The sequence below is a fragment of the Dyadobacter sp. LHD-138 genome, from assembly GCF_030929615.1.
Lineage (GTDB): Bacteria > Bacteroidota > Bacteroidia > Cytophagales > Spirosomataceae > Dyadobacter.
Map to the genome: position 1 here is coordinate 1 of NZ_JAVFVU010000008.1, position 57,671 is coordinate 57,671.

Sequence of the window (57,671 nt, forward strand, 5' to 3'; positions counted from 1 at the left end):
ACAGAAGAAAAAAGCCCAGGAGCTGCTCAATAGTCCGGAAGGAATTCAGAGACGAAAGAAAAGATGTTTTGATGTTGAACCCGTTTTTGCTAGTATTAAAAGCAACCACGGGTTTAAACAATTTATGCTCAGAGGCAAACAAAAGGTTGAAATTGAATTTGGCTTACTGGCAATTGCACAAAATATCAGAAAAAAGGCTGCTTAAACGAGCATTTTAGCCCAGCTGGCAAATTAATCTCGCTGAGATTTGATTGTATGAATTCAAACCTCAGTTTTGCCGTGGCAAATAACGTAAATGAAAGAGGGTGCCTCATTTTGGTTTTGAGACACCCTCTTTGCTTTGATAAGTAGTAGTGAAAAATTAGTTTATATTATTGATTTTTATAACAAGCTATTAATCATTCGGTTACTGAGCTAATCGCATATAGCTAATTGCCAACAGCTCCTTATGCAATATTACTGCTCCGGATCCAGATAGTATTCCAGATTTTCCTGGGTAATGATATCCAGCGGCAGAAATTTAATCGGCGGAATTTCTTTTTTGAAAACCAAATGATTGGCCAGCTGATAAATCCCCCAATACCCCTGCCCTAGCGGATTTTGATTGATCAGAAAATCAACAAAACCAAGATTCAGGTAATGCAGATTCTGCGGAATTAAATCGTAGCCGACCAGTTTGATATGGTTCAGCTTATTTTTTTCAAGATACTGGGCAATGGCAAAGGCTTTCGAGTTGGTCACATAAATCGCCCTTAGTTCCTTTTCGCCCGCCAAAAGCTGATCAAGATTATGGTCAAACGATTCACCTTCCGAAAAATTCAGCGAAGCTTCCAGCACCTTGTATTTATCCGTCAGGTTTTTTCTGATAAAATAATCCTTAAAACCCTCCTCTTTTGTAATCAAATGCGCGGAATTGGGCAGATCTTCATCAATATGCAAGACGAGCATCGAACAAGCATCCGGCAAACCGAAACTTAAAATCTTGGCCGCCAGAAACCCGCTTTGATAAGAATCCTGCCCGATGTAGCAAAGGGGATTTATGTTAGAAATCTGAGTATTGAACAACACGTAAGGAATTTCCAGCGCTTCCCATTCCTTAAAAAAAGGTAATACTTCCTTGTAAAAAAGCGGCGCTACGAGAAGTCCGTCGGGATGTTCGCGGGTTACGTCTTTTGCTTTTTCAATAAAGGAACTAACATCATGCGGATCGAAAATAAATCGGGTAATCGAAATTCCGTACTGTCTGAGATCCTTTTCCGCCTTTGCAATACCATGTTCCGGAAATTCCCAGTACGGGTCCGTTTTAGGATCTGGAACCAATGCTATAAAACTGTAAGTCTTCTGCGTTTTCAAAGACTGAGCCAAAAAATTTGGCTCGTAATTCATTTCCTTAATAATTTTCAATACTTTTTCACGCACATCTTCCGCCACTCTCCCGCGGTTATGCAAAACCCGGTCAACAGTTCCCTTAGACGTTTCAGCGCGCTCGGCAATATCTTTAATTCGTACAATCTTCTTTTTCACTGTGTCAACAATAACGAGCGGGAATGTACCCGGATTTCATTTGTATAAAAATAGTACAATTACTATCATCAACCCCGAAAACTTATTCTATGGCCTCTATGGCAACCAAAACAATAAAATTTCAACACATTATTTAATATTTCTTAGAAATTAAAAAAATGTGCATTAGATTTACAAAACTAATCAGTAAACGATAAAAATATTATGTGTTCGTGCACATCACAAAAAAACTAGTGCGTGCTCGAACACTTTTCTTTAAAATTACTTGCTTCGTAACAGATTACAAGTAATTTTGCATTAAATAAAAATGTAAAAAGAAAATTCGTTGATTTAAAGCAATAACCGCTGTTTTCGTTACGCAGATTCCAATTGCATTATATTATTCCTAAACCCTTAAAAAGTCCTTACTAGTTCTAAACTCTTGGACCTGGCGTGCAGAATTCAAATTCTGCACGTTTTTTGTTTGCAAGCCTCAATTCTATGTAATTTCAATCGTTACATGATCGTCCTGCGGATAAGCCGTGCAGGTCAGTATCCATCCCTGCGCAAGATCCCCATCCGTAAGCACATCGTTAATGGTCATGTGTACACTCCCCGATTTACAGACGCCCGCACAGGTAGCGCAACTCCCGCCCTTGCAGCTGTAAGGCAAATGAATACCGGCGTCCAATGCCGCCTGAAGAATTGTTTTATCTTCCGGTATATACAAGTCGTAACCGTTACTCTTAAAAATCAGACGGATGCTATGCGGCAGCGCAACGCTTGGCACAGGTGACGGATTACGGACCACAAAGTTTTCCCTGCGTATCTGATCCCTCCCAAATCCCATATAATGCAGCGTGATCTCGGTAGTCCGCATCAGCTCAAAAGGCCCGCAAATAAAAAACCGTGCGTTTTCAGGTCGATAAGAAAGTGCCTTATTGATCATCTGTTCCAGCCTTGTATTATTGATCCGGCCTCGTACACCATTCCAGTGATCAGTAGGTTGGCTGTGAATATGAATTACCTTAAGTCTTTCCGAAAAACGTGTTTCCCAGTCGCTGAGCTGTTCCATGAAAAGTGTACTCTTTTCATTTCTGTTCGCATACAGCAGTGTCACTTTACTGTCAGTTTCCGAGGAAAGTACCTGTTTCAAAATAGAGAACAGTGGCGTGATGCCACTTCCGGCTCCGATCAGGACAATATCCCTTGGCCCTTCCAATGATTTTTCGAGCGTAAATCGCCCCGAAGCAGGCAAGACCGTAAAAACATCTCCCTCATCAACTAAGTCGATCCAGAAGCGGGATATTTCTCCGTTTGGCACACGTTTAACGGTTACGGCAGGATATTCATCCACATCGGGCGCCGAACTCATCGAATAGGAACGCCTTACCTCATGCCCGTGTATAGCAATCAAAAAAGTAAGAAACTGACCAGCCTGGTAATCCAGTTTCCCGCCATCGGTTTTCTCGAAAACAAAAGTTCTGGTGTCATGGCTTTCAACAATAATTTGTCGCACACGAAGCAATATTGTCACATCTGTTATTTGTTCCATAAAGTTTCATATTCCGCCAGTAGCGTCCAGTTATGCGCTTCACAAAGCCAGTGCATGTGAAAAATCCGTGTGCTCGAAATCCTGTAAAGTAATTTATTCTCATAGGCCGTCATTAAGCCCGCGATAAAGAAGTGAAAATTTTCAAAATCCTTTTTGGTAAACGTTTCAACAGGAATACGCTCCGTCCGCAAACCCAGCCGCAGCAGAGAGGTAGACAGAATAACCTTGTCCATCGGATTTCGGGTTTTCTTTAATAACGCCATTGTATCGTCAATAAGTTTTTGCCGAATGGGCTCCAACAGAGAAGGCCTAAAAGCAGCCATAAGCCGACTGACATGATAGATAATCAGCGGCGTGCGGGGATATTGGTGTGCGCACCGGAATGGAACCGTGAGGTAGCGGCCGGTTTCAATCACAGACCTTATATAAGTCAGGCTATCCTCGTCGTGTTTATTTAAAGGTAAATCATTTTTAAAGACAAAATAAAGCAGATTACTAAGCACGCAAACATCAAATTCGATATACATATTCTTCCCAAACCAGGTCGAATAGGCCTTAAGATTCCGATATTCCGGATATGTATTCCGTATCCACTGCTTTGTCCCGTTGGCGTGTAAAGTGAGTTTCTCTTTAAGCCATAAAACCTCCTCATGCTCCGGATTTGTCGTGAGGTATGCAAAAGCAGTGTCATCCACATCATCCGGAATGCGAAAATGCTCAAAATGCCTAAAAATATGTCCGTTCGGGAAATGCTTGGACGGTTTTGTCTTCCAGAAATTATAGGTTTTCAATCCATCCTTATTCTGAAAATCCGGATAATTTTGAATAACCCGTGAGGTGATCCCTTTGATCTGCTGCTGCGAAACAAAATCCGCCTGCTCAAAAATGGATTGTAAAGTAAACGTAATAATCGCCGAAAAGAACATCGTCGTATCCGGCCGGTTATAACCAATTAGCCCATTGTCCCGATAAGCCGGAAAAATTCCTTCCGGAAAATACCGGTCTCCTTTTGACTGAATATTTTCAATTTTAGCAATGAAATGCTGTAACGTGTCTTTCATGAACCGGAAAGCTAGCAAATTGTCACAAAAAAAGAAAACCCAGCCTGTTGAGGCAAGGGTTTCTTTAGAGCGATCGGCCGTCAGCAGTCGACTTTCGGCCTGGGTTATTAATACTAGCCGAAAGCTGATAGCTGACGACCGAAAGCCTAAGTTATACTCCTTCGGCAACTACTTCTTTTACATCAGGCACCATGCGGGTCAATAAATTTTCGATCCCGGCTTTCAAGGTCAGCGTAGACGACGGGCATCCGCTGCATGAGCCCTGAAGCAATACTTTAACTGTTCCCGTATCTTCGTTAAAAGAGTGGAAGTTAATGGCACCACCATCAGATTCTACGGCCGGGCGCACGTACTGGTCAAGTGCTGCTTTTATTTTCTGAACCGTATCTGAATCTCTTGAATCGACAATCAGTGTATTTTTCTCGATTGTTTTTTCAAAAAATACCGGTTGATTTTCTTCGAAATAAATTTTAATAAACTGTTTGGTATCACGCAAAACCTCTTCCCAGGCAATATCATCGCCTTTTGAAATCGTTATGAAGTTGCTGGCAATAAAAACCCTTTTTACATGAGGAAACTGAAACAAATCTCCCGCCAAAGGAGAGCCGCTTCCTTCTTCCAAAGTCGATTCCAGAGAAGGATAATCAAATGAAAGTCCCTCAGGTACCAATTCGAAATTCAGGACGAATTTCATCGAATTCGGGTTCGGACTTAATTCTGTATATACAAATACGGGACGTTTTAACATGGTATTCAATAATATCTGGTATAGGACAATTCTTACGATCCTTGTTTAGAACACGTGTTTTGCTATTTTGGTTTAAACCAATCCAAATAAAAACAGAAACCCGCTGAATAAATCCAGCGGGTTTCTAAAATCTTACGGATTAACCGAAAATCTTTGGACTATGCTTCAGCAGTAACTTCAACTGCAGCAGCGATAGGTTCGATGTGAACGAAAGATTTGTTAAGACGTGTTTTACGGAAAACAACGTGTCCTTCAACCAAAGCAAACAAAGTATGGTCACGACCAATACCTACGTTATTGCCTGGGTTGTGTTTCGTTCCGCGCTGACGAACAAGAATATTTCCTGCTTTCGCGTGCTGACCGCCGAACAATTTTACACCAAGACGCTTGCTTTCTGATTCACGTCCGTTCCTTGAGCTACCTACACCTTTCTTATGTGCCATGATATCTTACTTTTTGTTTTTTCGATGATTGTGAATAAGCCGGGATTAGTTAAAACCACAGCCGCAGCGGAATACCGCCTTTAATTAAGCTACGATTTCGTCAATGCTGATCTTCGTCAAATACTGACGGTGACCATTCTTAACTTTGTAACCCTTACGTCTCTTCTTTTTGAAGACGATCACTTTTTCACCTTTAAGGTGTTCAAGCACCGTAACTTTTACAGAAGCGCCTGCTACTGTAGGAACACCTACTTGTACTGTGCCTCCGTTATCAACGAGTAGGACTTTGTCAAACACAAGAGCAGCGTTCACGTCACCTTCAAGCCTATGCGTGAAGATTTCGCGACCCTTTTCAACTTTAAATTGCTGACCTGCGATTTCTACGATTGCGTACATGATAATAATTTATGATAAACTGATATTCAAAAACGAGGTGCAAAGATAAACAGATATCAACAGAATCACAACGGTTTATCGTAAAAAATACTGCGGGGTCATTAAAAACAATTCACCTTCATCACGCATTTCGGATACCTGCGTATTGGAAACCCGAATAAATAGCTAATTTCGTACGTTTTAGATATACCAGTATACAAAGCGAAAACGGGTAAGTATGCAATCCGACGCCCTTTTACCAGTATTAACAAAGGTTAACATTTCATTCGGTTACTTTTATATAAACTAACGTCATGAGCATTGAATGAATACTAAATTAAACAAGATGAAACTCTTTCTGTGGATTTCACTTATTGCCCTCTCTGGCGTAGCCTCTGCGGCTAAAAACGACTATAATGACATTACAAAAAATACAACGGAGGTTTTGCAGTCCAGCGGATATCAGGTTGGCGATGGGGTTGCCAATTTTAAACTGAAAAATATTGACGGAAGAATCATCTCGCTTGCCGATTTTTCTTCTTCTAGAGGGGTTATCGTAGTATTTACGAGCAACCACTGCCCTTTTGCAAAAGCGTATGAGGACCGGGTTATTGCTTTAAACAACAAATATGCTTCCCAGGGATTTCCGGTGATTGCTATCAATCCGAGCGATCCGGGCACACATATGGACGACTCATTTGAAAAAATGAAAGAGCGCGCATCCTCAAAAGGGTATAACTATCCCTATCTGGTCGATGAAATGCAAACTGTGGCCAGGGCATTCGGCGCTGCCCGCACACCCCAGGTGTATGTTGTTTCAAGAAGCAATGGCCGCTTTGTTGTTCAATATATTGGCATGATCGACGACAATCCACAGGATCCTGCCGGAGCCACTAAATTTTATGTGGAAGAAGCCGTCGGCAACTTAATTGGCGGTAAGCCCGTGGTCACGATGTCGACCAAGCCGATTGGATGCGCCATTAAGTGGAGAAATTAATTCCAGACCCTTTTAATATCGTTCCCTCTTATCTTTTATTTCACTCATGAAGACTTCAGCATTTGCCCTGTTTGTTGCATTATTGATTTCAAATAACTTTAGTAGTTTCGGTCAATCCAAAAAATTCTCGGCCGAGGGTGAATTTACGGCCAATTGTGAAGGTCCCGCTGTGGATTCGGAGGGAAATATCTATGCAGTGAATTTTGCCAGAGACGGCACCATTGCCCAAATGAACCGCCGTGGAAAATCAGGTTTCTTTGTAACGCTCCCAAAAGGAAGTACTGGAAATGGCATCCGTTTCGCGGATAAAAACACTTTTTACGTAGCCGATTTTACGGGACATAATGTGCTGAAAGTCGATATGATCACGAAAAATGTGACTGTTTTCGCCAACGAGCCCAGAATGAACCAGCCTAACGATCTGGCAATCACCAAAAGCGGCCATATTTTTTGCTCAGATCCTAACTGGAAAGAAGGAACCGGACAGATATGGCATGTTTCACCGGCGGGAAAAACCCGGCTGGTCGCTGAAAAAATGGGTACAACCAATGGTATCGATATCAGTCCGGATGAAAAAACTTTATACGTCAACGAGAGCGTTCAACGCAATGTCTGGGCATTTGACCTTGCTTCGGACGGAACATTGTCCAACAAACGCCTCATCCATACCTTCGCCGACGGCGGCATGGATGGCATGCGCTGCGATATCCATGGAAACTTATACATCGCCCGTCACGGCAAAGGTGAAGTGGCGGTACTTTCACCAGCCGGTAAAGTGATCCACACCATACCCACCATCGGTAAGAAAGTTTCCAACATCTGTTTTGGCGGAAAAAATGGCAAGACCTGTTACATTACCCTTCAGGACCGTGGCTGCCTTGAAACTTTCAAAGCAAAAACTGCCGGACGAGAATGGCAGATGATGAAGGAATTTTCTGCCGGGAAGTAAGATTTGAGCGACCCGGTTTTATCCATAAAAGTTTCTATTACAGAACAATAACGATTCGCCTGCTAAAATAATCTGGCCAGAATTGAGTAAATAAAGTTTTATCTATTTACTTTGTAAAACAAAGTACTTTAAATAAAAACCATGACACTAAATACACTGCTCCGCTATTTAAAGGGAAATCACAAAGTGGCCTTGCTAGCGCTGGTTTCTGCTTCTTCTTTATCGCTTTTATTTTTCAGAATTCTTATCACACAAAATCTCGGCTTTATCTTTCTTCCATGGAATTTATTCCTTGCCTGGGTGCCCCTTTTTTACATTAAATGGGTTTGGCAAAAAGAGCTCTCGGGCGCTATCCCGTTCTGGCTGCTGCTGATACATTTATCCGTCTGGCTGCTTTTCTTTCCGAATGCGCCTTACATCATCACCGATCTGCTTCATTTGAGAGCAACCTCAGCGGACATGATCTGGTTTGACGCGCTCATGATTTTCACGTTTGCGGTTTCCGGCTTTCTGACAGGACTTTATTCTATCAGAATCGTCCATCGCCTGCTGACGCATCGCTGGAATGAGTCAATTGCCTGGCTGGCCATCGCCGGTTCGATGTTCCTGAGCGGATTTGGTGTCTTTTTGGGCAGATATGGACGCTGGAACAGCTGGGATATTATTGCACAGCCGATGTCACTGGCGCGGGGCATTTTACACAGCATGCGTGACCCTTTTGCCATAAAACACACCTTCACGTTTTCGTTCGTGCTGATGTTGTTGTACTTTGCATTCCATATTTTCGCAGAAATGAAAAGAAATGACTCAACCCATAAATATTCGTAAAGCGCTTAAAAGTTTCCGTTATGCCGGTGTCGGCATTTACGATTTATTCCGGCAGGAAAACAACGCAAAAATCCATTTACTGGCTGCCGGCCTGATCGTAATAGCCGGAATCAGCTTTAAACTTTCAGCAACAGAATGGTGCATTATCACGATTCAGATTGCGCTGGTATGGTCCGCAGAAGCTTTTAACACGGCGATTGAAAAACTGGCCGATACGGTAACCACAGACTACCATCCGTCGATTAAGATCGTAAAGGACGTGGCCGCAGCCGGTGTTTTGATCCTTGCAATTTCTGCCGTTGTTGTAGCCGGATTTATCTTTTTCCCAAAAATCTGGGAATGCCTGAACTAAACTCTTATCTCCGAATCTGATTATATATGTCCGCAAACCAAGACTCACTACACACCTTAAACGAAATCCGCGACCTGATGGAACGGTCAAACAAGTTCCTTTCACTGAGCGGATTAAGCGGTGTTTTTGCAGGTATTTTCGCATTGATCGGTGCAGCTGTGGCTTATGTCCGTTTAAAAACAGACTGGTTCACCGAAAGTTTTTCATCGTATGATACCTCCGGCGCCATTACCCAAAAAGAGGCCATAAACTTTCTGCTTCTGGACGGGACACTGGTGCTGTTCTTTTCCTTAGCCATTGGCATTTTACTGACGGTTAGAAAAGCACACAAAAAGGGGTTTCAGGTTTGGAATAAAAACTCGCGCAGGCTACTTCTGGGTATGATCATTCCCCTTGCAACCGGCGGGATATTTTGTCTGGCTATGCTTTCTTATGGTTACATCTGGCTCGTATTGCCGGCCACTTTGATTTTTTACGGATTAGCTTTGTTTAACGCAAGCCGTTATACCTGGCCGGAGGTTTCCTACATGGGCATTCTTGAAATTATTATTGGCGCTATGGCGCTATTTTTCACCGGGTTTTCGCTTTTCTTCTGGGCGCTGGGGTTCGGCGTGTTACACATTGTGTATGGGTTTGCGATGTATCACAAATACGATCGTGAAGGCGGTAGTTCTTTTAAAACGCCAAAGGGCGGACTTTCGGCTTTACTGCTTATCTTGCTTTCCTCGGCTTTTTGTCAGGCACAAATACCATCTGCTTTACCCACAGACACCACCGCCAGAAAATGGTACGATAAGGAAACAATCTATCTTCAGGGCGCTAATAGTTATATAAAAAACAATGTTGTGTATACCGGACAAAAAGCGATCAGAAAGGAATTTATGATTTCTGAAGGCGGTATGCAGTTATATCTCGGTTCGAGGCGCAAGCGGAATCTCGCCCTGGTTATCTCCATTGCCGGTTCTGCCGGCTCCATTTTTTCACTGGTAACAGGCAACCGGGATGCACTGAAAAAATTCTTTTGGGTATCCCTCGGCACCGGACTCGCATCGACAATCATTACGGCACAGGCCAATAATCAGCGCGATCAGGCGGTATGGCTTCGCAACCGGGATGCGCTACTTTTTATGGAAGTCAACAAATAGTTCTCAATGACTTCATAACTTGCGGGCACAATGGAATGGTTAGAAAAATTTAATAAAGTATTTGAAAGTAAAATTCGCCTCGGATTGATGTCCGTTCTGGTGGTGAATGATGCCGTAAGTTTTAATGAACTGAAAGAGCTCCTGCAACTTACGGACGGGAATCTCGCGTCACATCTGAAGGCGTTGGAGGAAACGGCATATATCCTGGTTCAAAAACAATTTGTCGGACGAAAACCCAATACTACTTACAAGGCGACGGAAGCCGGACAAAAAGCCTTCACCGACCACCTTCAGGTTTTGGAAAATATGATCCGACAAAATATGTAAACCGGATAGCAGTTAAAATAAAAGCGCAGGGCATGAAATTTCGTGCCCTGCGCTTTTATTTTAACAATCGTACTATTTAGAATTTCAAAGGAACAGCGAAACCCGATTTATCCCACTGGAATTGTAGCTCAGTGTCTTTAGCTGTGAATGTCAGTTTTTCCTCAGAAGCTGCATACGTTTTCGCAGGAACTGTAATTTTCAACACATCCTTTGCCTTATTTTTTTCATAATCATAAGCACCAGACTGGCCCACAACGCTGTTCAAAATAACGCTCCATTCTTTTTCACCAGGTATGGTAAACAAACTGTAAGTACCTGCCTTAACAGCCTTGCCTCCAAACTGACCATCTTTTTTAAATGTAATTTCAGTAGAAGCATTGGCACCGGTGCGCCAGATTTTACCATATTTTTCAAGACTTTCGCTTCCTTCTTTACCAAAAAGTACACGTCCTTTTTTCGATGGCTGACCATAGGCCACGCTTACATTTTTGCCGTCAGCAGTAACTCTCGGGCTTTGTGCACATGACCAGCTAAATGCAACAAATGTCAATAATAAAGAGAAAAGAGTTTTTTTCATAAATTTGTTTAGTAATGGTGGTTATTGAATCAGTAACGAAATACGTAATTCAAAAGTTGTGAACCAAGTCATTTAGTTCAAATTTCGTACTTTTGAAAAATGACTTCCGGAGAGCAAACACAAGTACGCAACAATTTTTTCGACACCAAAATCGAATTCCTTAAAGGCGTCGGTCCACAGCGGGCCGCACTGCTTAATCAGGAATTGGGTATATTCAATTATGGTGACCTGTTACAGCATTATCCATTCAGGCATGAAGACAGGACTATCTTTCACAGGATAAGCCAGTTAACCGAATTATTACCAGCTGCCCAAATCAAAGGCCGGTTAAGAGAATGGACGATTGTTGGTGAGGGAGGAAAAAAACGTCTCGTCGGCCAGTTTACGGACGGTACCGGCACGATCGATCTCGTATGGTTTCAAAGTATAAATTATTTCGAAAAATACCTGCGCCCCAATGCGGAATATATTGTTTATGGAAAGCCCGTAACCTTTGGGTCAAAGTGGAGCATCACACACCCGGAAATTGAATTATTAACCCAGGAAAATGAAAAAGGCGGTTATTGGCAGCCCGTTTATCCGCTGACCGAAAAACTCCGCAGGAAATTTGTTGACAGCAAAGCGATCGGTAAAATGATACGGGGTCTACTGGAAATTGCCAGGCCGCATATCCGTGAAACGTTACCGGAAAATCTGGTTCAAAAATACCGGATGGTAACCAAAACGGATGCACTCTGGAACCTGCATAATCCGCAAAGCCAGGCCTGGCTTCATCAGTCACAACGAAGATTGAAATTTGAAGAGCTTTTTTACAACCAGTTCAGGTTAATTAAAAACAAGCTTTTACATAAAACCGAATTCCCGGGACTGGTCTTTCACAGAACCACGCTGCTGCGTGAATTTTACGAAAATCACCTGCCTTTTGAGCTGACCGGCGCCCAGGTACGTGTACTCCATGAAATCCGTGAAGATCTGAAAACCGGAAAACAGATGAACCGGCTCTTACAGGGTGATGTAGGTTCCGGCAAAACGATCGTTGCTTTTATTACGATGCTTTTGGCATTGGACAACGATGCACAAGCCTGTCTGATGGCGCCCACAGAAATCCTGACGGATCAGCATTATCAGGGGCTTAAAATATTTGCTGATTTGCTAGGCATCAATATTGGTAAACTGACGGGTTCAACAAAGAAAAAAGAGCGGGAGCTTATACACGCGCAACTGCTGGACGGCTCCATGCAGATTATCGTCGGCACACATGCACTGATCGAAGATATCGTGCAGTTTAAGAATCTGGGACTGTGTGTTATTGATGAACAACACCGGTTTGGCGTTGCCCAGCGCAGTAAGTTGTGGGCCAAAAACCAGTTCACCAATCCCCATATGCTGGTCATGACGGCGACGCCTATTCCCAGGACGCTGGCCATGACACTCTACGGAGACCTGGACATATCGGCGATCAATGAACTACCGGCGGGAAGAAAACCTATTAAAACCGTGCATCGTTATGACGCGCACCGGCTTTCCGTTTTTGGTTTTCTGCGGGACGAAATCGCAAAAGGGAGACAGATCTACATGGTTTATCCCTTGATTGAAGAATCGGAAAAACTGGATTTAAAAGACTTGATGGACGGTTACGAGAGCATTGCCCGGGCATTTCCCGATGTACCGTTAAGTATCCTTCACGGAAAAATGAAGCCCAAAGACAAGGATTTCGAAATGGCACGTTTTGTCAGGGCAGAGACCAAAATAATGGTAGCGACCACGGTAATTGAGGTTGGGGTTAATGTCCCAAATGCCTCTGTGATGGTTGTTGAAAATGCCGAACGCTTTGGTTTATCCCAGCTTCATCAGCTGCGCGGACGGGTTGGTCGCGGAGCGGAACAATCTTATTGTATTCTGATCACCGATTATAAAATCAGTAAGGAAACCAAGCTACGGCTGGAAACCATGTGCAGGACCAATGACGGTTTTGAAATTGCCGAGGTAGATTTGCAACTGCGTGGCCCCGGTGACATCTCAGGCACCCAGCAAAGCGGACTTATGGATCTGTTAATTGCCAATCTGGCGCAGGACGGGGAAATTTTAAAAGCAGCGAGAATTTCGGCAGAAGCAATTTTAAATACTGATCCTGATCTGGTGCAGCCCGAAAACGCGCCGATCCGGAATCATATCAATAACATGCGGAAGGAAGAGACGAACTGGAGCCGGATTAGTTAAAAAATTACGCTGACTGCAACCCTTTTACATCGGCATTGATAAAATGCCTGATAGTTTCACGGCTAACCTTTTTTTCCGCATGCCATAAATCATATTTTTTCTGCAAATTCATCCACAACTCCGCGCTTGTACCAAAAGCTTCCGACAGCTTTATAGCCATTTCCGGACTAATACCCGATTTCATATGGAGGATTTGTGACAAGGTTTTGCGATTTACACCCAAACCTTCGGCAATTTCCGTTATAGTAAAGGTTTCATTAGTTTCCTCTCTCAATCCCTCAATCATGCCATTTAAGATTGCCCCTGGATGGGCCGGACGCATTCCTCTCTTCAACATAACAATTTCCTTTTAATGATAATCTACAAAGTCAACATCGTAAGCACTGCCATCCATAAAACGAAAAATGATCCGATAGTTCGCGTTTACTTTTATTGAATAAAAATCCTTTAGCTCTCCACTCAACTTATGCAACCGATAACCAGGAATATTTAACTGCTCCACATCGTTCGCAGTGTCTAACAAAGATACAATTTCCCGCACTTTATCCACCAAATGACCCGTAAGCTTTGAGGCATTATCATTTTCAAACAAAAGTTTAATTCCTTTATGCTGAATACTTTCTATCATAACCGCAAATGGACAACCAATAAAGCTTCCTCCGACACAATTTGAGACGTCAGAAAACTAAAAAGTAATCCTGTTTGCAACACACAAGCGTTCGGATACGATTCTCGAATCCATCCAAACACCCCCAAAACAAAAAAGCCCCAGAAGTATAACAAACTTCCGGGGCTTTCATAAAACAATATAATCTTATCAGGCAACCACTTCCCTGATCTCACTTTTAAATTCAAAAGATTGAGGTCTTGTCACGTGCAGCGCTGCACCCAGGGATGTCGCATAAGGCAAATCCGTCGCATACACTTTATGATCAGGAAAATAACCTGCGATCAAGCGGGTAAATATCTCATTTTTAGCAAATCCGCCATCAATATAAATGGAATGCACATCCTTGACACCGATCAAATTCAGTGAAACTTTAAGCATTTCCGTCAGTCCCTTGATCAAATGATGGTAAGCAGCCTCCGGTGATGCAAAGGCACTGATCTGCCATTCCTTCGTATTTACTTCCGGAAATGGCCCGTTTCCAGCCATACAGGCCGCATAAAACGGAGGCGTATCGGCTTTTAAAATCTCTTCGTTATAGGCTACCTTCTTATAAAAGTCTTTCTCAACTTTGAAATATTCCGCAATTCGTTTTACCTGAAAATCGTGCTCACGGCCCATAAACAGACGCGACGTCGTGACGCCACTACCTTCCGGTGTCAGGTAATTCATGCAATCCCGATCCAGCTGGTGCGAGGTAAGCGGTTTAGAATAAAACGGATTGAAGTTAATACACCAGGTACCGGTGGACAATAATACAAACGGCTTTTTAACGGCCATTCTGTACGGTACCAATGCCGATGAACTATCGTGAAGACCAAATCCTGATTGTATTGTTTTTTCAGCATCGCGATAAATAAACGACGACGAGGCCAATACCGGCGGAAGTTTTTTCTGAATACCTTCCTGTTTTACCCAGTCATGATAATCCCACATTTCAAAACTCCAAAGTGCCGTATGACATCCTATGGAGGTATAGTCACTGGCTTTTCTTCCAGTCAACAGGAACAAAATATACTGTGGTAAATGAAGCGAGGAAACTATCTTCTTATAAACATCAGGTTTGGTATGTTTAAGCCAATACAGCTGCATACCCGAATTCAACATGCCCATAGCCGGTGAGCCCGTCTGCAGTGCAATGCGTGTCGGATCGCCGTGGGTGCTGTAAAATTGGTTTAAAAGTGCCTCAGGAAGCGGTTTTAAATAAGAATATAACGGTGTAACCGGTTTATTGGCTGCATCCAGATGGACCAGACTCGCTCCATAAGCCGCGGCATTCACCGCCTGAATATGATATTTTGGATTATTCTTTAAATCAGCCCAGCGCTCTTCAACCCATTGCGTTAACAATTCAATATTTTCCGTTGGAAATCCATCCTCATCCGTTGTCTCAGGAAGCGACTCGGTAACTTCTTCTATGATCTGATACTTTTCATCAAAAAGTACATACTTCTTATTGGTTCTGCCAATATCAAAAACCGCCGTTACTTTCATTATTTTGTATGCGCTATCACTTTTAATATACGGAAATCTATTTTTCGGTTAATATAGTGACTTTACTTTAAAAGCTATACCCTTAGTCTGACTTTTAAAAATCTTACTTATTCACCGAATATCATTAAACCAGGCTTCCTGATCCCCTACTCGGATTTTTCCAGAATTGGCTTTAAAACGGTCACCCAGCGTCTGTAACCTTCCTCGTTCATGTGCAGGCTGTCTTTCAGGAATATGCTGCCGTCGGGACGTCCGTTTTTCATCATCACAGGCCACATATCGATATATTGATGGCGGCGGTCACTTTTGATAAAATCGCTGATGAGCTTGTTGGCCTTTTCAACATCTGCCTTTTTAGCCCAGCGCGAAGGCGAAGGCTTTAACGAGACACCGAAAATCCGTGCAGCGGGTTCTTTTTCATGAATTAACTTCGTTAATGTCACATAGGCATCCCTGACCTGCTCAGGCGTTTTTTTCTTTTCGCCAAACATGTCATTTTCACAGTAAATGACAATGGTTTTGGGATGATACTTAAAAATGGTGCGATCGGCATAATGAATTACTTCCGGTAATGTTGATCCGCCAAAACCACGGTTTATGATCGGCATAGGCGCTAAATCTTTATCAGCGTTTGTCCATTTCGTAAACGTGGAACTTCCGGCTAAAACGATACCGCCCGCTGTCGGCATTTTTTCAGCATCCTTTTTCTCAAAAGCAACAATGGCACTTTCGGATCTGTCAACCGCATAATCCGGCTCCCAGGGGGGATCAATGGAATTATAATTCGGTTTCTGACATGAAACAATGGCAAAGAGACCGAGTACAATAAAATATTTTTTCATCTTAAATAAAAAGTGGATATACCGAAGAAGGCATATCCACTGCGTTTTTAATGTATCTAACTGAATTATTTACGACCTCTGGCAACGTTATCTGCCATAAAAATAACGTAACCCGAAGCCTACACTTGGGAAGGTAAAACTGGGAGAGAATGCATAGGTCAGTTGCTTGGTTTTTCCGCCGTAGGACTGATCTCCAATTTCACTCTTGGTAAAAGCATATCCAACATTAAATGGATTGGAAAAAGCCAGGCTGCCAGATACCCACCATTTTTCCGATAGCTTATAATAAAGCCCGGCATTTAAACCAAAGGATAGTGAAATTTTGCTCGTTTGCGTCTCCAATAGTTCGTGACTATTGGAGAGCGTCGAAAATTCCTTTGCATTCAAGTAACCCAGGCTGATATCCGGACCACCGAAAATACCGAGCTTATCATTAAAATGCTTGTAGAAATGCCAGAATTTACCCAGGCCGAAACCGACATTATTTATACCGGATTTGTCAATTATTTTACTCTCGCCATTGTTACTCGTATAATAGTTCGCTTTTTTCCCTCCAAGCGAATTGCTGAGACTCCAACCTGACACGCGTGTATCAGTCTTAAACTTCCCTAAATTGATATTAAAGTTGTAACCGTAATTATTCGATGCTGCTACCTGAGAGGGATTTTGATTGCTAAAATTTATCCCGGCTGATCCTGAAATAAATCGCTTGCCTTCCAACTGCGCATGCGCCATTTCAGAGCCGCCCAGTAATAACATGGTAAATAAAAAGAATATGTTTTTCATAGCTGTGCTTATTTTTTTTGAAAATACCAAGATGCTCTGACCGAAAAATAACTGGGAATACTCGTTGTCAGGGCGGAATTAAAATTGACCGATTTTGTGTTCAAAAAATCCTGATAACCTACGCCCAGAGAAAACAGATTAATATCCGATTCCAGCGCAAAACGCGGTGTGATCCAGTAAGATACGCCAGGTGCTATTTTCAATCCGACATCGTAACCCTCCTCCACATCGTCTCCATCGCTAGCCAATGATTTAATTTTCAGGTAAGACAAATCCAGAGAAGCGTGTAAAAAAATGGCCCACTTTGCATTAATCGATTTGTATTGTCTAACAAAGGGCGAGAGCCTGTAACTGGTTCGGTTGTGCCCGTCTTTAACTTTGATTCCGGTGTTATCATATTTAAACCGTACAAAATTCCACGAGGCCGCGGCTTCCAAACCAATCATTCGATTAGCCTTAGTCATTTTGCCAATTTGAAAAGAAGGTTGAATTGAAATCTGGCTCCCTTTGGCTTCTTCGCCATTCGACTGTTTATTATGATTCCCGCCAAAACTGACCGTACTGCCCAGATACTTCGTATCCTTTTCCAGCTGGGCTTTGACAGGAACCGCAAGCCAAAGGAAGCTCGCAATTAAAATAAGAAGTGTTTTTTTCATGACAGGATGAGTTGGTTTACCGGACAAGATAATCAAGTTTATGTAACCGGTGTAACTATTTTGTTTTTTTAACAAAAAATATAACAAAAAGAGGCGACTGCTGGTCGCCTCTAAATATTACCTGTACCAAAATTCACCTAACTATTTTACCAAGTCGCTAGCCCGCAAGCCGGCTTTGACTTTAATTTCACGGTTTTCCTTCTGCAATTAATAAATTCCTGTCCAGTTACCCTGACGATAATATTGCAGCAACCTTTGTTTCATCAGGTATTCATACTTTGCCTGGATCGCATTGGCTTGTGCTTTTCCAAGATTGGCTTTTGCCAGCGCATATTCAAAAATATTGGCCGTCCCGGCATTAAGTTTACTTTCCACAACTGCAAAACTGGCCGTCAGCGATTCGGATTGGCCCTCCGCCGCGGCATAACGGTCCGCAGTACTGTTTACTTCCAAAACGGCTATTTCCACAGACTGACGCAACAATTGCTTGGCAATATCAAACTGGTTCTGCGCCTGACGCTCCTGCACTTTTGCAACCTCCACCCGTGGACGGGTCACCCATCTTCCCATAATCGGGATATTTAGCCCGAGGCTTAAAGAACCATTTCTGGTGGCATTCAGTTGATTAAAATAATCAAGATTACTGTTGGTTGAAGCGTAAAAGGCATCAATATTGGCCCGTAACGTGAGCGATGGAAAGTTATTGGCTTTGATCGATTTGACGAGATAAGTATAACTTTTTCGGCTCAGTTCTGCACTCTTAATTTCAGGAAACTGTTTCAGGGCATCTTCATAAACCGCGGCCGCATCCTTTGAATCCTCCGGCAAAATAAATTCTGAAAGTGGCTCAAATTCAACGGCATCATCCGGCTCAATATTCATTCTCTGAAAGAGAGCCAGACGCGCAGTTCTGTAACTATTCAGCGCCGTCACCATATCAAATTTGTCATTGGCCAGCTGTGCTTTGATTTCATACAACGTGCTTTGCGCCGCAACGCCCGCATTTAACTGTTTTTCAACACGATCAACCTGCTGCTTTGACGATTCAACCTGTTGCACATAAGATTCGTATAAGGATTTTGTTGCCAGCACATTTACGTAGCCCTGCATCAGCAGAATCGTTTGGGCATTTAAAACAGCTACCCGGTTTTCCATCGCTGATTCTTTCAAAAACTGGTTCTGTCGAATCTGGTTCTGGATTTTGAAACCCTGAAAAATTGGCATCTGAAACCCTGCGCCGATGGAATTATAATTATAAAGCTGATCAATATACGTATTGGTATACTGATCAATACTCCGCCCCAGATTTAAACTGTGATTGGCTCCGATAGAAATTTGCGGAAGTATCTGGGATTTTGTCTGCCTGAGCTGCGCCTGCGCCGCCTCAGCCTGGAGGTTCCCGGCCTGATAGGTCAGGTTATTCTTGCTAAGCAGCTCCACACAGTCTGCAAAGCCCAGTTTTTTTTGTGCCTGGGTTACACAGGGAAGCAGACAAAGGAGTAATAATAATCGTTTCATGACTAATAGACAAATGATAGAGAATATGCAATTTTAAGCCAGCCAGCCATCTTTCAACCTTACTACACGATTTCCGTAGGTAGCATTGGCCTCCGAATGCGTTACCTGCACAATGGTTACTTTATCCTCCTGATTAAGTTTTTGAAATAATTCCATAATTTCCACAGCTTGTTCAGAGTGCAGGTTTCCCGTAGGTTCATCTGCAAAAATCACCTTGGGACTATGAACAATGGCACGGGCTACACCCACCAGCTGCTGCTGCCCGCCCGAAAGCTGATGCGGGAAAAGATCTTTTTTAGCAACCATGTTAAACCGGTCAAGCAATTCAGCGACGCGGCTTTTCCGCTCTGAACCCGAAACACCTTTATACAAAAGTGGCGTCTCAATGTTTTCATAAACCGTAAGTTCGTCGATCAGGTGATAAGCCTGAAACACAAAACCAATATGATGACGGTGTAATTCCGTACGTTTTTTCTCAGTTAATTTCTGAACCGGGTCATCCAAAAACAAGTATTCCCCTTCGGACGGTTCTTCCAGTAATCCCAGAATGTGAAGCAGAGTAGACTTTCCGGATCCTGAGGGCCCCATGATGGAGACAAACTCTCCTTCTTTAATATTCAAATCAATGTGGCGGAGTACATAAGTCTTGCCAAAACCAGCCGGATAGTGCTTAGATATTTTTTCTAATTTGATCATTATTAATTAGGATTTGAGATTCGATCCACAAGAAAAGACATTTGCCCGTGTTTCTAAATTCTCTTTTGTTTATTTAGTTTTGAAAAAGGCTTGCCAGAAATTTTTGTCATTGTAAATCAGCAACTTACACGATACCATTAAAATAAAACCGTCCGAAACCGTACACTTTTGTACGATTTCGGACGGTGACAAATTTTATATATCTTTCTTTTAGCTGCGGCTGCGCACCGCAGTTACATCCAGCATAAAATTGTGCAAATCTGTATTTCTCACGAAAGGTTTCAGCGTTTCGCTACCCGGACCAAACATCGCCAGCTCCACATAATCGCCGGAATGGTCCATCCCCGCCCAGCCAATGGAAGTATAAGCCGTTTGAATTTGCCCCAGTTCCTTGAACGGAAGTTTTTTCGGATTGTACAATCCTTCTTCATTCAAAGTCGTGTAATGTTTTAAGATACTTTCAGCCTCCGCTTTTTTGATCGCATATCCCTGCGCTTCTTCCAGTCGTTCGATGACTTGCGAAACCGTAGAATTTCTGTTGATACCATTCAAAACCCAGTCGTTACTGTGTTTGAAGTGATGCATGTACTCAAAATTCTTTTCCGTCATGGAGCCGGAGAATAAGCCTGGATTCGCATTCCCATGATCCGTTGTAATGATCACCAGCGTTTCCTTATCTTGTTCAGCAAAATCTATCGCTACTTTTATCGCGTCATCAAAAGCGATCTGATCATACAGCAAGCCAGCGGAATCGTTGGAATGTGCAGCCCAATCGACTTTTCCACCTTCAACCTGCATCACAAACCCTTTTTTATTTTTCTTGAGTTTAGCAATCGCCGCTTTTGTCATCTCAGCCAGCGTTGGCACTTGTTCTCGTAATGTAGCATCGCTCTGGTGGTCTACCGTGAAAGGCAACGCGTTGTTGGCAAATACACCCAGTAGCGGTTTTGTTTCAGAAGCCGAAAGATTGAGCAGTTCCTTCTTTGTTTTAACGGTCACATAACCCGCTTCGTCAAACTTTTTATACACATCATCCTTATCCTTTCTCTTGGCAGGGTCAAAATAATCCTGACCTCCACCCATCATCACGTCAAATTTCAAAGGCAGGTATTGAAGTGCAATATCATTCTGGTCGCCTCTCGACTTATTATTAATACAAAAACCCGCTGGCGTCGCGTGTGTAATCGGCACAGAGGTAACGCAGCCTACCGATTTACCAGCTTCCTTAAATTTTTGCAAAATGGGTTTGTTGTAACTCCCATCCGGATTGGCATTCAACGAACCGTTATTAACCCTGACGCCCCCACCCCAGGCAGAGCTGGAAGCCGCAGAATCGGTCACAAAAGAATTTGCGGAAGCCGTATCCATCAAAGCACGTTTGGCCTTGTTGTCCAGATAAAGTTGCATCCAGTGACTTTGACGCCCTTCTCTACGCTGCAACAGTAAACTTGCCATGTTGAGCGTGCCGGTGCTCATTCCGTCACTTACCAGAAAAATAATATTTTTGGCTGTGGTTCCGCGTTTTAAAACCCGTGGCTCTGTGTTTCCTGCGAATACGCCGAAAGGTGATATCAATGAGCCTGCTACAACCGTCAGGGAGGAATTTCTAAAAAAATCTCTTCTTTTCATTTCAATGATCTTGTCTGTTACAAACCGGATTTTTCGGTTTTCTCTAACTGACAAAATACAGTTTCAGATATTAACTGATGATTATTCCGATGAGGTCTTTTTGTTAAATTTTAACGAGCAGACTTATTAAATCATAAAAAGTGCTTCGATAGACAGCTGCGTACTCCCCAATTATTTATTCAAATTTTACCATAATTCCTGTAAATCTCCTAACTTCACTTTCAACAAATCACCTGAACCCATTGATGAAAAAAATACTGATTCCGGGCTTATTTTTATTGACAGTCTCACTGATTTCTGCAAAACTCACATCAAGCGACAAGAAAAAAAACGCCGACGTTGATTGGCCCGAATACCTCGGCGGTTCCGACCGAAACCACTATTCTATCTTAACACAGATAAACACAACAAACGTTACCAAGCTAACCAAGGCCTGGGAATATCACTCGCTGGATTCCGGGCAAGTGCAGTGCAATCCGATCATTGTCAATGGAACCCTTTATGGCGTAACGGCCACCAACCAGGTTTTCGCGCTGGACGCAGCAACCGGTAAGGAAAAATGGAAATTCAAAGCAGGTAAAGGCGGCGGACTTAATACCAATCGCGGTGTAACCTATTGGAGCAGTGGCAACGAGTCCAGGATTATGTACGCTTATGAATCCTGGCTTTACGCGCTGGATGCAGTTTCCGGACAGCCCATCAAATCATTTGGTGCTGATGGACGCGTGAGCTTAAAAAAAGGTCTAGGTGCCGCTGCGCAGGACAAATTTGTGATATCAAACACGCCCGGCACACTTTATGGTGATTTAATTTACATGCCATTAAGGCTTTCCGAAGGGCCAGATGCGGCGCCCGGAAATATTCAGGCTTTCAACGTACGCACCGGAGAACTGGCCTGGGCGTTTCATACCATCCCGCATCCGGGAGAATTTGGATATAATACCTGGCCAAAAGAAGTTTATAAAAATACAGAAGTTGGTGCCGCCAACAACTGGGCCGGTATGGCAGTAGACAAAAAACGTGGCATTCTTTACGTGCCAACGGGTTCTGCCGGCTTTGACTTTTATGGTGGTAACCGGGCCGGACAAAACCTCTTTGCCAACAGTCTGGTTGCACTCAATGCAAAAACGGGAAAACGGATTTGGCACTTCCAGTTCGTCCATCACGATCTTTGGGACCGCGACATTCCCGCACCGCCAAATCTGGTTACCATTAAAAAGGATAATAAAATTATTGACGTCGTTGCGCAGGTGACTAAGCTGGGTTATGTTTACGTTTTTGACCGGGTAACTGGTGCGCCTATTTTCCCGATCAAAGAAGTACCTGTTCCAAAAAGTAATGTCGCCGGAGAAAAATCCTGGCCTACCCAACCGGTCCCTACTTTACCCCTGCCTTATGCAAGACAAACAGTCACCGAAGCCGATATCAACCCGCACTCAGAAAACCGCGATTCATTACTGGCCATTTACCGAAAAGTAAAAAAGGGTCTCTACCAGCCCTTTGGTGAAATCCCGACACTTTTACTTCCGGGCTTTGACGGTGGTGCGGAATGGGGTGGCGCCGCTGTGGATCCCGATGGAATCATGTACGTCAATGCCAATGAAATGCCCTGGATTGCCAGCCTGAGCCCCACGCCTAAAGAAGATGAACTCTCTCATTTAAGCCCAGGCCAGCGTGTTTACACCTTGAATTGCCTCGTTTGCCATGGACCAGAACGAAAAGGAAACCCGAAAAGTGGTTATCCTTCCCTCCTCGATATTGGTCAGCGGAAAGACCGGGAATTTGTCTCCAAACTTATCACCAGTGGAAAAGGGATGATGCCCGGCTTCACAAGTATCACCGGAGAAGAAAAACAGGCGCTCGTCAGCTTTCTTTTTGGTGACGAAAAGGTGGAAGTAGCGACGAACAGTAAAGGAAAAAAAGCGCCAGTGATGCCTTATAAATTCAACGGATACAACAAATTCCTTGACAGCAAAGGCTATCCTGCCATCAGTCCACCCTGGGGAACGCTGACCGCTATTGACCTGAATACCGGAAAACATCTTTGGCAAAATACGTTAGGCGAGTTTAAGGAATTAACTGCCAAAGGAATTGCCCCAACAGGCACAGAAAACTACGGAGGTCCCGTGATTACCGCAGGCGGAATCTTATTCATCGCAGCGACCAAGGATGGAATGTTCCGTGCTTTTGACAAGAAAACCGGTAAGCTTTTATGGCAAACGGAATTGCCTGCAGCCGGATTTGCAACACCGAGCACGTACGAAGTTAACGGCAAACAATATGTGGTCGTAGCCTGTGGCGGAACAAAATTAGGTACCAAAAAGGGGGATAGTTATGTGGCATTTGCATTGCCGTAATATTTTAGCCGCGCTGCAAATTTGATTGACGAAATGAATATGTCACCCTTTCAGGGTTAAGACCCGGATGTTTGCGTGTATTTACTATAATACTTTCATCCCTTCGGGATTGTTCGTTGCCTGTTAGCAATTTCAAGACAGAATGATCTTATGTTTAGACCTCCGTTAATCGGAATCCCCAAGCAACCCTTAGAACACCAATCAAAATCCCGAAGGGATGGAATTATTGTAGAAAATCAATGTCGTCTGCCGGATCAGAACCCCGACGGGGTGGCCGATTAAAATCTTTCAAATCACCAGGAAATCTCCGCTCGAACGATTACATAATCACCAGCCTATCCCGCTTGTACGCCTTCAGTTCGCCACTATCGGGTTCCAACTCGGTTACCAGATAATTTATTTCATCCAAATCACAAACCCTCACGCGCTGCACTGAATCCAGCTTCTCCGAAATCGTCAGAATCGCCGTTTGTTTTGAGGCTTTCATCATCGCACGTTTCACCTGAACCGTCTCCATATCCGATTCCGTAACACCCTCATTAAAACTTATTCCATTGGCCCCTAAAATGCATAAATCCGCATGAATATCGGCAAGCCGGCTAATTACCTCACCGCCTGCGCTGATCTGGGATGTCTTCGCAATCGTTCCACCGACAAAAATAACCGTCGCATGAGAATGGTCACAGAGCTGCAACGCCGTCAGCAAACTGACTGTGAAGAAGGTGGCAGAGATATCCATTGGAATATTCCTAATCAACTCGCTTACCGTAGTACCGCCGCCAATGACAACAAACATGTCTTTTTTGATCAGTGAAGCCGCTTTTTGTGCGATAACCTGCTTAGCAGAAGACGCATAGGCATTAACCGTTGAATAACTAAACTGATAAGATTTTGACAAAGCTCCCCCATGCACCTTTACCAGTTTGCCTGCTTCTGCCAGCTCATTAAGGTCTCTGCGGATTGTATCTTCAGACACATGTAGTGATACACTTAAATCAGAAGACAATGCGCGATTATGCAGATTTATCTGCTTCATAATGAGCATTTGCCGCTCTTTCTTCATGATTGATGTCGAAGAGTGAACCATATTAGTATTTAGAATAAATTCTACAATAATTGTAAATAGCAATTTTATATTTTACACAAAAGTAATTTACAGAAATTATCTACGGCATTTTATTGGAATATTATTATTAAAACATTTATCTACCTATTGACATTTGAAATCCATATGCAGATATTTGTCGAAGTCATTGCGTTTTTATGAGCTTTTAAAGTCATCCTCTAAAAAATTATTTATGAGCAGACAGGTTTATTTATCAATACACTTCCTGCGGTCTGTTGCCGCACTGTTAGTGGTAATGCTTCTGACAGTCGAAGCTATGGCCCAATCGTATTCCATCAAAGGAAAGGTATCCGACGGAAACGGACAAGGCGTCCCCGGCGTATCGGTCCTTATCAAAGGAACCATGGTTGGAACGGTCACCGATCATGAGGGCTCTTACTCGCTTAACGCTGATTTAAAACCGGGAAATTACACACTGGATTTTTCTTCGATTGGATATGCTCCGGCGAGTCAGGATGTAACACTGGGAAATCAGACCTCCATCGTGGTGAATATCAGCATTAAAGAATCAATTGCCCAGCTCGATGAGGTAGTCGTAACCGGTTCGACGATTAAAACCACGCGTAGGCAGCTGGGAAACGCTATCAACTCGATCAGCTCGAAAGAATTGGCCAATTCCGGGTCAGCGAATTTATTTTCTGCGCTTCAGGGAAAGGTCCCGGGCGCCCAGATTACGCAGAATTCAGGAGATCCTTCCGGTGGTATGACGATTCGTCTTCGTGGTATCAAATCCCTGCAAGGCAATTCCGATCCTTTATATGTGATCGACGGGGTAATTCTGAGCAATGCTTCAATAAACGTTTCTCAATATGCATTGTCTGATCAGGTTGGTTCGGCTGTGGTGGGAAGCAACCGTATGTCCGACATCAACCCGGCTGATATTGAGTCGATGAATATTATTAATGGTGCGGCTGCCGCTGCACAGTACGGATCACGGGCTTCCAACGGTGTTGTTTTGATTACGACCAAACGCGGTAAAAGCGGAGCGCCGCAGATCAATTTTTCTACCAGTGTTAATGTCAACGAACTTCGTAAAAAATTAAAAATCAGCACGTATGGAAAGCAATTTGGCTATGCAAGTTTACGTCTTGGCACCATTACCGGCTTAACGGCTGCTCAAATTGCAGCGAATCCTGGTGTAACGACAACACCGGTGACACGCGACGGTGTGACTGCCAATCTGGCAACCAACCTCGTTGATGTAAACCGTTACGATTACCAGGATGAAATTTTCAGGACCGGTTATGGTACAGACAATGCTTTGTCTATTAGTGGCGGTAATGAAAAGACGCAATACTACGCTTCTCTTTCCTACATGAAAAACCAGGGAATTGTTGAGGGAACCGATTTTCAACGTTATGGTCTCCGCGTTCGTCTGGAACAGCGGCTGGCGAGCTGGGCAAAAATCTCTGCCGGGATTACCTACAACAACAGTTTCTCCAATGAAAAACCCAATGGAAACGTTTTTTACAGCCCGATCAACTCGATTAACATTACCAACAACATTTACGATATTACCAAACGCGATGCACAGGGTAACCTGCTGGGCGTAGAACCTACACGTGTCAACCCATTGACGACGGTGGAAGAAATGAAGTTTACGCAATCCGTTAACAGGACTGTAAATGACCTTCAGCTCAACCTGACACCATTAAAAGGATTGAATATTGACTGGGTATTTGGGATTGATGCTTTTTCTCAATTGGGAAAAAACCTGATTCCTCCGTATCCATACGGCACATCGTCAGGACTACCTGCTGAGCGTTATCCGAAAGGTTTTGCGGCAAACGTCAATGCAACGACCTTTTTGTATAACAACGACATTAACATTTCCTACGAACGTGATCTGACGCCGGATTTCAAACTGAATGTGGTGGCGGGAACGAGTTACCAGAACAGCAAAACGGACATTTCCGCATCAAATGGTCAAAACCTGGCGCCGTCTTTCGAAACGGTAAACGGCGCGGCAAGTACAACGGTAAAGGCAACCTACACGCTTGATCAATGGGATTTGTTTGGTATTTTCGGACAAGCTACTTTCGGATATGAAAATCTCGCATTCATCACCGGAGCTGTTAGAAGCGACCGTTCGTCCAAATTCTCTTCCTCGGAAGCCAATCAGGTTTATCCTAAATTCAGCGCCAGCTTTATTCCTTCTGACCTGGGTTTCTGGGATAAAGATGGCATTGGAAAAGTTGTGAATACTGCCAAATTGCGCTATTCATGGGGTAAATCGGGAAACATGACCGGGATCGGTACTTATGACCGTTTCTGGCAATTCAACTCGGTTCCTTTCCTTGGACAAAACACAATCCTGCCAAGTTCAACGCTGGCAAACGAGCGTGTGAGACCGGAATTCATGACAGAAAACGAGGGCGGTATCGACCTGAGCTTCCTAAAAAATAAACTGACATTAGGCATTACGGCTTATACGCAAAAAATTACGGATCTTGTTGTTAACCGTGTTTTAGCTCCTTCATCGGGCGGAACAAGCATTATCAACAACGTTGGAGAAATGCAAAACAAGGGTTATGAGGTCAGCCTGGGTTACACACCTATCCAAACCAAGGATTTAACATGGGATGTGAGCGTCATTTACAGCCAGAACCGCAACAAAATTACACAGCTCGGAAGTCCGCTGGTGGCGCTGAACTCGGTTACAGGCGCTCCTTCGTTTTTGGTTCAGGGACAGCCCGCCAGCGTTTTTTATGGAACTTTCTTCGCCCGTGATGAACAAGGAGAATTATTCAAAACCCTGCAAGGCTTGCCACAGTCGCAAAAAGGCGTGCAATCTACAACTGATCCCCTTGCTTACACACCTTCTCCAAAAGGTGCCGACGGGCAGTTCTCTACCAATACAAATGTTAGAAAAGTTATTGGAAATCCTAATCCAAAATGGACCGGCTCTTTCGTGAGTAATCTTACTTACAAACGTTTTGGTTTCCGATTCCTGCTTGACGCAGTTCAGGGAATGGATGTCTTTAATGCAGACCGCCGTACCCGTCAGGGCGTTGGTATCGGTGATTATGCCGAAAGAGAGTTGAAAGGTGAATTGCAGCGCGGTTATGTTTACTCAATTTACAACACCGAAGAATGGCGGATTGATGATGCGTCCTTCGTGAAACTTCGCGAAATCAGCTTATCTTATCAGCTGCCTAATGTAATTAAAAATGTGAGAAACATTAACATTGCACTTTCGGGGCGCAATCTGTTCTCCTGGGATAATTATGACGGCTTCGATCCTGAAACAAATGCAGGTGGTAACAGCGATTTGCTGCGTGGCGTGGATTTTGGTAACGTACCTATTCCACGTACTTATCAGGTAAAAATATCGGCCAGTTTCTAATCCGCCCACTCTATTCATTTAATTGACATGAAAAAAACACTCATATATTCGATTCTGGCAGCCACGGTGTTATCAGTATCTTCCTGCGAACAAAAGGAATATCTTAATCCAAGCTCAGCCAGCGAAACCCAGATCATAACGGACGTTTACGGACTGATTTCGCTCGCCAATGGATTGCAATACCGCTATTCCGTGGGTGGTGCCGGCGTGGTATACTCGATGATTTCTGCAAACGGACTTACGACAAAGGAACTGCTTGTTTTGAATGCAGGAAACACGGATCTTGATTTATTGGGAAAAGGCTCAGGAAACGTTCAGGGAAATAATGCTGTACTCTCCAATATTTGGGCACAAAGCCACCTGACAAAGTCCAGTGCCGACCTTATTCTGAAAAATATTGATGTAGCAGCAGATCCTGCGCTAAAAAGCGGACTCCTGGCTTACGCCTCCATTTTCCGCGCACTTTCTTTAGGTGCACTTGGTGAGTTCTGGCAGCAGGCTCCTATCGGCACGGCAACGAATATCGCTTTCAATACACGCGAAGAGGTTTTGAAAGAAGCTGTGAAAACACTGGAGGCTGCTGCAATCTCCATTGCCGCCACAGCGCCATCCACTGATTTCACCTCCCGCGTCGTGAACAGTGTTGATATGCCTAATACGATCCAAGCCTTAATTGCCCGTTACAGCCTGATGCTGGGCGATTACGACAAAGCCCTGGCCGCAGCCAACAAAGTGGATTTAACGAAAAAATCGGCATTTAACTTTGACGACGTAAGCCAGAACCCTGTCTTTTTCAGCTCATTCGGGAACCGTAATGTGACAGAACCCATCAGCACAGCCTTGGGCTTACCTGACGCACTTAAACCGGAAACTGGTGACAAACGTGTCAATTTCTACACACAGACCGCGGTACCGGCTAAAAACCTCGGAACAGGTTTTTTCACGTCAAACACGGCACAGATACCCGTTTATCTGCCAGGAGAAATTACGCTGATCAAAGCAGAGGTCTTGGCAAGAAAAGGTACGCTTGACGCTGCAATCACAGAACTTGATAAGGTACGTACAAAAACGACGGACGTCTGGGGAATTGGCGCAGGCTTACCTGCTTATAGCGGCGCAGTAGATGCGACGGGTGTGTTAACAGAAATCTATCGTAACCGTTGCATCGAACTTTTTATGTCGGGTTTAAAACTGGATGACAACCGTCGTTTCGGACGTCCGGCAGCGGAACGCAACAGAGACTGGTACCCCTATCCAACCAACGAACGCCAAAACAATACCAGCACACCCGCTGACCCGGCGAACTAATTTCCTTCTTAGGATTAAACAAAAAGGCAGAAGCAGGAATTTCACTTCCACTTCTGCCTTTTTCAGTTTCAGCCTGCGCTGGTTTTGATTTAAGACGGTTTACAAATTTCTTCTAACCGCGGCCTATTGAGGTATTTTATTTTCATGGCTAATAGATATCAGGTTACTGTTTGTGGTTTGTAATAGTGGTCCCGATAATTATCCGGACCACTATTGAATTACCTAGCAACCTATCCAGTATGATTCATAAATGAAATCTAATGGACTTCTAAAGATAAAAAACCAGTGCCAGAATTCAACTAATTGATTTTCAGGTTTTTAAAATAAACAATTATTGAAAATTGTGCGATACTGAACATTTAGTGTTCGATTTCGGGGCGGAGAAGAAACTTCGGCAATCAGCGATCAGCACTCAAATCTGCGTAATAAATACGTAATCGTAGGTCAAATTTCGAAAGCCGATCGCTGACGGCCGATCGCCTAAGATGATAATGACTTGACCGGATTCATCAGCTCTACTTTGAAAACACACCTATTACTACCGATGCGCCAAATAAGATGAATAAATAACGGACATTTTCAAAAATACCTTTCGTACCCCATTTTTTTTACCCGTTGCCCTGACAGCGCGGTGATCAGATTAATAAAATGGTAGCATCTAAACTTTTAGCCTGCTGTCAATGGGTTGTGATTTTCAAATTTCTAAAATCACCCTCGGACCCTGCCCCTACCCAAAAACCAATTTGCCCCGTTTGCTGGTTGCTTAACTGCTTCACCACCAAACTTGGCTCGCTGTTGTTGTTTACGAAAACTTTCACTTCATGATTCTGAACTGTTATTCTGGCATGTATCCATTCTTCCGGTTCAGGGGCTGGATTTATGGGTTTTTCATATTGGTCAGGGTGTTCTTTACGCAATTTAGGCCAGTCATTGGCTGGCAGCGAAATGTATTGAACCGAATGGTTTTTCCGCTCCGTTTCGGGCGATTTGAAATTGAATGGCCGGAAGTAGATGGCGTCATAAGTACTGTTATTGGTACCATGAAAAGCAATGCCGACAAAACTTTTCTGCGGCACGTTTCTTCCCTTGACATCAAATTCAACCGTACCTTCTGAAAATTGAAGGTCAGTAAGCCAGGCAATTCCCAAATCTTCTTTCTCATCCAGATGGACAACACGCTTTCCATCAGCTAAGGCCAGTAGGCTGGCAGTCCGGTTGAATGTCTTTATTTTCCCCGATTTGAAAAGTTCTGACAAATCCGGCTCAATCGTTTTCTGAGCATAAGAAACCAATCCAGCGTGAACAAGAACCGCCAGAACGAATATTTTTTTCATAAACAATGCTTTTTCCATAATCGGTTTTACTCTGATTTTAAAGATTTGACAGGATTTACAAGCGCTGCCTTAACGCCCTGAAACATAATCGTACACAAAGCGATCATCACGGCGATACCTCCGACGACCGCGAAAATCCACCACGAAATATCAATCCGGTAAGCAAAATCGCTAAGCCAGATTTTCATAAAATAATACGTTATCGGGCTCGCAATGAGAATAGCGATGCAAACCAGCAACAGAAAATCCTTCGACAGCAACCCAATGATACTAACCACGGAAGCACCCAGTACCTTTCTGATACCAATTTCTTTATTTCTGTTTTCGACCGTGAAAGTCGCCAGCCCGAAAAGTCCTAAACAGGCAATAATAATCGCCCAGATGGAAGCCGTGGTAAAAATCTGGCCATACTGTTTTTCAGAAACGTATTGCTTGTTGAAATTTTCATCCACAAAGAAATACTCAAACGGATTATCGGTGAAATAGTTTTTGTAAATCCCTTCCAGCTCAGCAATTTTGTCCTGCATGTTATCAGCCGTGAGGTTTATGGTGATGTACTGACTGCTGTTTTGCGGGTAAAAAATAATTGGATCAATGGCCTTTTGCAACCCGGTATGATGATAATCTTTCACAACACCAATGACGTCAAGATACCTTTCGTCCCATTTTATTCTCGTACTGACCGCCTCATCCGCCGATTCAAATCCCAACTGTTTCATCGCCGTTTCATTCAGTAAAACCTTGCTGTTGGCGTTCCAGTCAACCTTGGTTTCTTCGGGGGTAAAATTCCTTCCGGCTTTCAGTTTCAGATCATATACATTCAGATACCGGTCGCCAATGATGGCAAAAGAATAAGATTTCAAAGCATCACCCGGTTTGGATTTTGGTTGGGTAAAACCGGAGGTTGAGAAGTTATACCAGTTTCCTGGAACGCTTCCCGAAAGGCAATAATCTTTAACATAGCTCTGACTCCCGATATCATTCCAAAAAGCAGCTTTGCGAATTTTATAAGTGCTGTCCTCACCTACTTCCGGTCCGCGTACCACCAGCAACTGACTGGTTTTTACGCCGAGGTTCTCGTTTTGCATAAACCGGAGCTGGCTGTAAATGATGATCGTCACGAGCATCAGGGCAACCGAAATACTAAACTGGGACACCACAAGCGATTTTCTGAGAAAAGCGCCCTGTGAAGTCTTCGTCAGCTTACCTTTAAGGATTTTGACAGGATTGAAATTGGATAACGCATAGGCCGTGTAAATACCCGAAATGACCGATCCCAGTATAAAAACACCCAATCCAATGGCCCATATTGAAGAAGAGCCCAGCGTTGTCAAGGATAGTTCCTTGCCAATAAGTTCATTAAAAAGTGGCTGAAGAATGTAAACCAAGAGAATAGCCAGCAAAAAACTCAACAAATTCACCAATCCGGATTCTCCTAAAAATTGCAGGATCAGATTTCCCGGCGTTGCCCCGATGACTTTTCTTACACCGACTTCACCGGCGCGTTTCAGCGAACTGGCCGTAGACAAATTCACATAATTGAACCAGGCGATGAGCAGGATTAAAAACGCAATCACACCGAGCGTGTAAACGTATTTTACATTTCCGGTTGTCGGGTAAGTATCATGTAGCTTATCCGATAAATGCAAATTGGCAAATGCCTGCAAACGAAACTTCACACCATCTTTATCCTGTTGCTGGCTATCCCGAAATGCTGATAGTTTATTTTCCAGAGATTTATAATCAACGCCCTTATTTAACAGAAAAAATGTATTGGTATGAAGCGATTCAAGATTATTGGCATCAGGCAGAGATTTCAAGGAAAATATCATATCCAGATTGATATCTGAGTTTTCCCGTAATTGATAAACCCCTTCCACCGAATAAGACAAAGTGCCAAACTGATTGGAAAGTGTTAAAATTTTACCGATCGGATCTTCTTTCCCAAAATATTTACCAGCCATTTTTGAAGTAATAAAAACTACTTTTGGCTGATTCAGTGCCGTCTTATTCCCCTTGATGACTGGAAACGTAAAAAAGTCGAAGAAATTCCCATCCGCATAACCGATGTTATTTTCGCGAAAAAGACCCGGATTCTTCCCCTCCTTTTTCACGATTCCATTTGTAACATAATCGGTAAAACGACAATAGGCTTTTATCTCGCTGAAATTCTGTTTTGCGCCTTCCGCCCAGCCAGGTTCAACCTGCGCCCAGGTATTTCCTTTGGAATCCAGATTGATAAGCCTGAACATTTGTGGTAAATCCTTATGAAACTGGTTGACACTTTTTTCAAAACTTACATATTCCAGAATCAGAAGAAACGCAGCAATGCCCATGGCAAGGCCGGCTATATTAATAAAGCTGTAAACTTTATTTCGGAGCAAATTCCGGAAAGCGATTTTCAAATAATTCCTGATCATGATTAGTATAGGTTATGAAAAAACGTCTCACTCCGACTTCAACGATTTCACGGGATTGGTCAAGGCCGCTCTGATAGCCTGCGAACTCACCGTTATCAACGCAATAACCACAGCCAGAATACCGGCCAGGACAAACATCCACCATTCGACGGAAATACTATAAGCAAAGTCCTGCAACCATTTAGACATCACATACCAGGTTAACGGCGTGGCGATAACCAATGAGACCAACACCAGTTTCATGAAGTCGCCGGAAAGCAACGTTACAATGCTGCCAACCGAAGCACCTAAAACTTTTCTCACCCCAATTTCTTTAATCCGCTGCTGCGCTGCAAATGCCGCCAGACCAAATAAACCCAGGCAGGAAATAAGGATTGAAATAATTGTAAAGGCATTGACGATGCGCGCCGTTCGGGCATCTGCCGAATAACTGCTTTGAAAATCCTCGTTAAGAAAGGTGTAGGAAAATGGCTCATCAGGCACTAATGCCTTCCATTTTGCTTCCATAAACGGTAAAACCTTGCTCACATCCTTTGTATTGACATGGGTGACGATGTAATTAAAATTACGGTTGTTCAGAAAAAATGCGTACGGTTCGATGACTTTGTGCAGGCTTTCAAAATGGAAATCTTTAACGACCCCGACGATTTCCAGCGATCCTATGCCCTCTTCACCCATATTGAAATTGAGTTTCTGACCGACCGCTTTGTCCAGAGGAATTGCAAATTTGCGCAGCGTCGCTTCGTTAACTACGATTTTGTAATTTGTATCTGCCGGGAATTCTACGGAAAACATTCGTCCGGCTGCCATTTTAAAATCCATCGTTTTCATAAAATCTGCCGACACCCCGTTGGTTTTGACCAATCCGTCGTCATTGACACTTTGTCCCGGAAGAAAAACCGACATATCGCTCGGATTCAGAATGCCGGGATAGTAAGAAGTTCCGGCGGCATCAGTGATCTGATTATTCTGAAGCATCTCATTTCTCAAAGCCGTATAAGCTCTTCTTGCCTCCTGACTGCGGAAAGGAATCACAATCTGCTGATCTTTTGTAAAACCAAGCGGCTGGTCCCGCATAAACTTGATTTGCTGCTGAATAACCATCGTCGCAACGACAAGCCCGATGGAGATCACGAACTGGAAAACAACCAGGCCTCTGCGCAAAGTGGTGGCCGAAACGGAGTTTACAAACTTCCCTTTGATGACATCCAGCGGATTAAAGACCGACAAATAAAATGCTGGATAACTTCCAGCCAACAGCCCTGTCACCAATGCCAGCACGATAAAAGCCAGTGCTATTTCGGGTTTGAATAGTTCGGAAATATCTAAAGTTTTATCCGCAAGCTGATTGAAGAACGGTAAAAATACGATCACCGAAACAATGGCAAGTACAAGTGCCAGGAAAGTAAGCACCATAGATTCTCCAAGAAACTGTCCAACCAGTCCGCTTTTACCAGCGCCCATGACCTTACGAATACCAACTTCGGCAGCACGTTTGGCTGAACGGGCCGTGGCCAGATTCATAAAATTGATGCAGGCGATCAGCAGCGTGAATAATGCTATGGAGGCAAGAACGTAAAGATAGGTCGTGCTTGTGGTCGGCGTTACGATCTTATCGATCAGGCTGAAAAGGTGTATATCCCGGACAGGCAGCAGATGGAGTTTTTTATCGAAACCGGCAATTCTCAAATCCTTTCTCGCATACTTTTCTATAAATGAAGGCAATTTGGCACCAAACTTTTCAGCGCTTGTTCTTGGTTTTAAGCGCAGATAGGTGTAAAACATGTTATTGTTCGTAAAATTCAGATTTGGCTGACGTAAATAATCTCCCACCCAGCCTGAATGGATTGATACGAAATAACGCGCATCAATATGAGAGCGGGCACCTTCACTTTTGAATACGCCGGTCACCTTAAAATCTTCATTATTACCGGATCTGCCGCCGATCCGTATGGTCTGGTTTAAAGCAGATTCTTTTCCAAACAACTTTTGCGCAACCTCTTCCGACAAAACCACGGAATGGGGATCATTCAGCGAAGTTTTGGCATCGCCTTCGACAAATTGATAAGTGAATACATCAAAAAATGTAGAATCCACATGGACACCTTTTGTTTCGTAAAACGCCTTTTCCTGTTTGCCTGGTTGTCCCGTTTTCAGTAAGGTTTTATCTTCCAAAAAATTCATCCATAACCGGGTCACCTGAACAACCTCCGGGAACTCGGCTTTCACGGCCTGTGCATAAGGAGCCGGGGCTCTGGGATTATCCATTTTTTCCCCGTTGGACTGCACATTCTCACTCCGTAAAAGATACAGATCATCCACATGTTCCTGGTGTTTATCGAAGGACGTTTCGCTCAAAATATAAAGCAAAAGCAGCATGCAGCAAGTCATGCCAACCGACAGTCCGAACACGTTAATGAAGGAGAAAAGCTTACTGGATAGCAAGTTCCGCCAGGCGATTTTGAGATAATTTTTAAACATGTCGTTATGATTTTTAGGCTATTTTCTTTTGAACTATTTCCTTTTTTTACCCGTCCGACGGCGAAAAAGCCGTCGGACGGGCTTTTACTGACTCTTCAACGTCTTGGCGGGATCAATTAAAGCGGCTTTGACTGCCTGGTAGCTGACTGTCAGCACGGCGATAGCAGCGGCCAGCATTCCGGCAAACGCATAAATATCCCAGGTAATGTCAATTCTGTATTCATAATCCTGCAACCATTTTTGCATGATGTACCAGGCAATTGGCGAAGCGATCACGGCCGAGATCAATACAAGGATCAGGAAATTCCGGGTTAAAAGACCAAGAATGCTTTGAATCGAAGCGCCCAAAACTTTTCGTATCCCGATCTCCTTTCTCCGCTGTTCGACCATAAACGCTGAAAGCGCAAACAAACCCAGTGAGGCGACGATAACGGCCAGTATTGCGAAACTGGTAAAGATCATCCCCATCCGGTTGATATCCTCATACATTTTAGAAAAATTTGCGTCCATAAATGTATAACGGATCGGCTGGTTCGGTGCGAGTGAATTCCATACTTTGGATATCGACTCGATCGTCTGTTTCGTATCCGAAGCACTTATTTTAACTGAAACAATTGAAGGACTCGCACCCAGGCTCATGCAAAGACCGCCAATATCTTCTTTCATGGACTCGAAATGAAAATTTTCGACGACGCCAATCACTTCCAGGTCATTACCACTATTCGTCTGGTTGGTAAGATGCTGCCCGACTGGATTTTTCAACCCAAGTTCCTTTGCAAGCTTTTGATTAATAATAACGGCTTTTTCATCCGTTTTCCGGTCCTTTGAAAAATTCCTGCCCTGTGCCAGTTTCATGCCAAGCGTTTCAATATAATCATAGTCCGTTAGCCAGAACTGTCCGCTGGCAGAAGCCGTTTCCTTCGTTTTTCCATGCAGCCAAAACGGGTTTCCATTTCGCTTGGTGTCTTTTATTGGCAGATAATCACTAACGGTCGCATTTTTTACCTGTGGCAGCTTTTTAATTTCTTCTTTAAAAACGGCCACCTGATCCCCCAGCGTATTGGTCCCGTGTACCAGCAGCACCTGATCCCGCTCATAACCCACTTTCGCGTTCAGTATGAAATTGACCTGACGATAAATTACAAACGTACCGATGATCAAAATAATGGAGGTTGTAAACTGAAAAACCACGAGCGTACTCCGCAGATCGGAACCTTTGGAACCTTTAACGAGCTGTCCTTTTAATACATTGATCGGCTTAAAACCCGATAGATAAAACGCAGGATAAAGTCCGGCGAGCATACCAATAATCAAAGAACTGACAATTAACACCGGAACAGGCCACCACTCAGTGAATGGAAAAACCAGCGACTTGGAAGAAAGTGTATTGAAAAAAGGCAGCAGAATATAAGCCAAAACAAAACCGAGCGAGATCGAAACAAAACTGATCAACAACGATTCCGTAAGAAACTGGCTGATCAAACCACTTCGCTCCGATCCTACGGTTTTTCTCAACCCGACTTCTATGGCTCTGTTCGCCGATTTCGCCGTGGCAAGATTAACAAAATTGATACAGGCCAGTAAAAGTATAAACCCTGCAATAGCGCCAAAAAGCCAGATAAACCGGATATCTCCATGATTCAAACCATCTAGAACGACACCGTTTCTTAAATAAACCTCAGAGACAGGTTGCAACAAATATTTTTTATCAGCCTCAATTTGCCCGGTATTAACCCGTTGTCCGCTGGCGATTATTTGTGGGATGTAATATTTCCGGGTAATCGCCGAAAGTTTCGATTCAAACTTGCGCACATCCGTTCCTTCTTTCAGTCTGACGTACGTATGATAGTTGGTTGCCAGCCAGTTTGTTTGTTCCCCTTCATAGAAAACCACACCGGCTATCGTCATCAGAAAATCAAAACCGACGTGAAAATTCTTTGGAAAATCTTCGATGACACCGGTAACTTTTCTCGGCTTGGAAGCATCGTTGTTAATAATCATGATCTTGCCGATGGCGCTTTCGCCCGGAAAGAACTTATCAGCTTTTGATTTTGTAATGACCAGGCTGTTGGGTTCATCCAAGGCATGCAGCTGATCGCCTTCCAGCATTTTCAAACCCCAGATATCGATCAAATCCTGGTCCATATAAACAAAACGCTCCTCATAAACATTTTGCAGCTTATCCGACCGTCGGATCTGATTCGGGCCTGCTCCAAATAATTCGCTGTTTAAGAATCTGCCGACTTTTTCAACTTCCGGGTAATCTTCCTTGATTACTTTGGCTACCGCGGCCTGCTGCCAGATATAAAATTCTTTCTTTCCCTGATACAGCTCTTCATTAACAACCCGGTACGTCCTGTTTTTGAAAGGAATATCCTGATCATAACTCAACTCATCCTTAATAAACAAAGCAATCAGCAAGCAAGCCGCAATACCGATGGCAAAACCTCCTATTTTTACAAAGGAGTACATTTTCTGCTTTACAAGGTGCCGCCAGGCAAGTTTCAAATAATTTTGGAACATCGTATTAAAAATTTTCAGGCTGATAAATTTTGAAACTTTCCTTCCTTTTTTCACCCGTCCGACGGCAGAAAAAGCCGTCGGACGGGCTGCCGAGTTTAAAGCTTTAAAAATTACTCTGTTTTAAGCGATTTTACCGGATTGACGAGTGCCGCTTTCACAGATTCGTAACCAGCCGTAAGAATGGCAACAATAAACGTAATCGCGATAGCCAGTATCATGATTTCAGCACCGATCGGAATCTTGTATTCGTAATCCTGCAACCAGCCACGCATGAGATACCAGCCAAGTGGGGCTGCGATGAGAAAAGCAAGGCCAATTAAAAGCATAATTTCTTTCCCGAAAAGACTAAGTATGCTGACAATACTGGCTCCCAACACTTTGCGAACACCTATTTCTTTCGTCTTTTGGGACGCCATAAATTTAACAAGACCATATAACCCGAGGCATCCAATAAATATCGCAATCATCGAAAAGCCTCTGACGAGTTTCAGCATGATGTTTTCCAACCCATAACTTTTGGAGATGTTCTCGTCCAGAAATGATTGTTCATAGAGATAATCCGGAAAATATTCATTCCATAATTTCTCCACGCTTTTCATTGTCTGATGCAAATTGGTCGAGCTCAATTTCAATGCACAGCTATAATTGCTGCTGTTTCTTGTAAAAATGGCAACCGGGTCGATACCACCTTTCAGTGAGTTATTGTTCCAGTTTTTTAGCACCCCGTAAATCGGCGCCGTGCCCCCCTCTATTTTCAAATTCTTGCCAATGGCATCATTCGGATTTTTCAGTCCAAGACGTTCTGCCACTTTTTCATTGATCAGATATCCCCGGGTAGTATCACTCAACGGAATATTTTTACCGGCAACAAATTCAAGTCCGAAAGTCTGCACGTAATAATTGTCGGCAGTTTTAGTATTGATCTGCCAAACCTCATCTTTCTGACGGGTATCGAATCGGAGGTTGGTCGTATTGTTGGACGTTGTTGTTGGTAAAAAATGACAAAAAGAGGCATCCGAAATCCCTGGTATCTGCATCAGTCTTTGACGAAAAGTCGCCTGATTAATTTTACCCGGAGTCGGAATTTGTATTTCTGCTATGCCCTTCGTTTCATAACCAACCGAATGTGACAACATAAAATCGACCTGATTATTTACTACCAACGTGCAGATAACCAGCAGCTGAATCAGTACAAATTGAAAAACGATCAACCCTCTGCGCAACGAAATACCACCAATATGCCTGGTTGAAACGCTTCCCTTCAATGCCAGCACCGGTTTGAAACCAGCAAGAATACCCCCCGGATAAGATCCCGCCAAAAGAATAACGACACAGAAAAGAGCGGCTAGAAATAGCCATAACAGGCTGTCAGCCCAGTTGATCGCCTTTGGCCATGCACCCGGCTGATCCAGCCACTGATTTATTTGCGGCATTATCAACGCAGCAATGACTAATCCAACAACCAGCGAAGCAAGCGTAATCAGGGCGGTTTCTGTCATAAACTGAATAAAAACCTGACTTCTCGTACCCCCAACGGCCTTGCGTACACCCACTTCCTTCGAGCGTCTCAATGCCTGTGCGGTTGCCATATTGATAAAGTTGAAACAGGCCGTAACGATCAGGAATATCCCTATCACACTCATGAACCATATCCACTTCATCGGCATCATCCCGTAGTAAGTTTCTGAGTGGTGCATTTCTTTGTAAGGCAGCACCGGGTGCACATAGGACTTATAGTCGTCTCCATGATACTTCTTGTTCAATGCGATCATTTGCTTCTCCATCCTCTTCACATTGCCGTTTTCGGGCAACAGCGTAAAGCAGTAGGTATTGGAATTTACCCCTGCCCAATGATCCAACCCGCTTCCACCGTACCGGCGGTACTGCGGGTTTGCCTTAAGTGTTTCGAACGATACAAAAAACGCATAAGGCAGATCGGTGTTATCCGGTGCATTGTCCACAATACCGGTAACTTCCAGATTAAGCATATTTTCAAGACGGATTATTTTTCCGATTGGGTTTTCCTTTCCGAAATATTTCCTCGCCATGTCTTCGCTCAGCACCACGGTATTCGGTTTCGATAATGTGCTTTGAGCGTTACCAACCTGCCAGTGTGAATCAAAAATTGAAAAATATTCGGGGTGAACAAATACCAGCATCGGCCCTTCCTCTTTGAATTTTTTGACAGCCTTTCCGCTATTATCCAGGGCTGCCAGAAAAACACCATACTGTTCGATGCACATGCTTGAAATATTTTCGGGCAGCTCCGTCCGCATGCCTTTCCACATCGGCGTTGGTACACCGCGGGAATACCCTACACCGTCAAAATGAAATTCTGTGGTAATCTGGTAAATCCTGTCAATTTTCGAATGAAAATGATCGTGGGTCGTTTGAAAACGGATAAACCAGAAAACAATCAGCGCGCAGGCTAACCCGATTGACAAACCTGCCACATTCAACAAGGCATACAGGCTGTTACGTCTCAGGTTCCGCCAGGCAATTTTGATGTAGTTTTTTAACATGGCTAACAGATTATTGATGAGAGGACGGATCCTATCTGGAAAGAACCGCAGGTTGCTTTACTTCGAAGTATATGAAGTAAAATTATGCCAAAACAATATACAACTATCAATCAATAAGTTACACTGCCTTAAAACAACAAAAGTGTCCGATAACGGACACTTTTGTTCAGGGGCGAACGCCCTGTTGAGCAAGCGTTTACGACTTATATTTTATTACTGGTTGATGCTTACCGATCCACCATTGGCAGATAAATTAACAGGAATCCCACCGCCATTCAGTTTTCCCTGAACGCGATCTTTTTCTATCTGTCCATCAAAATTTTTCAGGCTGACACTCACCTTATTCCCTTTCAGGTTTAAATCCATCCCTTTGTCCATCGGCATCGTCACACGCACGCTTCCCGCTGATGTTGACAAGTCTACGAATTTACCCAGCTGAGAAATTTCAACTTCCATGCTTCCGCCACTCGTATGTGCCTTCACACTTCCGGCAACACCCGCCAAACGAACAGAACCGCCCGAGGTGCCAGCATCCAGCGCGCCTTTGATACCATCGCCTTTAATGCTTCCTCCGCTGGTATGGGCTGTCACGTCGCCATCAAGCGCATTTAATGTAATGCTGCCTCCGGAAGTCTGTAAATTAATTTTTCCGTTCAGCTCTCTCGCTGTGATACTTCCTCCACTGGTTTGCAGCGTAACATCCTGCCTGCACTTTTCGACTTCAATGCTTCCGCCGGAAGTTTGTCCATTGATAACACCGTCCAGATCAGACACTTTCAGGCTGCCGCCGCTGGTTCTGAAATTTTGTTCCCCACGTAATGAAGAAATACGGATACTTCCCCCGCTGGTTCTCAAATTGGTAGCCATATTGCGCGGTGTGTACACTTTGAAAGAAATGGATACGCTGTTTTTATCCCATCCGTTTTTATTTTTCCGGTTGGCAGTCGCTTTCACTTTATTTCCTTCGGTACCAATAAAAATGTCAAAATCTTCCAGACGGTCTTCAATTTCTTCCTTGCTTAAATTAACTTTCCCATTCCAGTTATTCGGACGAACATACATTTCTACCTTAACACCACTGGCCTGATCGCCAGCTACCGCGATGGAACCACCGGAAGTTTCTACGATCAGGTTGGATAGCGAAGCACCCGTAAAATTTTTAGTAATATATGGCTTTTCATCAGCATGCTGCGCGCAGGAAGTAATGGCAACAAGCAAGGCAAATACAAGGGGTAGTAATTGTGTTCTTTTCATGATCTAATAAGTTTCGTTTGGTATATGATGTTAATTTAAAAACGGAGGTTGCGTCAGCTGCAAATCTTTTTTTCATTAACACCTCAATAAACATTCAACCAAAACCATTCCATGCCACCAACGATCTATATTTCAAATATTTACATATTTATAAAAACAAAAAAGTGTCCAATACCGGACACTTTTTTATGCACTATTTATAACCCTTGCTTTTATTTTTTCGTTATCTCGTACACCGCTATTTCGTCATAGCTGTTGGTCGCGCCCCATCCGCATTGCACGTCCCTCTTTCTTCCGGTCAGGCTGTAACGGATGCGTACCTTGGTAAATGAATAACTGTCTTCCTTTTTGCCGAGTACTTTTTCAATTTCTTTGCGCGAATTATCGTCCGGCAAATAATACGTCATTGTTTTATCCTCGGCAGGGATTTCGAAATGCCAGGAGCACCCATCGGTCGCCAGCATGTTCACCCATTCGCCCTCGCTTTCAATGGTCTCTACATCTCTTTTTGCGATTTTTTCCTCATTACAGCTGATCCAGGCCAGCAGTCCAAATAATATGATTCCGATTTTCATGGCACTGATGTATCGTTTAGGGATAGATTTAGTTATTGCAAGCTCCTTTCGTATATCTTTTGACACCTTCCGATTGCGCCTCACAGCTGTTGCCATAGGTTTTTCCATCACAGCCGCAAACGGGGTCATACAGTAAATAGCAGGGATTGTGCGTCGCCTTACCGATACAATCGGATTCCGGGGCGTCATTATTCTGACAGCTTCCAAGCGCCAGAAAGAAAAAACAAATCAATATTTTTTTCATGTGACAGAATGAAATTTTTAACAAAGATTCATTCTGCGCAAAAAAGGTTGGAAGGAACTGATAAAATATCAGTTGCCCGCTTTCAGACTAATGCGCTGACGCAGTCTAACTTTTAAGGAACTGTGCGAACCATTTTCCGGAATCTTTAATGGTTCTTTGCTGGGTATCGTAGTTTACATAAACCAGACCAAACCGCGGATGATAACCCTCGGCCCATTCAAAATTATCCAATAAGGACCAGGCAAGATAGCCGCCTACCTTAACACCTTCTTTTTTGGCCCTGAGCACGTGGGTCAGATAATCCTCGAAAAACTGGATTCGCCTTACATCCTTTACTTCATCATTTTGAAAAACATCCTCAAAAGCAGCTCCGTTTTCTGAAATGATGATTTCCTTTATTCCCCTATAATGACCAAACTGTTTGAGGATTTCATAAATCCCATCCGGCGCCACTTCCCAGCCCATGGCCGTCAACGGAACATTCCTTTTTTTTGCCGGAACCTCTTCAAGCCACATGACCGGTGCAAAATAAGAATGCTTTACAATGACCCGAAAATAATTCTGTAAGCCTATAAAATCAAAATCGAAAACAAGCTTTTCCTCATCGCCCGGCTTCATGAATTTATTGATCCCTTTCAGAAAAGGGAACACATCCGAAGGATACCCCAACCCCAACGTTGGTTCTATGAAGAGCCTGTTCATAATTGCATCCGCTCTTTGTGCAGCCCTCACATCTTTGGGTTTGGAAGAAAACGGCTGTACATGGGAGCAGGAAAGCGCCGTTCCGATATAGGCCTTATCAACATTTTCACGAAGAATTCTTCCGCCCTCGGCCTGGCACAGCGCAAGATGATGCACGACAGGCAGAAAGTTAAATATGCCTTTTTTCCCGGGTGCGTGCAAGCCGGTCGTATAACCCAATCCTGCCACGGCCATGGGCTCGTTTAACACAATCCAGTTTTTCACCTTTGCTCCGAATTCCCTAGCGCAACGCATAACATATTCAGAAAACCAGTTGACGATATCCCGGTTTTTCCATCCTCCCCGATCTTCAAGCGCCTGCGGCAGATCCCAATGGTATAAAGTAATCCACGGTTCAATGCCCAGCGCAAGACATTTATCAATAATCCGGTTATAGAAATCAATTCCTTTTTGATTGACATGGCCTGTTCCCTCAGGTAAAATCCTCGACCAGGACAATGAAAACCTGAATTCCTTAAAACCCAGCGCCGCTACCAGATTTAGATCTTCATCATAGCGGTTATAAAAATCGCAGGCAATTTCCGCATGATGGTTATTTTTGATCTTGCCTTTTTTCCTGGTAAAAGTATCCCAAATGGACGGACCACGGCCGTCATCTGTAACCGTACCTTCAACCTGGAATGCCGCTGTTGCCGTTCCCCACCTGAAATCCTTCCCAAAGTCTTTGGCGGAAAGCTTTTCGATACCGGGAGCGTCCGACATGAAAGATGGAACGGGAAGTGTTTCGGTAGGGTCAAAATTAAAATCTTTCAAAACTTACACTAATTACATTGAGTACAGGAAGTTAGCAACGCAAAACTAAACGGAATAATTTCCAAAAAGGTAACAATTTCATCATGATAGAGAAAACTTAATATTGGAACGTCCTATCTCACTGACTTCAATGCAAATTATTGAAAATCAGAAACTGTCTTTTTCGCTTCGCAACAATTTCTTAACACAATCCCTTTCCGCAAAAAATCCTTCACCCGTACAAAACAGATGAAGGAATTTTAAACTAATAACGCTATTTAATTATCTCACGATTTGGATTCTTTGCTTATTCAATAGTCCGCTGCTTTGTTTAAAGGTTACGATATAGGTTCCCTGCGCAAGGCTGCTGACATCAATATCATTGCCCTCCTGCGGAACAAAGTCTCTTACTTTAACGCCTCTTACATCATAAATCTGGATACTTGCCACTTTTTCATTACCCGATTGCAGCTTCATGAAGTTTGAACTTGGATTCGGATAAAGCATGACCGATTCTTCGGTAACAAAGCGCTCGCTTACAATCCGGCTGAAAGCGAATGTCGCATCCTGGTCAACCATTCTCAACCGATACAGGTTGCTTCCCTTGGCAGGTTTAGCGTGTGTATAAGTGTACGACTTGATAATACTGCTTTCACCTTCGGCACCAACTACGCCAAGTATTTCCCATTGCTTGCCGTTCAGACTGTGCTGTACTTCAAATTCTTTCGCGTTTGTTTCCGATGTGGTATTCCAAACCAGAATCGCAGCAGTTCCTTCTTTCTTCACCTTGAAATCTGTCAGCGTTACAGGGAGCGGCGTGCCGGCTTCTACGGTTACACAACTCAGGTCCACGATCATTTCATTACCTGAAGAAACAATTTCAATGGAGACATATTTCGTATTTAACGGTGCTTTATCAGAGACTGTAAATTTCTGTAAACCAAACGGACTGGTCGTATACACCTTGTTAATGGCTGTTTCCTTCGTCGACAATTCTGTTCGGGCAGCGTTCAGGAATCTAAGCTTAATTAACTGGGAACTTGCCGTGTTAAATCCGGCATAGCAAGAGAAAGTTACGCTGCTACCGGGTGCCACCTCTTTTTCCTGTGCAATGGTAGATTTCCCGGTCAACTTACCCGACTTTACACCACACACGACATAGTCGTTAGATTCCGCGAAAGTTCCTACAACCGTAGTCCATGAAGCAGTCCCGTTTTCAAAACTAGGATTCGCCAAAACATTGTTGGTACAAGTCTCACAAGTTGGAGGTGTAATTTTAAGACAGGCAGCATCTACTTTCAGATAATTACCGGTAGAAGATCCAAGTACCCGTACATATTTCGTTCCCACGGGTGCAATTCCCGATAGTGAATATTGCGTCAGTCCTTTGGGACTTGACCTTGGATACTCTTCAACGGTTTTATTAAGATCCACTGATTTTGTATCCAATACTACGTTGGTTGGACTATAAAAAATAAGCTGGAATTTTTGATTTGCTTTTGAATGATACCCTCCCCAAATAGTAAGTGTTACATTACTTCCGGCAATGGTATTGACGTCCTGCCAGAAACTGCCACCAGCTGTCCCCAACAAACCATTTTTAGTCCCGCAAACTTCATAAGAATCATCAACGGTGAAAATTTTAGCCGCATCATTGGAAGAGCTCCAGTTCTTAGGAATTTTCACATTATTGACTGTATTGAATTCTTCAAAGCTCGGATTAAGTAAAAGATTACCGGCACAGTTGTCACAGGCAATGGTTAATTTCATACAGGCGGCGTCAACTTTAAACCAGTCGCCCGTCAATGAAGTTGCCTCAGCGCGGACATAAGCGGCATTGGCTGGCGCGGTGGCCGTGTTAAATACGTATTTCTTTAAAATAGGCGTGCCATTGGGGACATTATCCACATCCCAATCAACCGCAATTGACTGGGCCCCATCGGGTATTGCAACTTTGGCAGCCGTATAGAAAGTCAATTTGAATGTTTGTCCTTTTTTAGCATGATATCCTCCGAATATGGAAAAATCGACTTTCGTTCCCGGCACAACCGGAACATCCTGGTAGAGATTCCCGTCATTTTTTAAAACAACCGCTTTATCTCCGCAAACATCGTAGTCGGTATTGGAACTCCAGGATCCTGACTTTGTCCATCCTTCAAACTCATCGTTATTTTCAAAGCTGGGATTTTTCAGGACATTATCACCACAGTTACATAAATCACCTGTTAAAACGGCCGCAGATCTGGCCGGCACCGTCACCTTATTTAATTTTTCGGTCTTTGCCTTAGCCCTAAGACCAGACGCATTAAGCTTGCTACCTGCTGTGCATAGCAATACGCACACAAGAACGAGTGAATAGAAAGTTTTCATTAGGTTGTATAGTTTAAGCAATAGAGAAAATTTAAAAAATTTTGGATTTACGGGGTATGTAAACTAGATCGTTCAGCTCACATCAAAAGAGTGCAATAAAAAGGTGCTAACCTGTTTCTAAAATGACCGTGAAATATGGTGGTAAATTATCATTAACCGACCTGGCACAACTTACGACAACTTAACTGAGAAACGTTTTAGCAACTTCCATCAAATCCGTTTTAATGATGAAAATGAGACGATTAGATGTGCAAATGTAAAAACTTTTCTAGTTATTCATCTAACATATTTTATGATTAATTTTATATTAATTGAAAATAAAAACTAAATCTATTCCATTTTTCGAAATACTTCTATAACAAAAATTAACTATATCTAACATCAAAATAAGATAAAATTCACCGTATTGAGTCCATTTAGTATACAACAATCTACTTTACGTAGAACTGTCTGTTCTTCCTAACTCGGTTTTTTAAAATATAACTTTTCCAATATCAAAAAAATTAGTTGTCTTTCGAAAGATGTTTTAAGGAAAGTTTTCGTGAAATGACGAATTTTCTGGGAGCAGGCATTTCTTTAATTCACACGAGCTATGTCGAAAAGTGGGAATCCCATTGCTAAAATCCAAAATATGACAATCCCGGAATAGTACTGTAAAACACGATATTTCACTCGTTGTGCTACACTAGACATAAATTCATGTGAACCGCTACAACCCTATGAACTGTATTATGGATTTAAAACGCTTAGTTATATACGCCGCGGTAGCCATTTCGATGCAAAAATCCGAAGACTGCGTAATTTTACGTATACAAATTTTAATTCGTTAAAATCTTGTTGACAATTTCGTTAGTCAAACATCGAGCCTTCACTACCCACTTTTCAGTAGTAGCCCGTTATAAAAAATTTAACTACTTCAAGAAATAAGAGATGATTCCAATATTCATTTCTTCCTTAACAGGCCTTTTAAACCCGTTATTTAGGTGTAGAACTCATTAGACAGCTCCATTTTTCCTGAAATATCAAAATGTAGAATTGCCTGTAACCGTTGGCGTTAAATATTTTTTTACTTTTTCCATCTAAATCAATGGAAAAATTGCCCTACTACGTAGTAAATGCAGAACCTGGGAAGAAAAATATTGAAAAATCAGCTTAAAATTTGAACAATATGTCAGCCACAAGCGTCATTTTGAAACTACGTGTTACCTTTTTCGATGAAATTGGTATAAATTCAAAATCACTTAGACATCACTTTGAGCCGTATCACCGACGGGTTGTTCCCGGCAAACTTTAATTTTCAACAAAAAATAACCTCATTCATGAAAAACGTGCTCTCAATCTTAACTTTTCTGCTGATTTCAATCCAGGGTCTGACACAGCCATTTGAAAATAAGGCTTCTTACATTGATAAAAAATTAACGGCAAAACTGGAAAAAGCGTTGCTCGGATTCCATGGATCAGCCGGCGTTTATGTGAGAAATTTGAAGACAAATAAGGTTTCCATGGTTAATGCCGACACGATATTCCCCACGGCAAGCATGGTAAAAGTGCCGATCATGATCGGGGTTTTTAATAAGCTGGATAAAGGCGAACTGAAATTCGATCAGTTGCTAACCTATCGGGATTCATTGAAATATGACGACGGTGTGGTAGGTTCATTCCGCGACAGCACGAAAATACCGCTACCCAAAGTGATTCATCTGATGATTTCTGAAAGCGATAACACGGGTAGTTTGTGGCTTCAGGCGTTGGCAGGAGGAGGAATTTCTATTAACCAATGGCTGGAGGAAAATGGTTTCGTCAGCACCAGGGTAAATTCCCGGACGCCCGGACGCAAACAAGGGCAGGCGGCCTATGGCTGGGGACAAACCACACCGAAAGAAATGGCGGAATTAATGGCTATGATCCGGCAGGGAAAAGTCATCAGTCCGGCCGCCAGCGACAGGATGTACCGTTATCTGGGCATGCAGTTCTGGGACGGCGGGGCCCTTTCACAAATTCCATCGAACATTAAGGCTAGTTCAAAGGGCGGAGCCGTTGATCAGGCAAAATCAGAGATCGTTATGGTACATGCGCCGCACGGAGACTATGTCTTTTGCATTACGACAAAAAATCAGCAGGATCAGCGCTGGGAACGAGAAAATGAAGGATCCAAACTCATTCGGACGGTTTCTGAAATTATCTGGAACCACTTTGAGCCCAAAAGCAAATGGAAACCGGTTGCAGGTTATGAGCAGTGGTGGTTTTAAAAATAACCCTGGTTATCAATCGATGACAACCAGGGCATTTATTTCCAAAAACAGATCATCTGTTAGTGGCTTTCGCTCGATTCAACACCTAAAACAGTTAGACGGTAAGGCGTTGCCGAGACCTTTATTTTATTGATTTTGCTAAAATCGACCACTTCAACTTTTAACAATTCGCCACTTTTCGGCTGGGTTATATACAAAAATCTTGATGTCGCTTCGATCTGCGGTTTTTGCTTTTCATCCTTGGCCGTAGCCCCGATTACAGCGCCGCTTTTGACAAGACTATTGGTTTTCAAATCATAAATTTTCACCTCGCCGCTGTGTAAAAGCGCGATCAGCTTGTTTCCGGCATAATCCACCTTAACCTGAATCAGATCAGCACTTTCAATAATTGGTGTAATCTTATCCGTAATTGGATCGATCAGATAAGCACCCACCGCAGCAGTATAACCAATAAACTTGCCTGCTCCCCTGGCCTCAAGAATTGACCCGAACCAGGCCGTTCCAAAACTGGCCGGATGGGCGATCAGATGTTGCTTGCCCGTTGGTTCAACAACCAAAACCCCGCTGGATGAACCAAAAAGCGAAACTTTGCCATCGCTTGCATTCCCATGAATCCCCTTGGTTTGAACCGTCGAGGCAAAAAGTGTTTTACCCGAAACATCAATAATCTTCACCCGTTCGGGCAAAACACCGGAGACAGAACCATCTTTTTCGGTGATCGCATAGGTTCCGTTATCAAACTTGGTCATAGCGCCATGATGGGCGATGTTTCCGGCATTAATCGTTTTCATTTTGGCCCCGCTGACATGGAAATCGGCTGCATTGGCAATGCTTAACGTTCCGTCACCGTCATTAAACGTTATAATTTCATCCGACTTACTTTTGAAATGCGTCGGCTTGTTGCCGTCTCCGATTAAGGCCCCAAACTTTGGTGTGCCTTTCACATCCACGTGATCACCATGGCCTTCAAAACCAGTGTCAAACAATTGAAGCAGATTGTTAGCACTATTCACCAATACGCCAAAACGGCCTGCCTGCGTAGGATAAAGTGCCGATTTTGGATATTGTGCTGTAAAAGATTCTACCGAAAGTTTTACGGGATCCACCAGGGAAAGCTGGTTGGTCAGCTCGTCGTTAACCAGGATACGAACAAACTTATACTCCGTCTCTTCCACCGGAGTCACGACTTCTTCGTCATCCTTTTCACAGGAAAAAAAGGCTGACGCAATGGAAATGGCTAATAACGTTTTAAATAGATTACTTTTCATCAGTTTTCATTTAAATGCAACAATGATGCAAATATAGATAACACATTCGTAAATGCAACATTGATGCAAAATAAAATTACCGGCAAAAAAATACCCTGCCGAAACAGGGTATCTATGGACATTGAAGTCGCTAAACCGATATGTGTCTTTTTACATTAAGCCAATGCTCTGTTGTGTTGCAGGAATCGTCTGCTTTCCTTTTTAACAAACGTGATCGGGACATATTCGTCATTGGGTGCACCAATGTAATAAACTGCCCATTCCGGATCCTGATGTGCCAGCATTTCGCTGATACAGTCGGCACGATGCCCTGCCGGATTGGAACAATTATCCCAATAAAACAGCTCTACGCGATAATGAAGTTGTTCCTTCAATCCATTAACCGTTACTTCGATTTCGATCTCATGTCTTCCTGGAATTGTTGGGATCGGTATAGCTATATGGCTCATATAATTGGTTGTTTAAATTATTTCTAGTCTGTTTTAAGCGATTTAACGGGGTCCATAAGGGCGGCTTTAAAACTTTGAAATCCTACGGTCAGGAAGGTAATCACCATCGTGACTAGACCGGCGGCGGCGAACACCCACCAGGCGATCTCAATCTTATAGGCAAAATCCTGCAACCATTTGTCCATGGCATACCAGGCCACTGGTGTAGCCATGATGATTGCAATAAAAACAAGTTTAAAGAAGTCTTTCGAGAGAAGCGTTACGACACTGGAAACACTCGCACCCAACACCTTTCTGATACCAATTTCCTTGGTGCGGGTTTCGGCTGTGAACGTTACCAGTCCAAAAAGCCCCATACAGGCAATAAAAATAGCAAAAGCCGTAAACACCGTGAACATACGCGACATACGGATCTCGGTTTTAAAAGTTTCGTTAAATGCGTCATCAAGGAAATAGTACTCGAATGGCTTATCCGCAGAATACTTTTTATAAATTTTTTCGATGGAAGCGATCTTATCTTTGATATCAATTTTGGGGTCCATCCGCGCAAAAAGAACGGCTGAGCCTTGTTCATCTTTAAGCAAATTGGTGGTATCACTGAGCACAAAAAGCCCCATAGCCTTCACTTCATGCTGAACCGACGTAAACTGAAAATTTTTCAAAACCCCGGCAATCCGTCGGTTGAAAACCTGCTGTCCGATGGGATTTCCCTTTAATCCAAGCTCCTTCACGGCAACTTCATTCAACAAAACCCCGTCGCCTTTTTTCCACGAACTACCATCCGGTTTTATCTTCCATGCTAACCCAAAAGCACCCGGAAAATTTGCGTCAACTTCGGAATAAGTAAGACTTATAAATTTCTTTGTATCCGGATTTTGCGAAAAAGACATGCTATATCCTTTAAATAAACCCGTACTTGATATGGCTACATCTTCAACACCAGTTAAAGAAGCAATCTCGTTTTTCAGCGAAAAATAGTTTTTGCCCACCGATCCGCTTAACGAAATGGCCAGCATCTGATCTTTGTTAAATCCGAGATTCTTGTTCTGCATGTAACTTAACTGCTGCTGCACAATGACGCTGCAAACAATAAGCGCTATGGAAACTGAAAACTGAAATACCATGAAGATCCTGCGCAACGAAACGCCCTTTTGTTGACTGGTAAACCTGCCCTTTAACACTTCAATCGGAGCAAAACCGGATAAAATCAAAGCCGGATAACTTCCCGCGACAAAGGCACTGAGCAGCAACACACTGACCAAAATTCCGATAAAAGCAGGCGACAACAGAAATGATGAATCGATCCTGAGATCCAACAGATTGTAAAAAGGCCGTCGCATCGCCTCAACCAGCACGAACGACAGCAAAAATGCCAGGCAGCAAACCAATACGGATTCTGTGTAAAACTGTTTAATCAATCCTCCTCTGCCGGCACCGGCAACTTTCCGCACCCCTACTTCTTTGGCGCGCAAAGTGGAACGGGCCGTGGTGAGATTCATATAATTAAAAAGAGCCAGGAACAATATCAGTGACGCCACGCCGGCAAAAATCTTGATCAGTCTGACATTTCCCGAGCTGGCAAAACTATTTTCCAGGTGTATCGAGGAAAACTTTTCCAGGATATAGGTGGAGTGCTCATCAAAAGCACCTGTTTTCTTTCCCGCGCTAAGAATGTTCTTTTGAACAAGGGCAACGGATTTCTCAGAGTCCAGTAAATAATAATTATTGAAAGCACCGGCATGCTCCCACATCGACTTATTGCTTTCATCCAGCTGCGGTATCGTGTTAACCGAAGCGACAAAGTCAAAATTAAAAGTAGAGTTGGAAGGTGGGTTTTCGGCTACTCCTGTAATTTCAAACAAGTGTTTTCCCTCGTACAAAAGGGTTTTCCCAACCGGATCCTGATCGCCAAAATATTTCGCCGCCGCCCTTTCGGAAATCACCATCGTATAGGGTTTTGCCAAAAAATTGCTGCGGTCCCCGCTTTTTACTTTAAAAGAAAAAACATTAAAAAACGATCCATCGGCAAACAAAAAGTCCTTCTCAAAAAACTGGCTTGCAGGCCTTTCCGGATTTTTAATAACCACCTTATTATAGGCAGCTTTTACCCGCACGAAATCTTCTACATGAGGCGTGGATTCTTTAAGAAGCGGAGCCAGCTTGGCACTGAAACTTATGGACTGCATGTCATGCCCATCCATTTTGACCTTCGTGAGCAAACGGTAAATCCGGTTCCCTTTCTCGTGGAACTTGTCATAACTATACTCGTGAACCACAAACATGAGGATCAGCATGGAAACGGCCATTCCCATTGCCAGACCAGCAATGTTGATGAAGGAATAATTCTTGTGCTTCCAAAGATTCCTTAAAGCAATTCTGAGATAGTTTTTAAACATGACTGGAAGGTTAGATTACTCGGAACGAAGCGATTTTACGGGGTTCATCAAAGCGGCTTTGATACTCTGAAAACTGACGGTTGCCAGGGCAATCAGGATCGCTGACAGACCTACCAGAATAAATACCCAAACACTGATTTCGATGCGGTAAGAGTAATTATCAAGCCATTTTTGCATAGCAAACCAGGCTAATGGCGTGGCAATAATGATGGATAAAATAACCATTTTGACAAAATCCTGCGAAAGTGTAAACACAATACCTCCCACACTGGCACCCAAAACTTTACGGACGCCTATTTCTTTTGTTCGTTGCTCAATAACCATCAGCGCAACCGCAAATAAGCCTAAACAGGAAAGTAAGACGGCTATTCCGGATGCCAGACTAAACATCTGTGAAAGCTTTTCTTCATCCCTGTACCAGCCGTCTGTATTTTCGTCAAGAAATGTCCCCGTAAACTCAGCCTGCGGGGCCACTTCTTTCCAGACATTCGTAATTTTATCCATAGCACCAGCGAGCCTCTGAGGCGTAACCCGGACAAAAATATAACTGATCGGGCTTGATGGAGCAATAAACATCGTCACCGGTTTCTTGTCCGTTTTAGAGGAATAAAGGTTAAAATCCGGTACCAAACCGATGATCTGATATTTTGCTCCCGCTGTATCCGTTTCGAAAAACTTACCCACAGGCTCTTTTTCGCCGATCATTTTGGCCATACTTTCGGTGATCACCACCCGATTGAGTGAATCTGTCGGATAGGCGGAATCAAACTCACGGCCGTCCAGCAATTTTATTCCCAAGGTTTTTAAATAATCATAGTCGATATGCAGCCAGTCCGTCGATATTTCCCGGTCTTTATACACAAACCCGATCACGCTTCGCGACGAACTCCTGTCTTTACCCATACCCAGGTTCACCGCACTGCCGGAAAGGGAAATGATATTCGGGTCGTCATGCAGCAAATTCCGCATCCGCTGCAAAACCTGTTGCCCGTTCACTTTATTCCCGACAGGAATACTTATCACCTCTTCTTTGGTAAAACCCAGCGGCTGCGTCCGTAAATGTTTAATCTGCTGAATGGCAATAACGGTACAGCAAATCAACAAGCTGGACAACGTAAATTGCGTTACGATGAGTGAATTACGTAAAATACCGGGACGAGAAAGCGTAATTTTTCCTTTTAAAACCTCCACCGCATTAAACTTCGACATTTGCCAGGCAGGATAACCGCCGGCGATTAAGGTTACCAATAAAAACAGGCCCAGAATAATGCCCACTCTGTCGGGTTGAAAGATATAATCCAGCGTAAGTTTTCCCTGGAACGTCGCATTGAACTGCGGCAGTAAAACATAAGCCAAAAGCAATCCGACGACAAAACCACCAAAACAGATCATCGCAGCTTCACCCCAGATCTGCACAAAAAGCTGATTTTTAAGCGCACCCAGAGACTTGCGAACGCCAACTTCCCGCGCTCTTGTGAACGAGCGGGCAACGGTAAGATTGATAAAATTGATACAGGCTATTAACAAGATGAAAAATGCGATTCCCAATATTGAATAAACCACAGCCATCGACGAGCCGTTTCCACCGGAGATCTCCCTGTCGAAATGCAGATTTGCCAGTTTTTGCAATCTTACAGCAAATAAGTCACCACGTTCGTCCGGCTTGGCACCGTTCTTTTTCAACTTGGTAATGTTGTCTGAAAAATATTTGGCAGAAAAAGACTTCAACCGGTTTTCAAATGTGAGCTGATTCACGTTAGGTTTCAGTTTTACAAACGCCTTATGCGACATTGCATCCCACTGATCCTTTTCACGATGATATCCTCCATGATTTTCAACCCGTATAAAAGCATCCGATTTAATCGAAGAGTTATCAGGAAAATCATTCAGCACCCCGGTAACCAGATAGGTCTTTTTGCTCCCGCCATCCGCCCCTAGCTGAATTTGTTTCCCAACGGGATCCTCACTACCAAAAACGGCTTTGGCCATAGGCAGGCTAATAACAATATCACTCAACCCGTTCAGAGCGGATTGCCGGTTCCCTTCCAGCATCGAAAACGAGAAAACCCGTAAAAAATCAGCATCGACAAGCATCACCTGCTTGTCAAAATATTTGCCTTTGTATTCCACCAGGCTACTGCCGTTCATCAGCCGAGTTGCAGCTTCCACCTCGGGATATTCCGCTTTTAACGCAGGTGTAAGCGGCATGGGCATAGACCCGGACCGACCCGCCTTGTCGGGATCATTGGAAAATAAATAAGTCTGAAAAATACGGTCTCCATCCTGATGAAAATTATCAAAGGACATTTGAAAATATGCTGTCATAAACAGGAAAACGCTGATGCAAAACGCAACAGATAACCCTATAATATTAATAAAGGCATAACCCTTGCTCTTCCAGATATTCCGGAACGCAATTTTCAGATAATTACGGATCATATAAGACAATTGTTATTGGATCAATGACAGACCTAGTTCTCTTTCAGTCTCTTCGATAATACGCAAGCGCTCTTTTTCCGATTTGCCTTTCGCATTGACAGTACGTTCGTATTCATATTCCTCGCCGTCTTTCACATACTTGTAGCGCATGAACAGCTCACCGCAGTCAGAACTGTATCTTATTTCCTTGTTAAATGGCTGTTTTCCATAAGTCGGCTGTGTTTTATAGTCATTTGATGAAGAAACCACATCGCTATCTTCTCCGACGGTATCAACATTTTCAATTGGATCAATATCCGGTTTGGTTGTCAAAGGTTTACGTGGCTTAACTGCTTTCGGAGCCTTTGGTTTAGCAGGCTGCTCTGGTTGTTCAAGACCATCGGGAATGTAAATATCAAGGGAGTCGATAATCTTTTCCTTAAATGCAAAACGCAGGGATCTGTCAATCATAGACAGATCAAACTTATGGTTGATGTCAATATTCTGGCCATCGACCGTCCCGCTGATATGCACCGACAACGCATTATTATCATCCTGCACGCTCTTGCAAACGATGCGTGACTGGGCAAAAGCCATGGTATTGGTCACCGATAATAGAAGAATGATATATTTTTTCATGGGTTAAATTGGTTATTCAGATTTTAAAGATTTTACCGGATCCATCATTGCCGCTCTGACACTTTGAAATCCAACCGTCAGTATCGTAAGCAGCAGCGCAGCAGCGCCAACCATTGCGAATGTGTACCACTGCATGGTGATGTGATACTCATATTTTTGCAGATAACTTTTTACGAAAGTATAAGCAAGCGGAATCGCGATTAGTATGGAAATCAACACAAACATTACAAAATCCTTTGACAGCAATATTGCAATTCCCCGCACACTCGCTCCCAGCACTTTTCGAATACCCACTTCCTTGGTCCGTTGATTGGCAGCAAGGGTTATCAGTCCGAAAATTCCTGCAAGGGCAATGATGATCGAGAGCACCGTAACAAAGTTGACCATCTTCCAGATTCCGTCCAGGTCATTGTACTGGCGACTGAGTTCTTCCGACAAATAGAAAAACTTAAAGGGCTTTTTCGCCGGCATCATTTTCATCTTTTTTTCCAGCCCGGCCAGTACTCCTGCTACGTGTTTATCGTCCGTAAACTTAATGGTCAGATAACTATTTAAAGCAGTTTCCCCTTCGTACCAGTGAATTAAAGGTTCGATTTTTTCCTTTAATTCCTGGTAATGAAAATCCTTCATCACGCCAATGACGGTGTAAACCTTATCATTATTTTTCGGACGCAGACGCTTTCCTACCGCCGATTTCCAGCCAAGGGCCTTCATCGCGGATTCATTGATCACGACCGGATTATTCTCTCCGTTTTTATCCAGTTCATCAGAAAAATCCCGTCCTTCGATCATACTGATGTTATAAGTTTGCGCATAAGCCGAACTGGTGCCCCCCTGTCTCAGCCGTATTTCTTTATCAGGTTCCGACTCGGAAAGATACAGGTTGTAATTACTCCAGTATTTTGTCGGAACAACCCCTGAGGTAGCCACACTTTTCACATATGGATTTTGTTTCAGCGCATCCAGAATACCCTTGAACTGCCCCATTGCAGCATCCACATTCTTGTATTGCATATCCGACTGGACGATCACCACGTTTTCCTTATCAAAACCAACGTCGGCATTTCTCATAAATCCGGTCTGCATGCGTACGCTCAACGCCCCTAGAATGAGCACAATAGTCAGTACAAACTGCACAACGATAAGACTGTTTTTCGTCCAGCCCTTTGACTGCGGCTTATTCGTTAATGTTCCTTTGATCGTATTTCTGATATCCAGCTTGTTAAGATACATCGCCGGATAGGTTCCCGCTGTAAAAGCAATGATGCAGATGATACCTAACAGCACAAGTATCGTGACATAATCCTGTTGCCAGTTTAGCAAAAGCTGCATCCGCCCCTGTCTGAATTCATTGAACTGCGGTATCAGATAGCTTACCGCAAAAACGACCGAAAGCATTAGTGCCGCCACCAGCACAATCCCGGATTCCAGCCAAAACTGGGTTAAGATCTGACGAAGCGTCGATCCGGTGACTTTTCTTACAGCAACCTCCTTAGCTCTGGTGAATGAAACCGCTGTATTTAAATT

The 57,671-nt window shown here is 43.4% G+C and carries 45 protein-coding genes (1 of these 45 running past the window's edge); 12 read left to right on the plus strand and 33 right to left on the minus strand.

All coding sequences use genetic code 11. The features are described 5' to 3' along the window. Nucleotides 1-205: transposase (locus RB622_RS07710; RefSeq protein WP_308045979.1), on the plus strand; the 205-nt coding region annotated here is incomplete at its 5' end. Between the two features lie 251 nt (nt 206-456). On the opposite strand, the gene RB622_RS07715 is transcribed toward RB622_RS07710, so the two are convergent. From RB622_RS07715 to rplU, 6 genes are all read right to left on the minus strand, one after another. Continuing rightward, nucleotides 457-1,524, minus strand: coding sequence for a substrate-binding domain-containing protein (locus RB622_RS07715; RefSeq protein WP_308045980.1), 1,068 nt, complete (start codon nt 1,522-1,524; stop codon nt 457-459). A 478-nt stretch (nt 1,525-2,002) separates the two neighbouring features. After that, nucleotides 2,003-3,058 (minus strand): ferredoxin--NADP reductase, encoded by a 1,056-nt coding sequence (locus RB622_RS07720; RefSeq protein WP_308045981.1) that lies wholly within the window; start codon nt 3,056-3,058, stop codon nt 2,003-2,005. Then, nucleotides 3,046-4,119 carry a hypothetical protein gene (locus RB622_RS07725; RefSeq protein WP_308045982.1) on the minus strand — a complete coding sequence of 358 codons (1,074 nt, stop codon included), beginning with the start codon at nt 4,117-4,119 and terminating at the stop codon, nt 3,046-3,048. Before RB622_RS07725 ends, RB622_RS07720 begins: the two co-directional genes overlap by 13 nt. Nucleotides 4,120-4,270: 151 nt before the next feature. Continuing rightward, nucleotides 4,271-4,867, minus strand: coding sequence for a NifU family protein (locus tag RB622_RS07730; RefSeq protein ID WP_308045983.1), 597 nt, complete (start codon nt 4,865-4,867; stop codon nt 4,271-4,273). A 158-nt stretch (nt 4,868-5,025) separates the two neighbouring features. Then, a complete protein-coding gene (gene rpmA / locus RB622_RS07735; protein WP_308045984.1) occupies nt 5,026-5,310 on the minus strand; it encodes a 50S ribosomal protein L27 in 285 nt (94 codons plus the stop codon). Between the two features lie 84 nt (nt 5,311-5,394). Further along, complete coding sequence (rplU, locus tag RB622_RS07740) at nt 5,395-5,706, minus strand: 50S ribosomal protein L21 (protein WP_308045985.1); 312 nt, start codon at nt 5,704-5,706, stop codon at nt 5,395-5,397. Nucleotides 5,707-6,031: 325 nt separating this feature from the next. Between rplU and RB622_RS07745 the strand changes: the two genes are divergently transcribed. The 6 genes from RB622_RS07745 (at nt 6,032) to RB622_RS07770 (ending at nt 10,283) form a co-directional block, all read left to right on the plus strand. Then, entirely contained in the window at nt 6,032-6,682 is a 651-nt protein-coding gene (locus tag RB622_RS07745; RefSeq protein WP_308045986.1) for a thioredoxin family protein, read from the plus strand. Between the two features lie 46 nt (nt 6,683-6,728). Next, complete coding sequence (locus tag RB622_RS07750; RefSeq protein WP_308045987.1) at nt 6,729-7,631, plus strand: SMP-30/gluconolactonase/LRE family protein; 903 nt, start codon at nt 6,729-6,731, stop codon at nt 7,629-7,631. A 141-nt stretch (nt 7,632-7,772) separates the two neighbouring features. Then, nucleotides 7,773-8,459: a DUF1361 domain-containing protein gene (locus RB622_RS07755; protein ID WP_308045988.1), complete on the plus strand. Its 687-nt coding sequence runs from the start codon at nt 7,773-7,775 to the stop codon at nt 8,457-8,459. Next, nucleotides 8,434-8,811, plus strand: a complete 378-nt coding sequence (locus tag RB622_RS07760; protein WP_308045989.1) for a diacylglycerol kinase family protein — start codon at nt 8,434-8,436, stop codon at nt 8,809-8,811. Before RB622_RS07755 ends, RB622_RS07760 begins: the two co-directional genes overlap by 26 nt. 26 nt (nt 8,812-8,837) lie before the next feature. Next, nucleotides 8,838-9,956 (plus strand): hypothetical protein, encoded by a 1,119-nt coding sequence (locus tag RB622_RS07765; RefSeq protein WP_308045990.1) that lies wholly within the window; start codon nt 8,838-8,840, stop codon nt 9,954-9,956. A 30-nt stretch (nt 9,957-9,986) separates the two neighbouring features. Continuing rightward, nucleotides 9,987-10,283, plus strand: a complete 297-nt coding sequence (locus RB622_RS07770) for a transcriptional regulator (RefSeq protein WP_308045991.1) — start codon at nt 9,987-9,989, stop codon at nt 10,281-10,283. Nucleotides 10,284-10,359: 76 nt separating this feature from the next. Here the strand turns inward: RB622_RS07770 and RB622_RS07775 are convergent, their stop codons facing one another. Next, nucleotides 10,360-10,860: a DUF2911 domain-containing protein gene (locus RB622_RS07775; RefSeq protein ID WP_308045992.1), complete on the minus strand. Its 501-nt coding sequence runs from the start codon at nt 10,858-10,860 to the stop codon at nt 10,360-10,362. 99 nt (nt 10,861-10,959) lie between these two features. Between RB622_RS07775 and recG the strand changes: the two genes are divergently transcribed. Continuing rightward, the gene (recG, locus tag RB622_RS07780; RefSeq protein ID WP_308045993.1) at nt 10,960-13,080 is read left to right on the plus strand and encodes an ATP-dependent DNA helicase RecG; all 2,121 of its coding nucleotides are present in this window, start codon (nt 10,960-10,962) and stop codon (nt 13,078-13,080) included. A 4-nt stretch (nt 13,081-13,084) separates the two neighbouring features. Here the strand turns inward: recG and RB622_RS07785 are convergent, their stop codons facing one another. The 9 genes from RB622_RS07785 to RB622_RS07825 all read right to left on the minus strand — a co-directional run bounded on the left by RB622_RS07785 (nt 13,085) and on the right by RB622_RS07825 (nt 21,368). After that, complete coding sequence (locus tag RB622_RS07785; RefSeq protein WP_308045994.1) at nt 13,085-13,417, minus strand: HigA family addiction module antitoxin; 333 nt, start codon at nt 13,415-13,417, stop codon at nt 13,085-13,087. A 12-nt stretch (nt 13,418-13,429) separates the two neighbouring features. Beyond that, a complete protein-coding gene (locus tag RB622_RS07790; RefSeq protein ID WP_308045995.1) occupies nt 13,430-13,708 on the minus strand; it encodes a type II toxin-antitoxin system RelE/ParE family toxin in 279 nt (92 codons plus the stop codon). Between the two features lie 189 nt (nt 13,709-13,897). Beyond that, complete coding sequence (locus RB622_RS07795) at nt 13,898-15,241, minus strand: FGGY family carbohydrate kinase (protein ID WP_308045996.1); 1,344 nt, start codon at nt 15,239-15,241, stop codon at nt 13,898-13,900. Between the two features lie 146 nt (nt 15,242-15,387). Then, nucleotides 15,388-16,083, minus strand: coding sequence for a GDSL-type esterase/lipase family protein (locus tag RB622_RS07800; RefSeq protein ID WP_308045997.1), 696 nt, complete (start codon nt 16,081-16,083; stop codon nt 15,388-15,390). 87 nt (nt 16,084-16,170) lie between these two features. Beyond that, nucleotides 16,171-16,869, minus strand: coding sequence for a hypothetical protein (locus RB622_RS07805; protein ID WP_308045998.1), 699 nt, complete (start codon nt 16,867-16,869; stop codon nt 16,171-16,173). Between the two features lie 8 nt (nt 16,870-16,877). Continuing rightward, on the minus strand, nt 16,878-17,525 hold the full coding sequence (locus tag RB622_RS07810; RefSeq protein ID WP_308045999.1) for a hypothetical protein: 648 nt from the start codon (nt 17,523-17,525) through the stop codon (nt 16,878-16,880). Between the two features lie 207 nt (nt 17,526-17,732). After that, nucleotides 17,733-19,043, minus strand: a complete 1,311-nt coding sequence (locus RB622_RS07815) for a TolC family protein (protein WP_308046000.1) — start codon at nt 19,041-19,043, stop codon at nt 17,733-17,735. Between the two features lie 33 nt (nt 19,044-19,076). Next, nucleotides 19,077-19,739: an ABC transporter ATP-binding protein gene (locus RB622_RS07820; RefSeq protein WP_254561276.1), complete on the minus strand. Its 663-nt coding sequence runs from the start codon at nt 19,737-19,739 to the stop codon at nt 19,077-19,079. Nucleotides 19,740-19,949: 210 nt separating this feature from the next. Then, nucleotides 19,950-21,368: an alkaline phosphatase gene (locus RB622_RS07825; protein WP_308046001.1), complete on the minus strand. Its 1,419-nt coding sequence runs from the start codon at nt 21,366-21,368 to the stop codon at nt 19,950-19,952. A 245-nt stretch (nt 21,369-21,613) separates the two neighbouring features. On the opposite strand from RB622_RS07825, the gene RB622_RS07830 reads away from it, so the two are divergent. Then, nucleotides 21,614-23,725: a PQQ-binding-like beta-propeller repeat protein gene (locus RB622_RS07830; protein ID WP_308046002.1), complete on the plus strand. Its 2,112-nt coding sequence runs from the start codon at nt 21,614-21,616 to the stop codon at nt 23,723-23,725. A gap of 319 nt (nt 23,726-24,044) precedes the next feature. On the opposite strand, the gene RB622_RS07835 is transcribed toward RB622_RS07830, so the two are convergent. Continuing rightward, nucleotides 24,045-24,812, minus strand: a complete 768-nt coding sequence (locus RB622_RS07835) for a DeoR/GlpR family DNA-binding transcription regulator (RefSeq protein WP_308046003.1) — start codon at nt 24,810-24,812, stop codon at nt 24,045-24,047. 211 nt (nt 24,813-25,023) lie between these two features. On the opposite strand from RB622_RS07835, the gene RB622_RS07840 reads away from it, so the two are divergent. Together RB622_RS07840 and RB622_RS07845 are read left to right on the plus strand one after the other, a co-directional pair. Further along, complete coding sequence (locus RB622_RS07840) at nt 25,024-28,197, plus strand: SusC/RagA family TonB-linked outer membrane protein (RefSeq protein ID WP_308046004.1); 3,174 nt, start codon at nt 25,024-25,026, stop codon at nt 28,195-28,197. A gap of 27 nt (nt 28,198-28,224) precedes the next feature. After that, entirely contained in the window at nt 28,225-29,505 is a 1,281-nt protein-coding gene (locus RB622_RS07845; protein ID WP_308046005.1) for a RagB/SusD family nutrient uptake outer membrane protein, read from the plus strand. A gap of 677 nt (nt 29,506-30,182) precedes the next feature. On the opposite strand, the gene RB622_RS07850 is transcribed toward RB622_RS07845, so the two are convergent. The 10 genes from RB622_RS07850 to RB622_RS07895 all read right to left on the minus strand — a co-directional run bounded on the left by RB622_RS07850 (nt 30,183) and on the right by RB622_RS07895 (nt 46,722). After that, nucleotides 30,183-30,839, minus strand: coding sequence for a family 16 glycoside hydrolase (locus RB622_RS07850; protein WP_308046006.1), 657 nt, complete (start codon nt 30,837-30,839; stop codon nt 30,183-30,185). A gap of 26 nt (nt 30,840-30,865) precedes the next feature. Further along, nucleotides 30,866-33,259, minus strand: coding sequence for an ABC transporter permease (locus RB622_RS07855; RefSeq protein ID WP_308046007.1), 2,394 nt, complete (start codon nt 33,257-33,259; stop codon nt 30,866-30,868). A 27-nt stretch (nt 33,260-33,286) separates the two neighbouring features. Then, a complete protein-coding gene (locus RB622_RS07860) occupies nt 33,287-35,740 on the minus strand; it encodes an ABC transporter permease (RefSeq protein ID WP_308046008.1) in 2,454 nt (817 codons plus the stop codon). 84 nt (nt 35,741-35,824) lie between these two features. Continuing rightward, nucleotides 35,825-38,263, minus strand: coding sequence for an ABC transporter permease (locus tag RB622_RS07865; protein ID WP_308046009.1), 2,439 nt, complete (start codon nt 38,261-38,263; stop codon nt 35,825-35,827). Nucleotides 38,264-38,373: 110 nt separating this feature from the next. Next, complete coding sequence (locus RB622_RS07870; RefSeq protein WP_308046010.1) at nt 38,374-40,785, minus strand: ABC transporter permease; 2,412 nt, start codon at nt 40,783-40,785, stop codon at nt 38,374-38,376. Between the two features lie 213 nt (nt 40,786-40,998). Beyond that, a complete protein-coding gene (locus tag RB622_RS07875) occupies nt 40,999-42,039 on the minus strand; it encodes a hypothetical protein (RefSeq protein ID WP_308046011.1) in 1,041 nt (346 codons plus the stop codon). A 212-nt stretch (nt 42,040-42,251) separates the two neighbouring features. Then, entirely contained in the window at nt 42,252-42,614 is a 363-nt protein-coding gene (locus RB622_RS07880; RefSeq protein ID WP_308046012.1) for a hypothetical protein, read from the minus strand. Nucleotides 42,615-42,642: 28 nt separating this feature from the next. After that, the gene (locus tag RB622_RS07885; protein WP_308046013.1) at nt 42,643-42,858 is read right to left on the minus strand and encodes a hypothetical protein; all 216 of its coding nucleotides are present in this window, start codon (nt 42,856-42,858) and stop codon (nt 42,643-42,645) included. 105 nt (nt 42,859-42,963) lie between these two features. Further along, nucleotides 42,964-44,373, minus strand: coding sequence for a GH1 family beta-glucosidase (locus RB622_RS07890; RefSeq protein ID WP_308046014.1), 1,410 nt, complete (start codon nt 44,371-44,373; stop codon nt 42,964-42,966). A 261-nt stretch (nt 44,374-44,634) separates the two neighbouring features. Beyond that, on the minus strand, nt 44,635-46,722 hold the full coding sequence (locus RB622_RS07895) for a T9SS type A sorting domain-containing protein (protein ID WP_308046015.1): 2,088 nt from the start codon (nt 46,720-46,722) through the stop codon (nt 44,635-44,637). A 1,319-nt stretch (nt 46,723-48,041) separates the two neighbouring features. Here RB622_RS07895 and RB622_RS07900 point away from each other — a divergent pair. Next, entirely contained in the window at nt 48,042-48,971 is a 930-nt protein-coding gene (locus RB622_RS07900) for a serine hydrolase (RefSeq protein WP_308046016.1), read from the plus strand. A gap of 62 nt (nt 48,972-49,033) precedes the next feature. On the opposite strand, the gene RB622_RS07905 is transcribed toward RB622_RS07900, so the two are convergent. From RB622_RS07905 to RB622_RS07930, 6 genes are all read right to left on the minus strand, one after another. Next, nucleotides 49,034-50,242 carry a hypothetical protein gene (locus RB622_RS07905; protein ID WP_308046017.1) on the minus strand — a complete coding sequence of 403 codons (1,209 nt, stop codon included), beginning with the start codon at nt 50,240-50,242 and terminating at the stop codon, nt 49,034-49,036. Nucleotides 50,243-50,397: 155 nt separating this feature from the next. After that, a complete protein-coding gene (locus RB622_RS07910; protein WP_308046018.1) occupies nt 50,398-50,691 on the minus strand; it encodes a hypothetical protein in 294 nt (97 codons plus the stop codon). A gap of 23 nt (nt 50,692-50,714) precedes the next feature. Beyond that, entirely contained in the window at nt 50,715-53,087 is a 2,373-nt protein-coding gene (locus RB622_RS07915) for an ABC transporter permease (RefSeq protein ID WP_308046019.1), read from the minus strand. A gap of 15 nt (nt 53,088-53,102) precedes the next feature. After that, the gene (locus tag RB622_RS07920) at nt 53,103-55,526 is read right to left on the minus strand and encodes an FtsX-like permease family protein (RefSeq protein WP_308046020.1); all 2,424 of its coding nucleotides are present in this window, start codon (nt 55,524-55,526) and stop codon (nt 53,103-53,105) included. Between the two features lie 12 nt (nt 55,527-55,538). Further along, entirely contained in the window at nt 55,539-56,144 is a 606-nt protein-coding gene (locus RB622_RS07925) for a hypothetical protein (RefSeq protein ID WP_308046021.1), read from the minus strand. A gap of 12 nt (nt 56,145-56,156) precedes the next feature. Continuing rightward, a protein-coding gene (locus RB622_RS07930) for an ABC transporter permease (RefSeq protein WP_308046022.1) crosses the window boundary here: on the minus strand, nt 56,157-57,671 show its 3' portion. 867 nt of this gene lie beyond the right edge of the window; 1,515 of the gene's 2,382 nt are visible here — the last part of the coding sequence; the start codon falls outside the window, past its right edge — the gene reads right to left on this strand; its stop codon occupies nt 56,157-56,159.

Coding starts and splice junctions, on each gene's coding strand:
- RB622_RS07920 (WP_308046020.1), bottom strand. CDS start 55,526: ATGATCCGTAATTATCTGAAAATTGCGTTCCGGAATATCTGGAAGAGC.
- RB622_RS07845 (WP_308046005.1), top strand. CDS start 28,225: ATGAAAAAAACACTCATATATTCGATTCTGGCAGCCACGGTGTTATCA.
- RB622_RS07800 (WP_308045997.1), bottom strand. CDS start 16,083: ATGAAAAAATATTTTATTGTACTCGGTCTCTTTGCCATTGTTTCATGT.
- RB622_RS07810 (WP_308045999.1), bottom strand. CDS start 17,525: ATGAAAAAAACACTTCTTATTTTAATTGCGAGCTTCCTTTGGCTTGCG.
- rplU (WP_308045985.1), bottom strand. CDS start 5,706: ATGTACGCAATCGTAGAAATCGCAGGTCAGCAATTTAAAGTTGAAAAG.
- RB622_RS07795 (WP_308045996.1), bottom strand. CDS start 15,241: ATGAAAGTAACGGCGGTTTTTGATATTGGCAGAACCAATAAGAAGTAT.
- RB622_RS07865 (WP_308046009.1), bottom strand. CDS start 38,263: ATGTTCCAAAATTATTTGAAACTTGCCTGGCGGCACCTTGTAAAGCAG.
- RB622_RS07895 (WP_308046015.1), bottom strand. CDS start 46,722: ATGAAAACTTTCTATTCACTCGTTCTTGTGTGCGTATTGCTATGCACA.
- RB622_RS07775 (WP_308045992.1), bottom strand. CDS start 10,860: ATGAAAAAAACTCTTTTCTCTTTATTATTGACATTTGTTGCATTTAGC.
- RB622_RS07910 (WP_308046018.1), bottom strand. CDS start 50,691: ATGAGCCATATAGCTATACCGATCCCAACAATTCCAGGAAGACATGAG.
- RB622_RS07860 (WP_308046008.1), bottom strand. CDS start 35,740: ATGTTTAAAAATTATCTCAAAATCGCCTGGCGGAACTTGCTATCCAGT.
- RB622_RS07765 (WP_308045990.1), top strand. CDS start 8,838: ATGTCCGCAAACCAAGACTCACTACACACCTTAAACGAAATCCGCGAC.
- RB622_RS07880 (WP_308046012.1), bottom strand. CDS start 42,614: ATGAAAATCGGAATCATATTATTTGGACTGCTGGCCTGGATCAGCTGT.
- RB622_RS07790 (WP_308045995.1), bottom strand. CDS start 13,708: ATGATAGAAAGTATTCAGCATAAAGGAATTAAACTTTTGTTTGAAAAT.
- RB622_RS07855 (WP_308046007.1), bottom strand. CDS start 33,259: ATGATCAGGAATTATTTGAAAATCGCTTTCCGGAATTTGCTCCGAAAT.
- RB622_RS07825 (WP_308046001.1), bottom strand. CDS start 21,368: ATGAAAAGAAGAGATTTTTTTAGAAATTCCTCCCTGACGGTTGTAGCA.
- RB622_RS07805 (WP_308045998.1), bottom strand. CDS start 16,869: ATGAAAAACATATTCTTTTTATTTACCATGTTATTACTGGGCGGCTCT.
- RB622_RS07755 (WP_308045988.1), top strand. CDS start 7,773: ATGACACTAAATACACTGCTCCGCTATTTAAAGGGAAATCACAAAGTG.
- rpmA (WP_308045984.1), bottom strand. CDS start 5,310: ATGGCACATAAGAAAGGTGTAGGTAGCTCAAGGAACGGACGTGAATCA.
- RB622_RS07725 (WP_308045982.1), bottom strand. CDS start 4,119: ATGAAAGACACGTTACAGCATTTCATTGCTAAAATTGAAAATATTCAG.
- RB622_RS07720 (WP_308045981.1), bottom strand. CDS start 3,058: ATGGAACAAATAACAGATGTGACAATATTGCTTCGTGTGCGACAAATT.
- RB622_RS07770 (WP_308045991.1), top strand. CDS start 9,987: ATGGAATGGTTAGAAAAATTTAATAAAGTATTTGAAAGTAAAATTCGC.
- RB622_RS07885 (WP_308046013.1), bottom strand. CDS start 42,858: ATGAAAAAAATATTGATTTGTTTTTTCTTTCTGGCGCTTGGAAGCTGT.
- RB622_RS07760 (WP_308045989.1), top strand. CDS start 8,434: ATGACTCAACCCATAAATATTCGTAAAGCGCTTAAAAGTTTCCGTTAT.
- recG (WP_308045993.1), top strand. CDS start 10,960: ATGACTTCCGGAGAGCAAACACAAGTACGCAACAATTTTTTCGACACC.
- RB622_RS07785 (WP_308045994.1), bottom strand. CDS start 13,417: ATGTTGAAGAGAGGAATGCGTCCGGCCCATCCAGGGGCAATCTTAAAT.
- RB622_RS07915 (WP_308046019.1), bottom strand. CDS start 53,087: ATGTTTAAAAACTATCTCAGAATTGCTTTAAGGAATCTTTGGAAGCAC.
- RB622_RS07870 (WP_308046010.1), bottom strand. CDS start 40,785: ATGTTAAAAAACTACATCAAAATTGCCTGGCGGAACCTGAGACGTAAC.
- RB622_RS07745 (WP_308045986.1), top strand. CDS start 6,032: ATGAAACTCTTTCTGTGGATTTCACTTATTGCCCTCTCTGGCGTAGCC.
- RB622_RS07730 (WP_308045983.1), bottom strand. CDS start 4,867: ATGTTAAAACGTCCCGTATTTGTATATACAGAATTAAGTCCGAACCCG.
- RB622_RS07835 (WP_308046003.1), bottom strand. CDS start 24,812: ATGGTTCACTCTTCGACATCAATCATGAAGAAAGAGCGGCAAATGCTC.
- RB622_RS07925 (WP_308046021.1), bottom strand. CDS start 56,144: ATGAAAAAATATATCATTCTTCTATTATCGGTGACCAATACCATGGCT.
- RB622_RS07830 (WP_308046002.1), top strand. CDS start 21,614: ATGAAAAAAATACTGATTCCGGGCTTATTTTTATTGACAGTCTCACTG.
- RB622_RS07815 (WP_308046000.1), bottom strand. CDS start 19,043: ATGAAACGATTATTATTACTCCTTTGTCTGCTTCCCTGTGTAACCCAG.
- RB622_RS07850 (WP_308046006.1), bottom strand. CDS start 30,839: ATGAAAAAAATATTCGTTCTGGCGGTTCTTGTTCACGCTGGATTGGTT.
- RB622_RS07900 (WP_308046016.1), top strand. CDS start 48,042: ATGAAAAACGTGCTCTCAATCTTAACTTTTCTGCTGATTTCAATCCAG.
- RB622_RS07820 (WP_254561276.1), bottom strand. CDS start 19,739: ATGATCAAATTAGAAAAAATATCTAAGCACTATCCGGCTGGTTTTGGC.
- RB622_RS07905 (WP_308046017.1), bottom strand. CDS start 50,242: ATGAAAAGTAATCTATTTAAAACGTTATTAGCCATTTCCATTGCGTCA.
- RB622_RS07750 (WP_308045987.1), top strand. CDS start 6,729: ATGAAGACTTCAGCATTTGCCCTGTTTGTTGCATTATTGATTTCAAAT.
- RB622_RS07840 (WP_308046004.1), top strand. CDS start 25,024: ATGAGCAGACAGGTTTATTTATCAATACACTTCCTGCGGTCTGTTGCC.
- RB622_RS07875 (WP_308046011.1), bottom strand. CDS start 42,039: ATGAAAAGAACACAATTACTACCCCTTGTATTTGCCTTGCTTGTTGCC.